21 protein-coding genes (2 of these 21 cut by a window edge) are annotated in these 57,671 nt (G+C 69.8%); 18 read left to right on the top strand and 3 right to left on the bottom strand.

Translation table 11 applies throughout. From position 1 onward, the window contains the following. The 7 genes in view from VMT40_RS14490 to VMT40_RS14460 are tightly spaced (at most 59 nt apart) and all read left to right on the top strand, a layout consistent with a single transcriptional unit that may run on beyond the window. On the top strand, window positions 1-5,884 hold the 3' portion of the coding sequence (locus VMT40_RS14490; RefSeq protein ID WP_326358499.1) for a type I polyketide synthase. 476 nt of this gene lie to the left of the window's left edge; the window shows 5,884 of its 6,360 coding nt (coding positions 477-6,360); its start codon lies off the left edge, out of view; the stop codon is at window positions 5,882-5,884. Then, window positions 5,881-7,278, top strand: coding sequence for an aminotransferase class I/II-fold pyridoxal phosphate-dependent enzyme (locus VMT40_RS14485; RefSeq protein WP_326358498.1), 1,398 nt, complete (start codon window positions 5,881-5,883; stop codon window positions 7,276-7,278). The genes VMT40_RS14490 and VMT40_RS14485 overlap by 4 nt, the downstream gene beginning before the upstream one ends. A gap of 59 nt (window positions 7,279-7,337) precedes the next feature. Further along, window positions 7,338-20,645: an SDR family NAD(P)-dependent oxidoreductase gene (locus VMT40_RS14480; protein WP_326358497.1), complete on the top strand. Its 13,308-nt coding sequence runs from the start codon at window positions 7,338-7,340 to the stop codon at window positions 20,643-20,645. 16 nt (window positions 20,646-20,661) lie between these two features. Continuing rightward, window positions 20,662-31,335, top strand: a complete 10,674-nt coding sequence (locus VMT40_RS14475; protein WP_326358496.1) for a type I polyketide synthase — start codon at window positions 20,662-20,664, stop codon at window positions 31,333-31,335. Further along, complete coding sequence (locus VMT40_RS14470; RefSeq protein WP_326358495.1) at window positions 31,332-37,403, top strand: type I polyketide synthase; 6,072 nt, start codon at window positions 31,332-31,334, stop codon at window positions 37,401-37,403. Before VMT40_RS14475 ends, VMT40_RS14470 begins: the two co-directional genes overlap by 4 nt. Before the next feature lie 9 nt (window positions 37,404-37,412). Next, window positions 37,413-37,622, top strand: a complete 210-nt coding sequence (locus VMT40_RS14465; RefSeq protein WP_326358494.1) for a hypothetical protein — start codon at window positions 37,413-37,415, stop codon at window positions 37,620-37,622. Continuing rightward, complete coding sequence (locus VMT40_RS14460; RefSeq protein ID WP_326358493.1) at window positions 37,535-38,509, top strand: TerD family protein; 975 nt, start codon at window positions 37,535-37,537, stop codon at window positions 38,507-38,509. The genes VMT40_RS14465 and VMT40_RS14460 overlap by 88 nt, the downstream gene beginning before the upstream one ends. A gap of 68 nt (window positions 38,510-38,577) precedes the next feature. Here VMT40_RS14460 and VMT40_RS14455 read toward each other — a convergent pair whose 3' ends face one another. Together VMT40_RS14455 and VMT40_RS14450 are read right to left on the bottom strand one after the other, a co-directional pair. Next, a complete protein-coding gene (locus VMT40_RS14455; RefSeq protein ID WP_326358492.1) occupies window positions 38,578-39,861 on the bottom strand; it encodes a TerD family protein in 1,284 nt (427 codons plus the stop codon). Window positions 39,862-39,917: 56 nt separating this feature from the next. Then, window positions 39,918-40,664, bottom strand: coding sequence for a haloacid dehalogenase type II (locus VMT40_RS14450; RefSeq protein WP_326358491.1), 747 nt, complete (start codon window positions 40,662-40,664; stop codon window positions 39,918-39,920). A gap of 36 nt (window positions 40,665-40,700) precedes the next feature. Here VMT40_RS14450 and VMT40_RS14445 point away from each other — a divergent pair, with 36 nt between their 5' ends. From VMT40_RS14445 to VMT40_RS14420, 6 genes are all read left to right on the top strand, one after another. Next, window positions 40,701-41,576, top strand: coding sequence for a class I SAM-dependent methyltransferase (locus VMT40_RS14445; RefSeq protein WP_326358490.1), 876 nt, complete (start codon window positions 40,701-40,703; stop codon window positions 41,574-41,576). Window positions 41,577-41,632: 56 nt separating this feature from the next. Continuing rightward, window positions 41,633-42,937 (top strand): DUF1800 domain-containing protein, encoded by a 1,305-nt coding sequence (locus VMT40_RS14440; RefSeq protein ID WP_326358489.1) that lies wholly within the window; start codon window positions 41,633-41,635, stop codon window positions 42,935-42,937. Window positions 42,938-42,949: 12 nt separating this feature from the next. Continuing rightward, a complete protein-coding gene (locus tag VMT40_RS14435; RefSeq protein WP_326358488.1) occupies window positions 42,950-44,143 on the top strand; it encodes a DUF1501 domain-containing protein in 1,194 nt (397 codons plus the stop codon). Window positions 44,144-44,297: 154 nt separating this feature from the next. Further along, the gene (locus VMT40_RS14430; RefSeq protein WP_326358487.1) at window positions 44,298-50,327 is read left to right on the top strand and encodes a non-ribosomal peptide synthetase; all 6,030 of its coding nucleotides are present in this window, start codon (window positions 44,298-44,300) and stop codon (window positions 50,325-50,327) included. 55 nt (window positions 50,328-50,382) lie between these two features. Next, complete coding sequence (locus tag VMT40_RS14425; RefSeq protein WP_326358486.1) at window positions 50,383-51,396, top strand: LLM class flavin-dependent oxidoreductase; 1,014 nt, start codon at window positions 50,383-50,385, stop codon at window positions 51,394-51,396. A 269-nt stretch (window positions 51,397-51,665) separates the two neighbouring features. Beyond that, window positions 51,666-51,830 carry a hypothetical protein gene (locus VMT40_RS14420; protein ID WP_326311377.1) on the top strand — a complete coding sequence of 55 codons (165 nt, stop codon included), beginning with the start codon at window positions 51,666-51,668 and terminating at the stop codon, window positions 51,828-51,830. 75 nt (window positions 51,831-51,905) lie between these two features. Here VMT40_RS14420 and VMT40_RS14415 read toward each other — a convergent pair whose 3' ends face one another. Further along, complete coding sequence (locus tag VMT40_RS14415; RefSeq protein WP_326358485.1) at window positions 51,906-52,946, bottom strand: oxygenase MpaB family protein; 1,041 nt, start codon at window positions 52,944-52,946, stop codon at window positions 51,906-51,908. 93 nt (window positions 52,947-53,039) lie between these two features. On the opposite strand from VMT40_RS14415, the gene bioB reads away from it, so the two are divergent. The 5 genes from bioB to VMT40_RS14390 form a co-directional block, all read left to right on the top strand. Beyond that, window positions 53,040-54,104, top strand: a complete 1,065-nt coding sequence (gene bioB / locus VMT40_RS14410; protein ID WP_326358484.1) for a biotin synthase BioB — start codon at window positions 53,040-53,042, stop codon at window positions 54,102-54,104. Window positions 54,105-54,180: 76 nt separating this feature from the next. Then, on the top strand, window positions 54,181-55,179 hold the full coding sequence (locus tag VMT40_RS14405) for an alpha/beta hydrolase (protein WP_326358483.1): 999 nt from the start codon (window positions 54,181-54,183) through the stop codon (window positions 55,177-55,179). A 1-nt stretch (window position 55,180) separates the two neighbouring features. After that, window positions 55,181-56,080, top strand: a complete 900-nt coding sequence (locus VMT40_RS14400) for an SDR family NAD(P)-dependent oxidoreductase (protein ID WP_326358482.1) — start codon at window positions 55,181-55,183, stop codon at window positions 56,078-56,080. Window position 56,081: 1 nt separating this feature from the next. Further along, entirely contained in the window at window positions 56,082-57,017 is a 936-nt protein-coding gene (locus VMT40_RS14395) for a ferritin-like domain-containing protein (protein WP_326311381.1), read from the top strand. Next, window positions 57,014-57,671: the 5' end (the start) of a flavin-containing monooxygenase gene (locus VMT40_RS14390; RefSeq protein WP_326358481.1), read on the top strand. Its footprint extends 809 nt past the window's final position; the window shows 658 of its 1,467 coding nt (coding positions 1-658); its start codon is at window positions 57,014-57,016; its stop codon lies beyond the right edge, outside the window. The genes VMT40_RS14395 and VMT40_RS14390 overlap by 4 nt, the downstream gene beginning before the upstream one ends.

The following is a 57,671-nucleotide window of genomic DNA, read 5'->3' as shown; positions in this document are numbered from 1 at the left end:
GTACGTGCTCAACCTGATCGGGCCCGCGATCACCGTCGACACCGCGTGCTCGTCCTCGCTGGTCGCCCTGCACCTGGCGTGTCAGGCGATCGAGAACGGCGACTGCGAGGTCGCCATGGCGGGCGGCGTCACCATGCTGCTGCAGCCGGAACCGTTCGTCTCCATGTGCAAGGGCGGCTTCCTGGCCGCCGACGGCCGCAGCAAGCCCTTCGACATCTCGGCCGACGGCTACGGCCGCGGTGAGGGCGCGGGCATGGTGGTGCTGAAGAAGCTGGCCGACGCCGAGCGCGACGGCGACCGGGTCTACGCGGTGATCAAGGCGACCGGGTCGAACCAGGACGGGCGCACCACCGCGATCACCGTGCCCAATGCCGATATGCAGGAGGAACTGGCGAAGGCGGTGACCCGCCGGGCGGGCATCGAGCCGCACGAGGTCACCTACGTCGAGGCGCACGGCACCGGAACCCCGGTCGGGGATCCCCTGGAGTTGCGGGCGATCGGCCGGGCCTACGGCGCGGTCCCGGGCCGCACCGCGCCGCTCGGCGTCGGCTCGGTGAAGGCGCAGCTGGGTCACACCGAGGCGGCGTCCGGAATCGCGAGCGTCATCAAATCCGCGCTCGCCATCTCGAAGCGCACCATCGCCCCGCAGGGCTGGCTGGAGACGCCCAATCCCGACATCCCGTTCGACGAGCTCGGCATCAAGCTGCAGCTGGAGCTGCAGCCGGTCGGCCCCGAGGTCGAGCGAATGACGGTGGCGGTCAATGGATTCGGCTACGGCGGCACCAACGCGCACGCGATCCTGCAGGAGTACGCGGCCCCGGTGTCCGAGCACGAGCCGAAACACTTCGGCGTGCTGCCGATCTCGGCGCGCTCCGAGCAGGCCACCCGCGATCTGGCCCGGCGCTTCGCCGAACTGATCGCCGACGGAGCCGATCCGGGCCATCTGGCCGAGGCCGCGTGGACCCGCCGCCAGCATCATCCGATCCGCACCGCGGTGACCTTCGGTGACGACACCGAATTGGTCAGTGCCCTGGTGGAATTCGCCACCGGGTCCGGGCGCGGCGCGACCAAGGTCGTGGGTGGCAAGGTCGCCGAGCCGGTGTTCGTGTTCACCGGTATGGGCCCGCAGTGGTGGGCCATGGGCCGCGAATTGCTCCAGGCCGGTGGCACTTTCGCCGAGGAGGCCGCCCGCATCGACGCCGTGTTCCAGGAGATCTCCGGCTGGTCCATCGTGGCAGAGCTGCTGCGGCCCGAGGAGCAGTCGCGAGTCACCGATACCGCGGTCGCACAGCCCGCCAACTTCCTGGTGCAGGTCGCCCTGTTCGCCCTGCTCCGCGAGCTCGGCGTGCGGCCCGCCGCCGTGGTCGGCCACAGCGTGGGCGAGGTGTCCGCGGCCTACGTCACCGGAATGCTCTCCCTGCGTGACGCCCTGCTGGTCAGCTACCACCGGGCGCGCCTGCAGGCCACCACCGCCGGTTCCGGCGGCATGCTCGCGGTCGGACTGTCCGAGACGGCCGCCCGGGAGCTGATCGACGGCGACGACAGCATCGATGTCGCCGCGATCAACAGCCCCACCGCGGTGACGCTGGCCGGTGCCGAGGAGCGACTCGACCGGATCGCCGAAAGCCTCACCGAGCAAGGGATTTTCGCCAAGCGACTACGCGTCGAGGTGCCCTATCACAGCTATCTGATGGACCCGATCCTCGACGAATTGCGCACGGTGCTGGCCGATCTCGCGGTCTCGAAGCCCAGCCTCCCGCTGTATTCGACGGTCACCGGCGCACGGGTCACGACGGCGGAATGGGACGCCGAGTACTGGTGCGCGAACGTCCGCAGGCCGGTCCGCTTCGCCGACGCGATCACCGCCCTGGTCGGCACGGGCAGCCGGGTTTTCCTCGAGGTCGGCCCGCATCCCGTGCTGGGCGCGAACATTCGCGAGATCCTGCTCGACGCGGGCGAGACCGGCACCACCGTCGCCACCCTCAACCGGAAGCAGGCGGACGCGGACAGCATTCGGCAGACCATCGCCGGGCTCTACATCGCGGGTGTGCTGGACATCGACGCCCTGTTCGCGGGGACTCCGGTCACCCCGCACATCGGCCTGCCGCGCTACCCGTGGCAGCGCACCCACCTGCGCAATGAGATTCGTGAGTTCCAGCAGCGCCGCCAGGGCACCCCGGGCTCCTACCCCATGCTCGGGGACCCCGATCTGGACAATCCCTCGACGGTCTGGACGAAGCAGCTGAGCGTCGCGTCGCTGCCGTGGCTGGACGATCACGTGGTCGGCGGGGCTCGAATCCTGCCCGGCGCGGCGTATTTGGATGCCGCGCTGAGCGCGGTGGCCCTGCGCACGGATTCCGCCCGCGCGGCCGTGGCGGACGTGGCGTTCGTCGCGCCGCTCGTCATCGACGAGGGCGAGGCCCCGATCGTCGAGCTGCGCGTGGAGGAGTCCACGGACCGGTTCACCATTCGCTCGCGGGGCGTGGCGGGCACGGTCTGGACCGTCCACGCCACCGGGCGACTGATCACCGGCGTGTTCGAGCCGACCAAGGTCGAGGTGCCCGATGTCGAGGAGATGCTCGAGGTCGATCCGGCCGAGTTCTACACCGGTCTGGCGGCCCGCGGCCTCCAGTACGGACCCGCGTTCCAGCGCGCGACCTCGGTGCGGGTCTCCGGCACCACGGTCGTGTCGACCTTGGACGGCGGGATCGCCCGCGACTCCGGTCATTTCGCGCATCCCGCTGTCGTGGACGCCGCACTGCAGAGCATTGCCGCGCTACTGGCGGGCACCGGTAGCTCGGGTGACGGTGCCATGGTGCCGGTCGGCGTCGCCGGGGTGCGGGCGTTCGCGGCCGTGCCGGACGAGGTGACGGTGGTGGCGCGCCTCGAGACCTCTGATGCCGCGCAGCCCACCGCCGATATCGCCCTGCTCGACGCTGAGCACAATGTCGTCCTGCAGATCCTCGGCATGCGTTTCGGCTCGATCTCGCCCGGACTCGGTGCGCTGCAACGCATGTCGGACTTCTTCTACGAAGACCGCTGGGAGCTGCGGGATCCGGTCGACGTCGCGGAACTGCCCGCCGCCGAGACCGCGTTCACGCTGGTCGTCGAGCTGGGTTCCGCGCCCGGGGAGCGCGCCGCGCAGGTGGCCCGCACGGCCGCCCACGCGGAGGTCCTCGCGGTCGGTGACCCGGCGCGCGGCGACCTGGAAGAAACACTGCGCGAACGGCTTTGGGCCGCCGCCCGGCTGGACGGGATCGAGCGCCTGCACGTGGTGTTCGTGGCCGGTTCGGAGTTCTCCGACCTGGACAACCTGTGGACACTGCGCCGCCTGGCCGTCGCCGCCGAGGAGTTCCTCAACGCGTGGCTGGACGAGCGCGGCGCGGAGACCCCGATGACCGGCGACGGGTCGATCCACGTCACCCTGCTCACCGAACAGGCCTTCGCGCATCCCGACGGCGACGCCGCGCCGAACCCGAGCCACGCCGCGCTGGCGGGCGCGCGCCGGGTGCTGCTCAATGAGCAGCTGCGGCTGCGCTGGCGGCTCGTCGATGTCGAATCCGAGGTCACCGACGCCGATCTCGCGGCCGAGCTCGCCATCCCGGGCGCGTTCACCTACGACAATTCCGACGAGGTGTTCCTGCGCAATGGCCTGCGCTGGGTGACGGTGGTCGAATCCTCGCTGCCCGGCCGGATCGACGCGCTGGATCAGGCGACCCCGCTGACCGATCCCGAGGCCAACTTCACCCTGGAGGTCCCCAAGTCGCGGGTGCTCTCCCGGCTCGGCTGGCGTCGCTGCGATCGCCGCGCCCCGGAGGCGGGCGAGGTCGAGGTGCGGATGCGGGCCATCGGCCTCAACTACAAGGACCCGCTCAAGGTGCTCGGCGTGCTCGACGAACGAGACCTGGCCGGAACGTTCTTCGACACGGTGCCGGGCATGGAGGGCATGGGCACGGTCGTCCGGGTGGGCGAGGGCGTCACCGATATCGCCGTCGGCGACCCGGTGCTGCTGGTGTCGAAGGGCCTGATGAGCCGCTTCCACACCACCTCCCGCGATCTGCTGTTCCCCGTCGCCGCCGACACCGAGCCCGGCCATTGCAGCAGCAATACCGCCTTCTCCACCTCCGAGCACTCGCTGCTGGAGCTGGCCCGGCTGGAGGCGGGCGAGACCGTGCTGGTGCACGGCGCGGCGGGCGGTGTCGGCGCGGCCGCGGTGCAGATCGCGAAGCGCCACGGCGCCACGGTGATCGGCACGGCCAGCACCGACGAGCGCCGCGCCTACGTGCTCGCCCAGGGCGCGGATCACGTGCTCGACTCGCGGTCGCTGAACTTCGCCGACGACGTGCTCGCGCTCACCGACGGACGCGGCGCGGACGTGGTGATCAGCACCGCGCCCGGCGAGATCCTGCGGCACAACTTCAAGGCCGTGGCCGAATTCGGGCGCATCGTGGAGATCGGCAAGGCCGACATCTACACCGGCGGCATGCTCGACATGCGGCACTTCGACAAGAACGTCTCCTACCACTCCTTCGACCTGGATCGAATGCTGGCCAAGCGGCGCAAGGCGACCGTGGAGCTGGGGCAGCGGGTCAATGCCAAGCTGGACGCGGGCACCTACCGGCGACTGCCCTACGAGCTGTACGAAACCAATGACGTGGCACGGGCATTCGAGGACGTCGCCCGCTCGAGCCAGCTCGGGCGCATCGTGCTGAGCCTGGAAAGCGAAGCGCCGCTGGTGCGTCCGCGGATTCCGGAGGTCACCGTCGATCCCGCCGCGCGGTACCTGATCACCGGTGGCTTCGGCGGCTTCGGCCTGGCCATTGGCCGCTGGCTGGTCGGCAAGGGTGCGACGCATCTGACCCTGCTGGGCCGCGGCGGCGCACGCACCGAGTCGGCCCGGCGACAGTTGGCGGCCTGGGCGGAGATGGGCGTCGAGGTCGTCACCGAACGGGTCGACGTCACCGACGCGGCCGCCATGGCCGAGGTCGTCGGTCGCGCGCACAGCCCGGAGCACCCCTTGAAGGGCGTGTTCCACACCGCGGGCATCGTGGACGACAAGCGCATTGCCGTGATGGACCGCGACAGCCTGGCCTCGGTGTACGGCCCGAAGATCGACGGCGTGCGCGCGCTGGTGCACGGAATCGACACCGCCGGAGCCGAACTCGACATGTTCGTGCTGTTCTCCTCGGGCAGCGCGATCTTCGGCGGCATCGGCCAGTACTCCTACACCGCGGCGAATATCGCCCTCAACGCCGTGGCCGACCGGATCGTCCGCCGCGGCGGGAACGCGCTGTCCGTCGGCTGGGGCCACATGTCCGGCGGCGGTATGGCCGAGGCCGACGAGAACCTGGCGCACTACCTGATCGCCACCGGATTCGACACCGTCGACATGGACGAGGGCACCGAATTCCTGGAGGCCGCACTGACACTCGGCCTGCACCACCACGCCGCGATCATCCCCATCGACTGGGGCAAGGTCGTCGCCGGTGGCCCGCACTTCGCGCGGACCGGCCGGATGATGGAGCAGATCGCGGCCTCGGCCGAGGACGATTCGGCCGCCTCGCAGCTGGTTTCGGCGCTGCGCGAGCTCGATGAGGCCAAGCGCAAGGACGTGGTCGCGCACATGCTCGCCGAGCAGATGGCGGTGGTGATGGGTGTCGCCGCGGACTCGATCGATCTGACCGTGCCGGTGCCGGAGCTTGGCCTCGACTCCCTGATGGCGGTCGAGTTCAGCGCCCTGGTGACCCGGGCGCTCGGGGTGGACCTGACGGCGCTGAAACTGGGGCGCACGTTCACCCTCGAGCAGGCGGGTGCGCAGGTCGCCGAGTTCTTCGTCGCGGGTACTTCGGCGGCCGGAGCCCAGCAGGCCGGGGTGATCGCATGAGCGAGTCGGCACGGGACCTGGCACGGAAACTCTTGGCGGGCAATGCCGCAGCACCCTCGGCGGCGAAGGTGTCGACCCCGTCGGCGGGTGCGGCGCAGCGTGCCGCCGCCCCGGCGGCCGCCACGTCGGCTCCCAAGGTGCGTCGCGGCCCGGGGCGGCAGTTCGCCGATCATCCGGAAGTGGCCGCCGCCGTGCGGAAGTGGACGGCCATCGACGCGCTCACCGAGCAGTCCGGCATGGCGAACCCGCTGTTCCTGCCGCGAAACAGCCCCAATGACACGGTGATCCGGGCGGCGGACGCCGAGCTGGTGAACTTCAGCGCCTACAACTACCTGGGGCTGGCCAACCACCCCCGGGTGGTCGAGGGGGCCAAACGCGGACTCGACCAATACGGTGCGTCGGCCGCGGCCAGTCGCATTGTGGCGGGCGAGATTCCGCTCTACGGCGAACTGGAGCGGCGACTGGCCGACATCTACCAGGTCGGCGATGCGATGGTGACCACGAGCGGCTACCTGACCAATGCGGGCGTCATCGGATTCCTGCTGGGCGAGCGCGACGTCGCCATCTGCGACGCGCTCATCCACGGCAGCGTCGTCTCCGGTACGCAGTGGGCCGGATGCCGCCGAATCAACTTCCGGCACAACGATCCCGAGTCGCTGCGTTCGGTGCTGCGCATGTCGCGCTCCGGCTTCGATCGGGCGCTGGTGGTGATCGAGGGTCACTACAGCATGGACGGCACGGTGGGCCGGGTCGACGAATTGGCGGCCATCGCACGGGAATACGACTGCGCGGTCATGGTCGACGAGGCGCATTCGTTCGGTGTGTTCGGCGCGCACGGCTTCGGTATGCGTGAGCACCTCGGCATGGCGGGCTCGGACGTCGATATCTGGATGGGCACGCTGTCGAAGGCGCTGGGCAGCTGCGGCGGTTTCATCGCGGCCGACGCCGACCTCATTCGGGCGATGAAGGCGAGCGCCCCGGGTGTCGCCATGCTCACCGGCGGCCCTGCCCCGTCCACGATTTCGGCCGCGCTGGCCGGGCTCGAGGTGCTCATCGACGAGCCGGAGCGGGTCGCCCGGTTGTGGGACAACACCAAGCTGTTCAACACCGCACTGCGGGATCGCGGCATCGATCTCGGCGTCTCCGAGGGCACCCCGATCTGCCCGGTGATCGTGCCCGGAGAGATGCGGGCCGGATTCGTCTCGGCGACGCTGCTGCAGCGCGGGGTGTACGCGGGCGCGATCTCCGCCCCGGCGGTGCCGGTCGGCAAGGAGCGGCTCCGGTTCTTCGTCACCTCGGAACACACCGAGGCACAGCTCATCTCAACCGCCGACCTGCTGGCGGAGACCATTGCCGCGGCGGAACAGATACCGGAGCACGCGGCCGCGGTCTGAGCGCGGCAGCGTGTCCACAAGGGGGGTACCGAAGTTCGACCAGTTGACCGAGGAGTTCAGTGACCGACATCGCGACCGGTGGCATGCCCTTCGAAATGCCGGGTGGTGTTCCGTGGGTGGTGTCGGCGCGCAGCGCGAGTGACATTGGCGTGCGGGCCGCCCGGCTGTGCGAGTGGCTGCTGCGCCATCCGGAGCTGGATGTGGTCGACGTGGCGCGGTCGCTGATCGCCGCGTCGGACCGAATGCCGTGGCGCGCACGCATTGTCGGGCGGAACCGGGCGGAGCTGCTGGCCGGTCTGGCGGCGCTGGCCGACCCGGCCGATCCGGCCGCTCCCGCCGTGGCGATCGAGCCCGCCCTGGAGCGAGCCGAGCGGCGGCGGGTGGCGTTCGTTTTCCCGGGGAACGGTGCCCAGTGGCGGGGAATGGCGCGCGAACTGCTCGAGGCGGACGAGGCCTTCGCGGAGTCGATCGCGGAATGCGAAGCCGCGCTGGCACCGTACGTGGACTGGTCGCTCACGGCGGTGCTGCGTGGTGACGTCGACGCACCGGCGCTGGACCGGGTGGATGTGGTGCAGCCCGCGCTGTTCGCGGTGATGGTCGCGCTGGCCGGAAAGTGGCGGGCGGCCGGTGTGGAGCCGGACGTGGTGATCGGTCATTCACACGGTGAAATCGCCGCCGCCTGCGTGGCCGGTGGGCTGTCGCTGTCCGACGCGGCACGGGTGGTGGCGCTGCGGTCGCGGGCGCTGGCCGAGGAACTGGCCGGGCACGGCGGCATGGTCTCGGTCGGCCTCGACGTGGATTCCGTGCGGGAACGTCTTGCGGCGTACACGGATCGGCTGTCGCTGGCGGCGGTGAACGGCCCGGCGCACTGCGTCGTGTCGGGCGAGGTGTCGGCGCTCGAGGAGTTCCTCGCCGACCGGGCCCGCGAGGGCGTGTGGGCGCGCCGGGTCGCGATCGACTACGCGTCGCACTCGCCCGCGGTGGAGAGCATCCGGGAGCGGCTGCGCTCGGATCTGGCGTCGATTCGCCCGCGCTCCGCGGCGGTGCCGTTCCTGTCCACGATCGTGGCCGAGCGGCTCGATACGGCCGGACTGGACGCCGACTACTGGTATCGCGCGGAGCGGGAGTCGATTCGGTTCGCCGAGGCCGTGACGGCATTGATCGCCGACGGCATCACCGGATTCATCGAGGTCGGTGCCCATCCGGTGCTCGCGATGGACATTGCCGCGATCGCCGAGGCGGCCGGGGCGGGCGAGGATGTCTCGGTCGTCGGATCGCTGCGGCGCGATGAGGGCGGCCCACAACGGTTGCTGGCGGCATTGGCACAGGGCTACTGCGCCGGTTTCGATGTGCGTCCGGCCGCGCTGGTCCACGGCGGGTCCCTGGTCGACCTGCCGGAGGAAGCCTTCGGGCAGACCGACGCCGGGGAGGCGGGACCGCTCGCGCGCAGGCTCGCGACGACTCCCGAATTCCAGTGGGACACGGTTGTTCTCGACATCGTGCGCGAGCACACCGCCGCCGTACTGGGCCACGAATCCGCCCGATCGATCGAGCCCGACCAGCCGTTCACCGAGTTCGGCATCGATTCGGTCAGCGGCGTGGAGCTGCGGAATCGACTGATCCGGGCCACCGGTGTGCAGTTGCCCGCAGCCCTGGTCTTCGATCATCCGACGCCGAATGCTGTTGCGGCACTGCTCGAGGCGCGTGTCACCGGGGCGGACGAGCGCAAGCATCGGGCGCTGCGGCGGACGAGCGTGGACGAGCCCATCGCCATTGTCGGCATCGGTGCCCGGTTCCCCGGCGGAGTGGGCTCCGCCGAGGAGCTGTGGGACCTGGTGGCCGCGGGGCGGGACGTCATCAGTGAATTCCCCACTGATCGCGGGTGGGATCTGGACCGGCTGTTCGACCCAGACCCGGACAAGCCTGGAACGGTCTACACCCGCCACGGCGGATTCCTCGGCAACGCAGGCGATTTCGATCCGGGCTTCTTCGGCATCAGCCCGCGTGAAGCCTCCGCCATGGATCCACAGCAGCGGCTGTTCCTCGAAACCGCCTGGGAGGCGCTCGAAGACGCGGGCATCGACCCGACGACCCTGCGGGGCAGCGATACCGGCGTCTTCGCCGGTGCCTGCTCGTCGGGTTATTCGCGCCGCGTGACCGGTGAGCTGGAGGGTTTCCGGCTGACCGGCACCTCGCACAGCGTCATCTCGGGCCGTGTCGCCTACGTTTTCGGCCTGGAGGGCCCCGCCGTCACGGTGGACACGGCCTGCTCCTCCTCGCTGGTGGCCCTGCACCTGGCGTGCCAGGCGCTGCGGCAGGGTGACAGCTCGCTGGTGCTCGCCGGTGGCGTGACCGTCGCGGCCAGCCCGTACCTGTTCGTGGACTTCGCCCGCCAGCGCGGCCTGTCCCCGGACGGCCGCTGCAAGCCCTTCTCGGCCGACGCCGACGGTGTGGCCTGGTCCGAGGGCTCGGGTGTGCTTGTCCTGGAGCGGCTTTCGGAGGCCCGCAGACGAGGCCACAATATCCTGGCCGTCATTCGCGGTAGCGCCGTGAACCAGGACGGTGCGAGCAACGGCCTGACCGCGCCGAACGGTCCGTCGCAGGAGCGGGTGATCGCGCAGGCCCTCGCCAATGCGGGCCTCGCCGCGCGCGATGTGGATGTCGTGGAGGCCCACGGAACCGGTACGGCCCTGGGCGATCCGATCGAAGCGCAGGCCCTCATCGCCGCCTACGGACAGGAGCGCGGCGACCGGGAGCCGCTGCGGATCGGGTCGGTGAAGTCGAATATCGGGCACGCCGTGGCCGCCGCCGGGGTGGCCGGGGTGATCAAGATGGTGCAGGCGCTGCGGCACGAGCGATTGCCGCGCACGCTGCACGCCGAAACGCCGTCCCCGCACGTGGATTGGGCCGCGGGCGCGGTACGGCTGTTGACCGAGGCGGAACCGTGGAGCGCCGGGGAGCGCGTGCGGCGGGCGGGCGTGTCGTCGTTCGGGATCAGCGGCACCAATGCCCATGTGATTCTCGAGGAGGCTCCCGCCGCGCCGGTACCGGCCGCCGCGGAGTTCGACGACAGCACCGGCCCGGCCGTCCCACTGCTGGTGTCGGGCAAGGGCGAAGCGGGCCTGCGGGCGCAGGCGGCTCGACTACACGCGTGGTTGTCGGAGCGGCCCGAGATCGATATAGCGGCGGCCGCCCACGCGCTGGCGACGGCGCGGGCGCACTTGGATTCGCGGAGTGTGATTCTCGGCCGCGATCGAGGCGAGTTGTTGCGGCACCTGGCCGATCTCGCGGCATCGGGAACCGACGCCGGGGTCGTGACGGGCACGGCCGGGAAGGGGCGAACGGCCTTCCTGTTCACCGGCCAGGGTGCCCAGCGGATCGGTATGGGCGTGGGCCTGTACGAGGCGTTCCCGGTGTTCGCGGACGCCTTGGATACGGTGTGCGCTCGGTTCGATGCGACATTGGGATGTTCGCTGCGAGAACTCATGTTCGGCGGCGCTTCCGATGCCGCGCTGCTGGATCGGACCGAGTTCACCCAGCCCGCGCTGTTCGCCTTCGAGGTGGCGCTGTATCGCCTGCTGGAGTCCTTCGGCCTCACCCCGGATGCGGTGATCGGTCATTCGATCGGTGAGATCGCCGCCGCGTATGTCGCGGGCCTGTGGTCGCTCGAGGACGCGTGCCGATTGGTGGCGGCCCGTGGCCGCCTCATGGGTGCGCTGCCCGAGGGCGGTGCGATGCTGGCCATCTCCGCCACCGAGGCCGAGGTCACCGATGCCGTCGACGGGTATGCGGGGCGGGTGTCGATCGCGGCGGTGAACGCGCCCGCGGCACTGGTGGTCTCGGGTGACGAGGACGCGATCGGCGAGCTGGAGGCCCGATTCGCCGAGCGCGGTGCGAAGACGACGCGATTGCGGGTCAGCCACTCCTTCCACTCCCATCGAATGGAACCGATGCTGGCCGAATTCGAGTCCGTGGCAGGGGATTTGACCTACCGTCGGCCGCGCCTGCCGATCGTTTCGAATGTGTCCGGTCGGCTCGCCGGAGACGAGATATTGGCGCCCGAATACTGGGTTCGGCAGGTGCGGGCCGCTGTGCGATTCGCGCCCGGAATCGAGACCTTGGCCGCCTCGGGCGTGCGTAGATTCCTGGAAGTCGGACCCGACGCGGTCCTGGCGGCCATGACCCGGCAGACCCTTCCGGAGGATGCCGGGTCGGTGGTGGCCGCCGCCGCCCGCCGGGATCATGATGAGCCACAACAGTTCCTGACCCTGCTGGCACGCGCCCACGTCTCGGGCGCGCGCGTGGATTGGACGCCCCTGCTCCCTCGCGCGGTGCGCCGAGTTCCCCTGCCCACGTATGCCTTCCAACATCAGCGCTTCTGGCTGCCGCCGCATCCCGAAGTCTCCGCCGTCACCGGGGCGCACCCGCTGCTCACCGGCGTGGTGCCCGTGGCCGGGAAGGACGAGTTCGTCTGCACCGGCCGGTTCTCCCTGGCGACCGACCCGTGGATCGCCGATCACCTCGCCTACGGCACCGCGGTGCTGCCGAGCGCGGCCCTTGCCGAATTCCTGCTCGTCGCGGGCGACCGGATCGGGTGCGGTGTCCTCGAGGAGCTGACCCTGGAGGCTCCGGTGCCGCCGTCGGAGGACGGTGAGGTCGAACTTCAGGTATCGGTGCGGGAGCCGGACCCGGCCGGGCGACGACCGTTCACCTTCTACTTCCGCCAGGCGGGCGACTGGGTGCGCAATGCCAGCGGTGTGCTGGCTCCCGCGCAGCACGACGAGAACGCGCTCCTCGATCGGCTGCGGGACGAGGACTGGCCGCCGCTCGATGCCGAAACCCTGGATCCCGCAGAGATTCCCGAGCGAATCGCGACCGTGTCCGGGCTCGAGTACGGCCCGGCGTTCACCGGTGTCGCCGCCGCCTGGCGACGCGGTGACACAGTGTTTTCCGAGATCGCCCTGAACACGGCCGCCGCGCCCGGACCGGAACGATTCGATATCCATCCGGCCCTGCTCGACCAGGTATTGCACACCGGGCTGGCCGAGCTGCTCTGGCGTGATCAGGACGGCGACCCGAATACCGGCCTCCTGCTGTTCCGCTGGGGCGGAGTGCGACTGCACCGGCCGCTCACCACGCCGACAACCCTGCGCGTCATCGCCACCGTGAGCGGTGTGGAGACGATTTCCGCCGCCGCGGTGGACGATTCGGGCCAGCCGGTGGTCTCGGTCGACGCGGTGGTCATGCGGCCCTATGACGTGAAGCAGCTCCGCGACACGGTGGGAGCGCAGGCCGCGGACCTGTACGAGATGCACTGGACGCCCACGGCGGCGACGACACCGAGCGTGCCGACGGACCGGACGGCCGTCCTGGGTCCGGAGCCGGTGGCCGGAATCGAGACGTGTGTGCCGAGCCTTTCGGAACTCGCTGATACACAACAGATTCCGGAGTTCGTGGTGTGGCGTCCGGAACACGGTGTCGACGGCGAGGACCCGGCGGCCGTGCGCGGCCACCTGGAAACGATGCTGGCGACGGTGCGGGCGTGGGTGGCCGAAGATCGCCTGGCCGACACCCGTTTGGTCGTGGTGACCACAGGTGGTGCCGAACTACCCGGCGAGACAACGGACCTCGCCGCCGCGGCCGTGTGGGGCCTGATGCGCACCGCACAGTCGGAATATCCTGGCCGATTCATTCTCATCGACGCCGATCCATCGGCCCTTGCGTCCCCGAATGATTCGCTACCGATCGGAGCCGTGCTCGCGACGGGCGAACCGCAGGCCGCCGTGCGTGCCGGGGCACTGCTCATTCCGCGCCTGGTCCGCGCGCGGGCCGAACTAGACCCAGAGCCGACGCCGTCCTTCGGCGGCGGCACTGTCCTGATCACGGGCGGCACCAGTGGCCTCGGTGCACTGCTGGCCCGGCATCTGGTCACCGTGCACGGCGTCCGCCACCTGCTGTTGGTATCCCGACGCGGCGAAACCGCCGAGGGGACAACAGAACTGGTATCCGAACTGACTGCGGCCGGAGCCGCCGTTCGCGTCGCGGCCTGCGATGTGGCCGATCGCGCAGCGCTGGGTTCCCTGCTGGATTCGATACCGGAGCAGCACCCGCTGACCGCCGTCATCCACGCGGCGGGTGTGCTCGACGACGGCACCCTCGCGGGCCTGACCGCCGAGCAGCTGCGGCGCGTGTTCGTTCCGAAGGCGGAGGCCGCCTGGCATCTGCACGAACTCACCCGTGACCGCGATCTGTCGGCCTTCGTGCTGTTCTCCTCCGTCGCCGCCACGATCGGATCTGCGGGGCAAGGCAATTACGCGGCGGCCAATGCCTTCCTCGACGCGCTCGCGCACCGTCGCCGCGCGGCCGGGCTGCCCGCCCTGTCGGTGGCCTGGGGTCCCTGGAACTCGGCCAGCGGCATGACCGGCGGCCTGGATCGCAGTGCCCGCGCGCGCTGGGAGCGGCTCGGACTGCAACCCCTGGCGAATGACGAGGGCCTGCGGCTGTTCGACGCGGCCGTCGGCAGCGCCGCCGCGCACCTGACCGCGATCCGGTTCGACCCGGCCCACCTGCGACGCGAAGCCCGCGACGGCACCGCGCCCACGGTGCTGCGCGGATTCCTGCCGCGCGTCGGCGAGCGGCCCGCGGCCGCCTCGAGTTCGCTGGCGGCCCGCCTGAGCCTGGTCCCCGAGGGGCAGCGCGCCGAGGTCGTGCTGACCCTGGTCCGGGAGCACGCGGCGGCCGTCCTCGGCCATGAGTCCGCCGACGATATCGACCCCGGCGCGCGTTTCGACGCACTGGGATTCGACTCGCTCGGCGGTGTGGAGTTCCGCAACCGGCTGTCCAAGGCCACCGGCGTGCGCCTGCCGTCCACGCTGGTCTTCGACCATCCGACGGCCGCGGCGGTCGCCGCGCTGCTGCGGTCCACTCTCGAGGGCGCGCAGGCCGATCCCGCGACGGCCCGGGTATCACGTCGCGTCCGTGCCGACGAGCCCATCGCGATCGTGGGCATGGCCTGCCGATTCCCCGGCGGCGTCGAATCACCGGACGCGCTCTGGGATCTCGTCGCCTCCGGAACCGACGGCACCGGCGACTTCCCCGCCGACCGCGGCTGGGACCTGGAGCGGTTGTTCGACCCGGACCCGGACAAGCCCGGGACCGTCTACACCCGTCGCGGCGGATTCCTGTACAACGCGGGCGATTTCGATCCGGCGTTCTTCGGGATCGGCCCGCGCGAGGCGACGGCGATGGACCCGCAGCAGCGGCTGCTGCTGGAAGTGTCCTGGGAGGCCCTCGAAGACGCGGGCATCGACCCGACCTCGTTGCGCGGCAGCGACACCGGCGTCTACACGGGCGTCATGTACCAGGACTACGAAGCGGTCGCGGGCCAGGCCGGTCCCGGGGTCGAGGGGTATCGCCTCACCGGTGGCCTGGGCAGCGTGGCGTCCGGACGGGTCGCCTATGCCCTGGGGCTGGAAGGTCCCGCGATGACCGTGGACACCGCCTGCTCGTCCTCCCTGGTGGCGCTGCACCTGGCCTGCCAGGCGCTGCGCCAGGGCGAGAGCTCACTGGCCCTGGTCGGCGGTGCGACCGTCATGGCGACACCCATGGTGTTCCAAGAGTTCTCGCGCCAGCGCGGGCTGGCACGCGACGGCCGGTGCAAGTCCTTCTCGGCCGCGGCCGACGGTGTCGCCTGGTCCGAGGGCGCGGCGGTACTGGTGGTCGAGCGCCTGTCCGACGCGCGCCGCCTGGGCCACGAGGTGCTGGCGGTGGTGCGCGGCAGCGCGGTCAATCAGGACGGCGCGAGCAATGGCCTGACCGCGCCGAACGGCCCCGCACAGCAGCGGGTCATCGTTTCGGCGCTGGCGAACGCCGGACTGCGCCCGCGCGACGTGGATGCCGTCGAAGCACACGGCACGGGAACGACTCTCGGCGATCCGATCGAGGCACAGGCGCTGCTCGCCACCTACGGGCAGGACCGGGCGGGCGAGCCGCTCTTGCTCGGCTCCCTCAAATCGAATATCGGTCATTCGCAAGCGGCCGCGGGTGTCGGCGGCGTGATCAAGATGGTGCAGGCCCTGCGGCACGAACTGCTGCCCAAGACCTTGCACGCGGACGATCTGTCGCCGCACGTGGATTGGTCGGCCGGATCGGTCCGGGTACTGACCGAATCCCAGGCGTGGTCGGCGGGCGAGCGGGTCCGGCGGGCCGGAGTGTCCTCGTTCGGCATCAGCGGCACCAACGCGCACGTGATCCTCGAGGAGGCACCGGCACTCTCGACGCGCGAGAGTGCCACGGGCCCCGCGGATTCCGACGCTAGCGTGGTGCCGTGGCTGGTTTCGGCCAAGTCGGACGAGAGCCTGCGGGCGCAGGCGTCGCGGCTGCGGGACTGGCTGGCCGACCGTCCTGAGGCCGACATCTGGTCGGTGGCAAGGACATTGGTGGAGGGACGGGCCGCACTGGACCACCGCGCCGTCGTTGTCGGGCGAGATCGAGACGAGTTGCTGGACGGTCTCGCCGATCTAGTCGCCCGTGCGCCGGGCAGCATCGAAGGGATCGCGGGAACCGGGAAGATCGCGTTCCTGTTCACCGGCCAGGGCGCACAGCGGGTTGGTATGGGTGCCGGTCTGTATGAGGCGTTCCCGGTGTTCGCGGCCGCTCTGGACGAGGTCTGCGCCGAGTTCGACCTGCTGTTGGGTCGGCCGTTGAAAGACCTGATGTTCGCCGACCCCGAGGGCGTGCTGGACCGGACCGAATTCACGCAACCGGCATTGTTCGCGTTCGAGATCGCATTGTTCCGGATGCTCGAATCCTTCGGTGTCACACCGGATCTGCTGATCGGGCATTCGATCGGTGAACTGGCGGCGGCGTATCTGGCGGGTGTGTGGTCACTCTCGGATGCGTGTGCGCTCGTCGCGGCACGCGGCCGATTGATGGGCGCACTGCCGGAGGGCGGTGCGATGCTCGCGGTCGCGGTACCGGAAGCCCGGGTGACAGAGCTGCTCGCCGCATACAGCGGCCAGGTGTCACTGGCCGCGATCAACGGCCCGTCGTCGGCGGTGCTGTCGGGAACAGCGTCGGCGATCGACGATATCGGTGCCCGGCTTGCCGGAGAAGGGGTGAAAACCTCACGGCTTCGAGTCAGCCACGCCTTCCACTCGGTCCTGATGGAACCCATGCTCGACGAGTTCCGCTCTCTCGCAATGGGGTTGACGTACCGGGAACCGCTGCTGCCGATCGTGTCGAACCTCTCGGCGGACGTGGTCGCGGCCGAGATGACCGATCCCGAGTACTGGGTTCGGCAGGTACGGGATTGCGTCCGCTTCGCCCCCGGAATCGAGGCCCTGGTAAAGGCGGGTGCGCGGCGATTCGTGGAGATCGGCCCGGATGCGGTGCTGGCTGCCATGACTCGGCAATGCCTGGCCGAAACCCCTGCCGTCGAGGCCAAATCGACGGTGATCGCGACGGCCCGGCGTACCGGTGAGGAGGCGGCGCAATTCGTGTCCGCCCTCGCGCAGGCCGCCGTGGTCGGCGTGGATGTGGACTGGACGCCGCTCTATTCGGATCGGCTCACCCATCGGATCACCTTGCCCACCTATGCATTCGAGCATCGGCGCTACTGGGCTCGGCCGGTAGACGCGCCGACCGCGTGGCAATCGGGTCTGGACGAAGCCGGACACCCGCTGCTGAGCGCGATGGTGCGGGTGCCGGAATCCGACGACGTGGTGTTCACCGGAAGGCTGTCGCGCGCTGCCCATTCCTGGCTGGCCGACCATGCCGTTGCCGGGGTAGTACTGCTGCCCGGCGCGGCCCTCGTGGAGTTGGCCCTGTCCGTGGGCGCGATGGTCGATTGCTCGCGACTGGCGGAATTGGTGATCGAAGCGCCGCTGCCGCTGCCGGACGCCGAGGCGGTCGACCTGCGCGTGGTGGCGAGCGGCCCCGACGAGACCGGAGCTCGGACCGTATCGATGTACTCGCGATCCAGTGCCGATGCGGCACAGTGGATTCGCCACGCGGTCGCGACGATCACCGCTGGGGCGACCACACCCGTGGCCGCCTCCGACCTCACGAGTTGGCCGCCACCCGGTGCCACGCCGATCGCGATCGACAACGCCTACACGGAGTTGTCCGAGCACGGCTATGAATACGGGCCCGCCTTCCGCGGACTGACCGCCCTCTGGATGCGCGACGGCGAGGTGTTCGCCGAGATCGCGCTGCCTGAGTCCGCAGGCTCGGACGGCACGAGATTCGCTGTCCACCCGGCACTCCTGGACGCCGCGCTGCACGCGATCCTGCTCGGCGGCCTGGCCCCTGACACCGAGCCCGGTCAAATCGCAGTCCCGTTCTCGTGGGAGAACCTGGCACTGTACGCAACGGGCGCGACAGCCTTGCGAGTCCGGGTCGCCAGGACAGGCGACGGAGCGGACAGCGCGCCGATCGCCGTCACCCTTGCCGATCCGACCGGGATGGCGGTGGCAGAGGTGCAGGCCCTGACGCTGCGCAGCATGTCGGCGGGGACACTCGGCACTTCGCCGCGTCGCGCCGAAGGCCTTGGCTACGAGATGGACTGGGTAGCACTGACAGCGGTCGACCGTGACCTCCACGCGGTGTGGACCTCCGGCGAGGACGGTGAACAGGCGACGATCGCGGGGCAAGAACTGACCGTCGTTCGGCTCGCCGCGCCTGGGTCGGAAACATTGCGGCACCGCGATTCAGTGGTCATCGACCGTGATCCTCCCTCGGCGGTGCGCGATTCGGTTACCGCACTGTCCGCGCGGGTGCAGCGGCTGCTATCGCAGGACCGGCGCATTGTCGTGGTAACCAACCGGGCGGTCGCGGTGCATCCGGACGAGGCGGTGGATCTGTCCGCCGCAGCGGCTTGGGGTTTGCTGCGGACCGCGCAGAGTGAGAACCCCGGTCGGATTCTGCTGGTCGATGTCGACGAGTGGGAGGACTATCGCGCCGCGGTGGGATTGGCCTTGGCCACGAATGACGAACCACAACAGGCCGTTCGACTTTCGACCGCGTATGCGCCGCGCCTGCACCACGGTGATTCGAGCAGTCTCGACGTTATATCGCGCAATGCCTCGGCATGGGAACTCGTCCTGCGCGGCAAGGGCACTCTGAGCGCGGACAATTTCGCCATCGGCGAGCGTCCGGGTGCGGTGGAACCGCTTGCACCGGGGCAGGTTCGGGTGAGTGTGCGGGCGGTTGGGCTCAACTTCCGGGATGTGCTGATGGCGCTGGGCACCTACCCCGACAAGCACGCTCGGCCCGGCGGTGAGGGAGCCGGTGTCGTCGTGGAGGTCGCACCGGACGTCACCGAATTCGCGCCCGGTGACCGGGTTTTCGGGCTGATCCCGGGTACCGGATCGATGGCGGTGGTCGATCGCCGACTGCTCGCGCGGATGCCCGACGGCTGGTCGTTCACCCGGGCCGCGGCCGTTCCGATCGTCTATGCGACCGCGTACTACGGCCTGGTCGATCTGGCCGCCGCACAACCTGGCGAGACGCTGTTGCTGCACGCCGCGACCGGTGGCGTCGGGCTCGCGGCCGTGCAGCTCGCGCGGCATCTGGGTTTGCGGATGCTGGTCACCGCGAGTGAGCAGAAGTGGAATGTGCTGCGTGAGATGGGGTTCGAGGATGCCGTGATCGGCAATTCGCGCACCTTGGAGTTCGAGCAGAAGTTCCTGGACGAGACCGACGGTCGTGGCGTGGACATCGTGTTGGATTCGCTGGCGGGCGAATTCGTCGACGCCTCGTTGCGGCTGCTGCCGCGCGGCGGCCGGTTCGTCGAGATGGGCATGATCGACCGGCGTGATCCGGCCGAGGTGGCCGCCCGGTTTCCGGGTGTGGACTACCGCAGCTTCATGCTGATGGAGGCGGGGCCGGATCGGCTGCACGAGATTCTTTCCGCACTGGTCGAGCTTTTCGAGGCCGGAGCCTTGACGCCCGACCCGATCCTCGCCTGGGACATGCGGCGGGCTCCGGAGGCCTACCGGTACCTGAGCCAGGCCCGGCACATCGGCAAGAACGTGCTCACCGTGCCGATGCCGGTGCGGCCCGAGGGCACCGTGCTGATTACCGGCGGCACGGGCGGATTGGGCGCGGTCACCGCCCGGCATCTCGTCACCGAGTACGGCGTGCGCAGCCTGGTGCTGGCGGGCAGGCGGGGGCCGGACGCGCCGGGCGCGGCCGAACTCGCCGCCGAGCTCACCGCGCTCGGCGCGCGGGTGGATGTGGTCGCCTGCGATGCCGCCGACCGAGCCGCCCTGGACGCGATGCTGGCGGCGATTCCGGCGGAGCATCCGTTGACCGCCGTCGTGCACGCCGCGGGTGTGCTCGCCGACGGCCTGTTCACCTCCATGACCCCGGAACAGTTCGCGAAGGTGCTGCGCCCCAAGGTGGATGCGGCCTGGAACCTGCACGAGGCGACCAAGGACCTGGACCTGTCGGCCTTCGTGCTGTACTCCTCGATCGCGGGTGTCCTCGGCACTCCGGGCCAGGCGAACTACGCGGCCGCCAATGTCTTCCTCGACGCGCTGGCCCGCCACCGGCACCGCAACGGCCTGCCCGCCACCTCGGTGGTCTGGGGACCGTGGGACCAAAGCGGCGGAATGACCAGCGCACTCACCGCGACCGACCTCGCGAGGCTACGGCGCGAAGGTCTGCTGCCGGTGGACGAGGCGCACGGCATGGAACTGTTCGACGCCGCACTCGCGGGTGGGCGCTCGGAATTCGTGGCGATCCGGCTCGACCGGAGCGAACTCGGCGAAGTGCGCGCGGTCATGCGCGATGTGGCCAGACCCGTTGGCCGCCCGACGGTTTCCGCGCCGACCGCTGTGCACGAGCCCGGCAAGGGCTCGAATTCCTTGGTGGAGCGATTGGTCGACCTTCCGGTCAGCGAACAGGAGCGCGTGATTCTGGACGTCATCCGCACCCAGGCCGCGGTGGTGCTGGGCCACAGCGGTGCCGACTCGACCCCGCCGGACAAGCCGTTCAGCGATATCGGATTCGACTCACTCGGTGTGATGGAATTCCGCAATCGCTTGAAATCGGCTGTCGGAGTGCACTTGTCGGCCACCGCCATGTTCGACTACCCGACCCCCGAAGCCCTGGCCGGGTACCTCCGCCACGAGCTCGTGCCGGTCGAAGACCCCGCGCAACGCCTTGCCGCCGAGGTCGATTCGCTGGCCCGCGGCCTCGCCGCGGCCGAGCTGTCGGCCGCCGACCGGTCCGAGATAGCAAGCCGATTGACCGCGTTGCTGCGCGAACTCGAGGGCGACGGAACCGGCGGCCACACCGCTGGCTCCGACCTCGACAGCGCGGACGATCGCGAGCTTTTCGACTTCATCGACCACCTCAGCTGAATCTGGAGTTCTACCGATGGCCGACAATGACGAGCTACGCCGGTATCTGAAGAAGGCCGCGACCGAGCTCTACGAGACCAAACAGCAGCTGCGCGCGCTCACCGACCGGTCGCGCGAACCGATCGCGATCGTCGGTATGGCCTGCCGGTACCCCGGCGGTGTGCGCTCCGCCGAGGATCTGTGGCGGGTGACGGCCGACGGTGTGGACGCCATCGGCGGGTACCCGGCCGATCGCGGGTGGGACCTGGATCGGCTGTTCAACCCGGATCCCGATGCGCCGGGCGGCATTTACACCCGCGACGGCGGATTCCTGGACGCCGTGGGCGATTTCGACGCGGCCTTCTTCGGCATCGGGCCGCGCGAGGCCGCGGCCATGGATCCCCAGCAGCGCCTGATGCTGGAGGCGTCCTGGGAAGCCCTGGAGGACGCGGGAATCGACCCGATGTCGCTGCGCGGCGGCGATACCGGCGTGTTCGCCGGGGTGATCCACCAGAACTACGGACCCCGCATCGGCGGGCCGAATATCACCGCCGAGACCGAAGGCCATGCCTACCTCGGTGTCTCGAATGCGGTGCTGTCCGGCCGGATCGCCTACACCTTCGGGTTCCAGGGCCCGGCCATCTCGGTCGACACCGCGTGCTCCTCGTCGCTGGTCGCCCTGCACCTGGCGTGCCAGGCGCTGCGGCAGGGCGATACGTCACTCGCGCTGGCCGGTGGCGTGACCGTCATGTCGGACCCGTCCCTGCTGATCGCGTTCGCCCGGCAGCGGGCGCTCTCACCCGATGCGCGCTGCAAGGCCTTCGCGGCGGCCGCCGACGGGACCGGCTTCTCCGAGGGCCTCGGTGTCCTCGTGCTGGAGCGACTCTCGGACGCCCAGCGGCTCGGGCACACGGTGCTGGCCGTGATTCGCGGCAGCGCGGTCAATCAGGACGGCGCGAGCAATGGCCTGACCGCCCCCAACGGTCCCTCGCAGGAACGGGTCATCGCGGCCGCCTTGGCGAATGCCGGTCTGACACCCTCGGATATCGACGCCGTGGAGGCGCACGGCACGGGCACGATGCTCGGGGACCCGATCGAGGCCTCGGCCTTGATCGGCGCGTACGGCAAGCGCGAGGGCGAACCGCTGCGGGTGGGGTCGCTGAAGTCGAATATCGGTCACACCTCGGCCGCGGCGGGTGTCGGCGGCGTGATCAAGATGGTGCAGGCCATGCGGCACGGCGTGCTGCCGAAGACGCTGCACGTGGACGAACCCACCCCGCACGTGGACTGGTCGTCCGGAAAGGTACGGCTGCTGCAGGACAGCGAGCCGTGGCCGGTGGGGGAGCGGGTTCGGCGCGCCGGGGTCTCGTCGTTCGGGGCCAGCGGCACGAATGCCCACCTCATTCTCGAGGAAGCGCCCGCCCCGGCCGAGAGCGAGCCGGAACCGGCGGGCGAACCCGTTGCGGCCGAGATCGTTCCCTTGCTCCTGTCCGCCAAGTCCGAGGACGCCCTGCGTGCCCAGGCAGATCGACTGCGGCAGCGGCTGATCGACGATCCCGACGCTGACATCCGGGATGTGGCGTACTCCTCGGTGACGTCGCGGGCGCAGCTGGAGCGGCGCGGCGTGGTCCTGGGACATGACCGGGGCGAACTCCTCGCCGCGTTGGCCGATCTGGCCGAGGGTTCACACGAAACCCTCGAGGGCACCGCACGTTCCGGCCGGACGGCATTCCTGTTCACGGGCCAAGGGGCACAGCGGGTCGGCATGGGTGCGGGCCTGTACCAGGCGTTCCCGGTGTTCGCGACCGCCCTCGACGAGGTCTGCGCGCGGTTCGATCCGTTGCTGGGTCGCTCGTTGAAAGACCTGATGTTCGCCGACCCCGACGGTGTGCTGGACCGGACCGAGTTCACCCAACCGGCATTGTTCGCCTTCGAGGTCGCGCTGTTCCGGTTGCTCGAATCCTTCGGCGTCACACCGGATCTGCTGATCGGGCATTCGATCGGAGAGTTGGTCGCGGCCTACGTGGCGGACGTGTGGTCGCTGGCCGATGCCTGCGAATTGGTCGCGGCGCGAGGCCGGTTGATGGGCGCGTTGCCCGTCGGTGGCGCGATGCTCGCGGTGGCGGCAGGCGAAAGCCGAGTCGCCGACCTGGTCGCCGGTTTCGCCGACCGTGTCTCGGTCGCGGCGGTCAATGGTCCGGCCGCGACGGTTCTGTCCGGCGATGTCGAGGCCATCGAGGAGATCGGGCGGCTCGCCGCCGCCGAGGGCATCAAGACGAACAGGCTGCGGGTCAGCCACGCCTTCCATTCGGCGCGCATGGATCCGATGCTGGCCGAATTCCGCGCGGTGGCCGCGCGCGTCGAATACCGTTCGCCGCGTCTGCCGATCGTGTCGAACGCGTCGGGCGAGCTCGCCGGGAGCGCCGTGACCGACCCGGAGTACTGGGTGCGACAACTGCGCGGCTGCGTGCGGTTCGCGCCGGGCGTGGACGCACTCGTCGAGGCGGGCGCGCGGCGGTTCGTCGAGGTGGGCCCCGACGCGGTGTTGGCCGCCATGACCCGCGACTGCCTCGCCGAGCACCCCGAGAACGACTCGGTGTCGACGGTGACGGCAACGGTCCGGCGGTCGGTCGACGAGGTGGAGCAGTTCGCGACGGCCCTGGCGCAGGCGCATGTCGCGGGCGCGCGGGTGGACTGGCGGCCATGGTTCGCGGGCCGTGCGATGCGTCGAATTCCCTTGCCCACCTACGCCTTCCAGCGGAAGCGTTTCTGGCTGTCGGGTGGTGGCGAAGCGCCGCAGTCGCCGACGGATCATCCGATCCTCACGGGCGTGGTCGGTTTGGCGGGCTCCGACGAATGGCTGCTGACCGGCCGATTCTCCGTGCGCACGCATCCGTGGATCGCCGATCACATGACCTACGGCGTCGTGGTGGTGCCGAGCGCGACCTTCATCGAATTCCTGCTCGTCGCGGGCCGCCGAATCGGTTGCGGGACGGTCGAAGAGCTCACCCTGCAGGCGCCGATCCTGCCGACCGCCGACGACGAGGTCGAACTGCAGGTGCTGGTGCAGGCGGCCGACGAGTCCGGGCGTCGACCGTTCGAGTTCTACTTCCGCACCTCCGCCGGGGCGGACTGGATTCACAATGCCACCGGTGTCTTCGGAGCCGAGTGGGCGGGCGAATCGGAGCTGTCGGAGCGGCTGCGGGCGGAGACCTGGCCGCCGGTCGATGCCGAGATCCTCGACAGCGCAGGGCTTCCCGAGCGGATCGCCAGGCGCGCCGGACTCGAGTACGGCCCGGCCTTCCTCGGCGTCCGCGCCGCGTGGCGACGCGACGACACCGTGTTCTCCGAGATCGCGTTGAGTGCCGAGCCGGGACGGCACGATCTGCATCCGGCCCTGCTGGACATGGTCATGCACACCGGCTTCGCCGAATTGCTCTGGCGTGACGGTGATTCCGGCTCCGACTCCGGCAAACTGCTGTTCCGGTGGGGCGGTGCTCGGTTCCATCGGCCGAGCGATCGGTGGCCGAGCGAGGTGACCGCGCTGCGGGTCATGGCGACCGCGACCGGCCCGGATACCATTTCCGTCGCGGCCATCGACCCGCAGGGCACGCCCATTGTGTCGGTCGACGCGGTGGTCATGCGGTCCTACGACGTGAAGGAGTTCCGCGGCAGCCTCGTCGGTGACGAGGCGGGTCTGTACCGGGTTCACTGGGAGCCGCTCGCGAAAGTTACTGCGGGCGTGGACCAATCACCGGCCTCTGTCGGGGATGCGACGGTATGGCGGCCACCCATCGATTCGGTGCGTGCGCAGGTGCACGGTGCGCTGGCGGCGGTACGAGCTCTGCTCGCCGACTCACGTCATAGCGATCGACGGCTGGTCGTAGTGACGACCGGTGCTCTCGGAATATCCGATGAGGCCCCCGATCCAGCCGCCGCGGCGGTGTGGGGATTGCTGCGCAGTGCGCAATCGGAGCATCCGGACCGATTCATCCTCCTCGACGAGGATCCGGCACGGCCCATCGATTCGGAAGATATTGCGGCAGCGGTAGTTTCGGGCGAGCCCCAGATCGCGATCCGCGACGGGAAGCTGTTGGTCCCCCGATTGGTGCGCGCGTCCTCCCCACAGGGCCAGGATGTGCGACCGTCGTTCGGCGACGGCACCGTTCTGATCACCGGCGGCACCGGTGGATTGGGCGCGTTGTTCGCTCGCCATCTCGTCGCCGAACATGGTGTGCGCCATTTGGTTCTGACCTCGCGCCGTGGACACCACGCCCACGGTGCCGACGAACTGGTCACCGAATTGCATCGGGCCGGGGCCACGGTTCAGGTCATCGCCTGCGACATCGCTGACCGTGACGCGGTGGCGAAGCTGCTGGCGGACATCGCTGCCGACCACCCGCTGACCGCCGTCGTGCACGCCGCCGGAACTCTGGACGACGGCACCGTCGAATCGCTCAGCGCCGACCAGGTGGACCGGGTGCTCGCGCCGAAGGTCGACGGCGCATGGCATCTGCACGAGTTGACCCGAGAGCTGAATCTCGGTGCGTTCGTGATGTTCTCCTCGATCGCGACGGTGCTGGGTGCGGCGGGGCAGGGCAATTACGCCGCGGCCAATGGCTTCCTGGACGCCCTGGCGCAGCGGCGTCGGGCCGACGGGCTGGCCGCCACCTCGCTGGCGTGGGGGCCGTGGAACCAGAGCGGCGGCATGACCGCCGGAATGGATCGCGCCGCGCTCGCGCGATGGGAGCGCTGGGGTCTGAGTGCGCTGGAAAACGCGCAAGGCATCAGGCTTTTCGATGAGGCGCTCACGCATGCGGACGCCTGTCTGGCCCCCATTCGCTTCGACGCGAGCGCCCTGCGCCGCGAGTCCGATATAGATGCCGTCCCGGCCGTTCTGCGCGGATTCGCGCGCCGTTCGCCTCGTCCCACGCCACCGGCGGCCGCGACGAGCTCGCTGGCCGCCCAACTGGCGGAGGTGCCACCCGCCCGGCGCGGCGAGCTGGTGCTCGAGCTCGTGCTCACCCAGGCGGCGGCGGTGCTGGGCCATGACTCGGCCGCCGATATCCGAGCCGACCAGCGCTTCGACGAGATCGGCTTCGATTCGCTCGGCGGTGTGGAATTCCGCAACCGGCTCGGCAAGGCCACCGGCCTGCGGCTGCCCTCGACGCTGGTCTTCGACCATCCCACCCCGGCGGCCGTGGCGAAGCTGGTGCGGTCCAGCATCGAGCCGACCGTGGGCCAACCCGTCAAGCAGGCGGCCCGCCGCATTCGGGCCGACGAGCCGATCGCCATCGTGGGCATGGGCTGCCGGTTCCCCGGCGGCGTCCGGACCCCCGAGCAGCTCTGGGATCTCGTGGCCTCCGGAACCGACGCCACCGGCGAATTTCCCACCGATCGCGGCTGGGACCTGGAGCGGCTGTTCGACGCGGATCCGGACAAGCCCGGAACCGTCTACACCCGACGCGGCGGATTCCTCTACGACGCGGGCGATTTCGACCCGGCGTTCTTCGGTATCAGCCCGCGCGAGGCCGCCGCCATGGATCCGCAGCAGCGGCTGCTGCTCGAGGTGTCCTGGGAGGCCCTCGAGGACGCGGGCATCGACCCGGATTCGCTGCGCGGCAGCGACACCGGTGTCTATGTCGGAGCGGGCTATTCGGGCTATGTCGATCGGGTGGTCGGCGAGCTGGAGGGCTACCGGCTCACCGGCACCACGAGCTCGGTGATGTCCGGGCGCGTGGCCTACGTGCTCGGTCTGGAGGGCCCGGCGGTCACCGTGGACACCGCCTGCTCGTCGTCGCTGGTCTCGTTGCACCTGGCCTGCCAGGCGCTGCGCCAGGGCGAGAGTTCCCTGGCGCTGGCCAGTGGCGTGACCGTCGCGGCGAGCCCCTACCTGTATGTGGATTTCGCACGGCAGCGGGGACTTTCGCCCGATGGTCGCTGCAAGGCGTTCTCCGCCGCGGCCGACGGTGTGGCCTTCGCCGAGGGCGTCGGCGTGCTGGTGCTCGAACGCCTCTCCGACGCGAAACGCCTGGGCCACACCGTGCTCGCCCTCGTGCGCGGAACGGCGGTGAACCAGGACGGCGCGAGCAATGGTCTGACCGCGCCCAACGGCCCGTCGCAGGAGCGGGTGATCGCGGCGGCCCTGGCGAATGCCGGTCTGGCCCCGGCCGATATCGACGCGGTCGAGGCACATGGCACCGGCACGACACTCGGTGATCCGATCGAAGCGCAGGCGCTCATCGCGGCGTACGGGCAGGACCGGGAGCGACCGCTGCGGATCGGATCGATCAAATCGAATATCGGCCACACGGTGGCCGCGGCGGGTGTGGGCGGCGTCATCAAGATGGTGCAGGCGCTGCGCCACGAAACCCTGCCCCGCACACTGCATGCCGACGAGCCGAGCCCGCACGTGGACTGGTCCGCGGGCGCGGTGCGATTGCTGACCGAGGCCCAGCCGTGGCCGAGTGGTGACCGGGTGCGGCGAGCGGGCGTGTCGTCGTTCGGTGTGAGCGGCACCAACGCCCATGCGATCCTCGAGGAAGCGCCTGCCCGACCGGTGGTGGTCGAGCCCGCCAGCGGTGACGGCCCCGCCCCGATGCTGCCGTGGCTGCTGTCGGCCAAGACCCCGACGGCGCTCCACGCGCAGGCCGCGAAACTGCGGACCTGGCTGAGCGATCACCCCGAGGCCGACCCGGCCGCCGTGGCGCACGCGCTCGCCAAGACCCGGTCGCGGCATCGCTCGCGGGCGGTGATCCTGGGTCGCGACCGTGCCGAACTGCTCGCGCGACTCGACCGGCTGGCCGACGAATCCGCTACGACCGGAGTGATTTCCGGCACCGTCGGCGGCGGCAAGACCGCCTTCCTGTTCACCGGTCAGGGCGCGCAGCGGGTCGGTATGGGCGCGGGTCTCGCCGCGGCCTTCCCCGTCTTCGCCGCGGCGCTGGACGAGGTGTGCGCGCGCTTCGATCCGCTGCTCGAATGTTCTTTGAAGGAGGCGATGTTCACCGGACACCTGGTCGACGATCGGGGCGTCGGTGACGAGGTCGGGATTCTGGATCGAACGAGACTGACCCAGCCCGCGCTGTTCGCGTTCGAAGTGGCGCTCTACCGCCTAGTGGAGTCGTTCGGCATTGTCCCGGATGTGGTGCTGGGCCACTCCATTGGTGAGCTGGCGGCGGCGTATGTGGCCGGTGTGTGGTCGCTCGAGGACGCGTGCGCACTGGTCGCGGCGCGCGGGCGGCTGATGGACGCGTTGCCGGAGGGCGGGGCGATGCTCGCGATCGCCGCTTCCGAGACCGAAGTCGCCACGGTAATAGCCGAATTCGGTGCAGAGGTCTCGATCGCCGCGGTGAACGCGCCTGCCGCCGTGGTGGTCTCGGGTGACGAGACGACCGTGGCGGAGATCGATCGACGATGCACCGACCTGGGCCGCAAGACGAACCGGCTGCGTGTCTCCCACGCGTTTCACTCCCATCGGATGGAGCCGATGCTGGCGGAGTTCGAAGCCGTCGCGGCCGAGGTGACCTACGCGGCACCGCGAATCCCCCTGGTATCCAATGTCTCCGGAGAGACGGCCGGTGCGGAGATCCTCGCGCCCGGGTACTGGGCGTCGCAGGTGCGCGCCGCGGTGCGTTTCGCACCGGGTGTCGAGACGCTGGTCGCGTCGGGTGTGCGCCGGTTCCTCGAGATCGGACCCGACGCGGTGCTCTCGGCGATGGCGCGGCAGACCCTGCCCGAGGACATCGAGGCGCGGTCGATGGTCGCGGCGGCCGCCCGCCGCGACCACGACGAGGTCGAACAGTTCCTGACCATGCTCGGCCAGGCGCACGCCGCAGGCCTGGCTGTCGACTGGAAGCCGCTGTTGGCCCAGCGGCCGGTAGCGCGAATCACCTTGCCCACCTACGCCTTCGAACATCGGCGGTACTGGCTGGACCCGAGTGTCCAGGAATCCCGTAGGACCGAGGACCACGAGCTGCTCACCGGAGTGGTGCGGGTGGCGGACCGTGACGAATGGCTGTTCACCGGGCGGCTCTCGCTCCGCACCCACCCCTGGATCGCGGACCACACCACCTACGGAGTGGTGCTCGTCCCGAGCGCCGCGCTCATGGAGATGCTGTTGGTCGCGGGCGCGCGCATCGGCTGCGACGCCGTCCAGGAGTTCACCCTCGAAGCCCCGATCCTGCCGCCCGCGGACGGCGAGGTCGAACTGCAAGTGCTGGTGCGGGAACCGGATTCGACGGGACGGCGATCGTTCACCTTCCACTATCGCACCGGCACCGCCGACGACTGGACGCGCAATGCCAGCGGTGTCCTGAGCGGCGCGGGGCCGCTCGACGACGGACTCATGGACCGGCTGCGCGAGGAGCCGTGGCCGCCAATCGACGCGGAATCGGTGGATCCCGAATGGATTCCGGCGCAGGTCGCCCGCGTCGCCGGACTGGAATACGGTGCCTCGTTCCTCGGTCTGCACGGCGCGTGGCGACGGGGCGACACCATCTTCTCCGAGGTCACGCTGAACCCGGAGGTCCGAGCCGACGGATTCCAGCTGCATCCGGCACTGTTCGACATGGCGCTGCACGCCGGACTCGTGTGCCTGATCTGGACGGGCGAGGGCAACGCCGCCGAGGGCAAACTCCTGTTCCGATGGGGCGCAACGCGATTCCACACCACCGGCAAGGTCACCTCGCTGCGGGTGATGGCCGTGCAGCGCGGTGCCGAGACCATCAGCGTGGTGGCCGTCGATCAGGACGGCAATCCGGTGGTCTCCGTCGACGAAGTGGTCATGCGCTCCTACGACGTCGAGCGATTCGACGCCGCGCGGGCGGGCGAACGCGCGGCCCGGTACGGAGTGCGCTGGACAGCGATCGAGCCGTCCGATGGCCACTTTCCCGCCGGGAGTATCGCCGTTCTCGGAACCGCGCAGGTGCCCGGAGTCCAGGAAAGGTATTCGAACCTCGCCGCGCTCACCGCGGCTCCGACCGTTCCCGATATCGTCGTGTGGTCGGAATCCGCCGAAGCGCACCAGGTTTCGACGGAGTCGGTGAGCGATCGGGTGAAGGCCGCCCTGCGCACGGTGAACGGCTGGCTGGCCGAGGAACGCTGGGCGCGATCGCGGCTCGTCGTGGTCACCGATCGTGCGGCCGCCCTGCCGGAGGAGACCCCGGACACCGCGTCGGCCGCGGTCTGGGGTCTGATCCGGAGCGCTCAGACCGAGTACCCCGATCGCATCGTGCTGCTCGACACCGCTGGTGGACAGGATCTTTCGGCCACGGCGATCCGGGCCGCACTCGCCACCGGGGAGCCGCAGCTGGCGATGCGGAGTGGCCGCGTCCTGGCACCGCGCCTGGAGTCGCTGACATCCACTGTCGCCGAGCCGGTTTCGTTCGGCGACGGAACGGTCCTGATCACCGGAGGTACCGGCGGACTCGGTGCACTGCTCGCCAGGCACCTGGTCACCGCGCACGGGGTGCGGCAGCTCCTGCTGGTATCCCGACAGGGTGAACGTGCCAATGGCGCAAGGGAACTCGCGGCAGAGCTCACCGGCCTCGGCGCGGAGGTCCACATTGCGGCCTGCGACGTCAGCGATCGCGAAGCCCTGCGGAACCTGCTGGCGGACATCCCCGCTCAGCATCCACTCACCGGCGTCCTGCACGCCGCGGGCGTACTCGACGACGGCACCTTCCACACCCTCACCGATCGGCAGATCGACCGGGTCCTCGCGCCCAAGGCCGAGGCCGCCCGGCATCTGCACGAGCTCACCCGCGAGCTGAATCCGTCCGCCTTCGTGCTGTTCTCCTCGATCGCCGGATTGATCGGATCCCCGGGGCAGGCGAACTACGCCGCCGCGAACGCCTTCCTGGATGCCCTCGCCACCCAGCGCCGCGCCGCAGGGCTGCCCGCTCTCGCGCTCGCCTGGGGCCCGTGGCAGCCCGATCTCGGCATGACCGGCGCACTGGACCGGCACGCCCTGGGCCGATTGGACCGCATGGGTCTGATCCCCTTGGACCGCGCCGAGGGCCTGCGATTGTTCGACGAATCGCTGACCACGGCGGAACCGGTGGCCGCGCCGGTGCACCTGGACACCGGCAAACTGCGCGTGGCCGCGCACAGCGGTCCGGTCCCGGCGGTGCTGCGCGGATTCGTTCGCACCCCCGTCCGACCGGCCGCCGCCGCGACCGTCGAACCCTCGCTCGGCGACCTGCTGCACGGTGTGGCGGAGCCGAAACGGCATCGGGTCGTGCTGGATCTGGTGCGCGAACACGTGGCCGCGGTGCTGGGTTACGCGTCGGCCGACGATATCCGGCCCGACCAAGGTTTCGACGAACTCGGCTTCGATTCCCTTGGCGGAGTGGAGTTCCGGAACCGGCTGGCCCGGGTGACGGGGCTGTCGCTGCCCTCGACCCTGGTCTTCGACTACCCCACGGCGGGAGACATCGCGGGCTACCTGCTGGAGCGGGCCGTTGTGGCGGAAGCCGCGCCACCCGCCGCACCGGTGTCGGGCGAGATCGCGCGCCTCGAGGCCATGGTCGAGCGGATCATCGCCGCCGACGACAACGCCGAGGAGACCGTCGCGGCCCTGCGCGGCATTGCCGAGCGGCTGCGCGCGCATCTGGGAGACACGCGGTCGGGCAGCGGCTACGACGACCTCGAATCCCATTCCGACGAAGAGCTTCTGAACCTGATCGACGAGGAGTTTGGCCCCGCATGAGCAATCCGAGCACCAGCAACGAGGAACGCCTCAGCCGGTACCTGCGGAAGGTCACCGGAGATCTCCGCACCGCCAACAAGCGCATCCAGCAGCTGGAGGACCGTGCCGGGGAGCCACTCGCGATCATCGGCATGAGCTGCCGCTACCCCGGCGGTGCCGACACCCCCGCGCGGCTGTGGGAGCTGGTCTCCTCCGGCACCGACGCCGTCGGCCCCTTCCCGGCCGACCGCGGCTGGGACCTCGAGCGCCTGTTCGACGCGGACCCCGAGGTCCCGGGAACCATCTACACCCGCGAGGGCGGATTCCTGTACGACGCGAGTGAATTCGACGCGGGCTTCTTCGGCATCCCGCCCAGCGTGGCCGAAGCCATGGACCCGCAGCAGCGGCTGTACCTGGAAGCCACCTGGGAGGCCCTGGAGGACGCGGGCATCGATCCGGCCACGCTGCGCGGCGGCGACACCGGGGTGTACGCGGGCGTCATCCATCAGGACTACGGACCGCGCATCGGGTCGCCGGGGCTGACCCCCGAGGCGGAAGGCCAGGCGTACCCGGGTGTTTCGGCCAGCATTCTCGCCGGGCGCGTAGCCTTCACCTTCGGATTCAAGGGTCCGGCGCTGTCGGTGGACACCGCGTGCTCGTCGTCCCTGGTCGCCCTGCACCTCGCCGGTCAGGCCCTGCGCCAGGGCGAGACCTCCCTCGCGCTGGTCGGCGGCGTCACCGTCATGTCCGATCCCGCCCTGCTGATCGCCTTCGCCCGCCAGCGCGCGCTCTCGCCCGACGCCCGCTGCAAGGCCTTCGCCGCGGCGGCGAACGGGACCGGATTCTCCGAGGGCCTGGGCATGCTCGTGATCGAGCGACTCTCGGATGCCCGCCGCCACGGCCGCCGCATCCTCGCGGTCATTCGTGGCAGCGCGATCAACCAGGACGGCGCGAGCAATCGGCTGACCGCCCCGAACGGCCCGTCGCAGGAGAAGGTGATCGCGGCGGCCCTCGCCAATGCCGGTCTGGCCCCGGCCGATATCGACGCGGTCGAGGCGCACGGCACCGGCACCTCGCTCGGCGACCCGATCGAGGCGCAGGCCCTGATCGCCGCCTACGGCCGCGATCGCACCGGGAATCCGCTGCGCATCGGTTCGCTCAAATCCAATGTGGGACACACCTCCGCCGCGGCCGGGGTCGGTGGCGTCATCAAGATGGTGCAGGCGCTGCGGCACGAAACACTGCCCGCGACACTGCATGTCGATGCCCCGACGCCGGAGGTGGACTGGTCGGCGGGCACGGTGCGCCTGCTCACGACGGCGGAACCGTGGCCCGTCGGCGAGCGGGTGCGGCGCGCCGGTGTGTCCTCCTTCGGGGCCAGCGGCACGAATGCCCATGTGATTCTGGAGGAAGCACCCGCCGAGGCTGTCTCGCCCGAATCGGACGATTCCGCGCCTACCGCGCAGGTGGCATCCGGCCTCACGCCGTGGCTGATCTCCGCGAAAACCGAAGCGGGCCTGCGGGCTCAGGCAGACCGGCTGCGGCACTGGGTGATCGAGAACCCGGATCAGACCATCGACGACATCGGCTACTCACTGCTGACGACCCGCGCCCACTTGGAGTGGCGGGGCGCGGTGGTGGGCGAGGACCGGGACACGCTGCTGGCCGGACTCGCGGCGCTGGCCGAATCCACCGACTCCGCCGATGTGGCTGCGGGGCGGGCGGTTTCGCGCAAGGTGGCGTTCCTGTGCACCGGCGGCGGTGCGCAGCGGGTCGGCATGGGGCGTGAACTGTACGACGCGTTCGGGGTGTTCGCCGCCGCGCTGGACGAGGTCTGCGAGCACTTCGATCCGCTGATGGGCGGCTCGCTGAAGCGTTTGATGTTCACCGGGCAATGGGGCGAGGAAAGCTCGACCGATGCCGATGCCAGTGTGCTGCACCGGATCGAGTTCAGCACGCCCGCGCTGTTCGCCTACGAGGTCGCCCTCTCTCGCCTGCTGGAATCGTTCGGCGTGACACCCGATGTCCTGGTGGGACATTCGACAGGTGAGCTGGCAGCCGCGTACCTGGCGGGGGTGTGGTCGCTGCCGGACGCGTGCCGACTGGTGGAGGCGCGCGGTCGCCTCATGGGGCAGCTGCCCGACGGCGGCGCGATGCTGGCCGTCGCGGCCGACGAGCGCGAGGTGGCCGAGGCGCTCGCCGGGCACGCGGGCCGGGTTTCCGTCGGCGCGGTGAACGCACCCGGCTCCCTGGTGGTCTCCGGCGACGAGGACGCGGTGGCGGCGGTCGAGCAATGGTTCGCCGACCGCGGGCGCGAGACCTCCCGGCTGCGGATCTCGATCGCCTCCCATTCGCACCGCATGGACCCGATGCTCGACGAATTCGCCGCTGTCGCACGGGAAGTCACCTCCCACCGGCCGCACACCGCGCTGGTGTCGAATCTCTCCGGCCGGATCGCGGGCGATGAGGTGCTGGCGGCCGACTACTGGGTCGCGCACATCCGGGGAACCGTTCAATTCGCCCGCGGCGTAGACGCTTTGGTGGACTTCGGCGCGCGGAGATTCCTCGAGATCGGGCCGGACGCCGTGCTGACCGCCATGACCCAGCAGTGCCTGTCGGCCGATATCGCGTCGCAGTCGCTGCTGGCCGCCGGGGCGCGGCGCGGGCGCGGCGAGACCGAGCAGTTCCTGAACTTCCTGGCGCGCGCGTACACCGGCGGGGTGGAGGTCGACTGGACCGTGCTGTTCGCGGCCCGCCCGGTCTCTCCGGTGTCGTTGCCCACCTACGCTTTCCAGCGTCGCCGCTACTGGCTTCCGCTGGTGAGCGGCCTCGCCGGTGTCGAGGCCGCTGGCATGAGCGTGGTCGACCACCCCATGCTGGACGCGGCCCTGCCGATGGCGGACGGTGGTGTCGTCCTGACCGGGCAGCTGTCGGTGCTGGCGCAGCCTTGGTTGGCCGACCACGCCATCCGGGAGGCCACGGTACTGCCGGGCACCGGGTTCGTGGAACTGGCGCTGTGCGCCGGTGCGGAAACCGGCTCCCCGGTCATCGAGGAACTGACATTGCAAGCGCCACTGGTCTTTCCGTCCACCGGCGGCGTGCGCATCCAAATCGTGGTCGGGCCCGCGTCCCCGCACCGGCCCCTCTCGATCTACTCCCGTGGTGAACACGACCACGACGGCCAGTGGGTCCTGCACGCGCACGGGCTGCTGACCGACCGAACCGACACGGCCACACCCGAATCGGAGGTATGGCCGCCCACCGCGGCGACCGAGATCGACCTAGCGCGCACGGTCCTGGCACCCGACTACGCCATGGGACCGGCCTTCCAGAACGTGCGGGCGCTGTGGCGACGCGGCGACGAGGTATTCGCCGATATCGCCCTCGACCCCGAAACCGGGGTGCGCGGCGAAGGATTCGGGATTCACCCGGCCCTGCTGGACGCGGTCATCCAGGCCGGACTGCTGGCCGACGCGGTCGAGATCCCGGCGGGTCACGTGGTGCTGCCGTTCTCGTGGGAATCGGTGTCGCTGTACACGTCCGAGGCGTCAGCACTGCGCGCCCATCTGACCGTCGACGGGGCATCGGCCGCGCTGCGGGTGACCGACGAGAAGGGTCAGCCGGTGCTGTCCGGCACGGTGACGAGCCGACCCATGCCGGTCGGGCAACTGGCCGCGGCGAGCGGCCCGGCCGACGCGGTGCTCGAACTGGTGTGGTCACCGGCCGACGTGAGCGACTCCCGCACAGCGGATTCGAGCGTGGGTTGGTGGGACCGACTGGCTCCGGACGCGCCGGTACCCCCGGTGGTGGTAGTCGAGGCCGGGGGCGGGTGGAGCGACCGCACGGGCACCGACGTGGTGGCCGAGACCCACGCCGAGGTCGCCCGAATGCTCGCGGTGGTGCAGGCGTGGCTGGGCGACGACCGGTTCGCCGCGAGCACCCTGGTGGTCGCCACCCACGGCGCGGTCGCACTGCCCGGCGAGGACTGCACCGACCTGGCCGGCGCCGCGGTCTGGGGGCTGACCCGGTCCGCACAGGCGGAAGATCCCGGCCGGATCATCCTGGTGGACACCGATATTCGACTCGACGAGCAGCTGGCCGCCGGTATCGCGGCCGGGAATGAACCGCAGTGGGTCGTGCGCGACGGCATCGCGCACACCGCCCGGCTCGTCCGGCCCGCCGCGCCGACCGACCGTGCCGATACCGTCACCGCCTTCGGCGATGGCACGGTGCTGATCACCGGCGGCACAGGCGGTTTGGGCGCGGCCGTGGCCCGGCACCTGGTCGTCGAGCACGGCGTGACCTCGCTGGCGCTGGTCAGCCGCAGCGGCCCGAGCGCGGAGGGCGCGGCGCAGCTGGTCGCCGAACTCGAGCAACTCGGCGCGCAGGCACGGGTGATCGCCTGCGATGTCACCGATTCCGGCGCGGTGGCCCAGCTCCTGGCCGAGCTACCGGCGCAGCGACCGTTGACGGGTGTCATCCACGCCGCGGGTGTGCTCGACGACGGCACCATCGGTTCGCTCACCGCGCAGCGGGTGAACGCCGTCCTGGCACCCAAGGTCGATGCGGCCTGGCATCTGCACGAGGCGACCGCGGACCTGAATCTCTCCGCGTTCGTGGTCTTTTCGTCCGTCTCGGGCACGATCGGCGCACCCGGACAGGCCAACTACGCGGCCGCGAACACCTTCCTCGACGCCCTGGTGGCGCACCGCAGGGCACGCGGCCTGTCCGGTCAGTCGCTGGCGTGGGGGCTGTGGGCCCGCACCAGCGGCATGACCGGTGGCCTCGACGCGTCCGACGTGGCTCGGCTGAGTCGCGGTGGCTTCGTCGCCATGCCCGACGAGCAAGCCTTCGCGGGTTGGCACGCGGCGCTCGAACGAGACACGGCCCACGCCGTGATCGCCGCGGTGGACCCCGCCGAGCTTCGCGCCCAGGCCGACAGCGGACTCCTGCCCTCGGTGCTGCGCGAGCTGGTCTCGCCCGCCGACCGCCGCCCACGCGGGACCCGGCCCCCGGCGGCGGCCCTGGCTGCCCCGGATCTGCGGGATCGACACACGGTGCTGGACATCGTCATTCGGCACGTCGCGGCCGTCCTCGGACACGACGGCGCCGACGCGATCGATCCCGAGCGCCCGTTCACCGACCAGGGTTTCGACTCCCTGGGCGCGGTCGAACTGCGCAACCGTCTGCAAACGGCCACCGGCCTGTCCCTCCCGCCCGCGGTCGCCTTCCAACACCCCACCGCGACCGCGCTCGCCGACCACCTCCACGAGCAACTCGCCGACCGCCGGGAAAAGCTCGCAGACCGCCAGGAAAGAGAAATCCCGGCCCGCTCGATCGACACGGTGTTCGACGAATTGGAAGCCGTTCTCGCGAACGGAGATTGGGACGATCCCGAGAAAGCCCGGATCGCAACCCGATTGCGCGCCATGGCCGCCCGGTCCGCCACCCCGGTCATCCGCCGCGCCACCAAGGCCGATATCGAGGACATCGTCCAGGTCGTCGCCCGGGCCTTCGACGAGGACGACCCGGTCGAGGAGTACGTCTTCCCGAATCCGGCGGTGCGGCACCGCCGCGCCCCCGACATGGTGCGGCTCATGATCAAGTACCGCTTCCTGCCCGTCAATGGCGCGGCGGTGGCCACCGTCGACGGCAAGATCGTGGCCGCGCTGCTGTGGTACCCGCCGTACTACCGCAATTCCCTGTGGCGAGAGATGATTTCGGGTCCGCTGCTGTTGAAGGCCATGGGCGCCGCGACGCCGCGCGGCATGCACGTCGATGCGGCCATCGCGCGGGTGTCGCCCCCACAACCCCACACCACGCTGGTCTACCTGGCCTGCGCCCCCGAATGGCAGGCCGCCGGGGTGGGCATGGCCCTGGCCGAATGGGCCGTCGCGGAGGCGGACCAGGTCGGCGCGACGGTCGGCGGCATCTGCAAGGACGCCAATCTTCCCTTCTATGAGGCATTCGGAGGCAAATTCGTCACCAAGACCCGGCTCGGACGCAAGGGCCCGGAAATGAACTACGTCCTGCGCCCGGCCACAAGCGATATGGCTTCGTTTCATCCCGGTGATCGGGCATTCCCATAGAGTGGGAGCGTGGCCGCACTTCTCACCCAAGGGCAGACCGGGGAACTCGGCGTCGCGGACGTCACCGTGACGGTGCATTTCAGCGCGGGCATCGACCTGGCCGCGCTGCTGCTCACCGATCGCGGCACACCGTGCGCGGCGACACCGATCTGGTCTTCTACAACCAACCCGCCGGGCCCGGTGTGCAATTGGTGCCCGGGCAGAACGCCATTGCCGTGAGCCTGCACTCGGTGCCGCAGGGGGTGGCTCACATTCGCATCGTGGCCACCCTCGACGATCCCGACAAGCGGTTCGGCAATTTCCCGCCGCCGCACATCGCCATTGCCGACGACCGGGGAAACCCGCTGTACGAGTACGTGATCGAAGGTCTGGGCAATGAGACCACGGTCGCCGCGGTGGACCTGGATCGCGGCACCGACGGCTGGTACGCCCGCGCGGTCGGCTTCGCACACCCGCGCGGGTTCGCGGCCCTGATCGCCGATCACGGGGTGGCCGTCGCCAATTCGCAGCAACCGGCGCGCCCGACCGCACCGGTCATCGCACCGGTGCTAAAGTCCGGCGACACCGTCGCGCTGCGACGGCAGGGCACCGACCTGACCTTCGTGAAGATGGGGCTGGGCTGGGATCCGGTGCACGTGCAGCACAAGTGGGGGACACGCCCGGTAGAGATCGATCTGGACGCCTCGGCGCTGGTGTACGCCGGGAACGATCTCGTCGATGCCGCCTACTACGGGCAGTTGGTCACCAAGGACGGCGCCATCCGGCATTCGGGCGACAACCTGACCGGTGAGGGCAAGGGCGACGACGAGGTGATCACCGTCGATCTGACCCGTGTCGGCCCGCACGTCACCGCCATCGTCTTCGTCATCACCTCCTACGCGGGCCACACCTTCGAGCGGGTGCGAAACGCGTTCTGGCGCTTGATCGACGGCACCACCAGCACCGAGCTCACCCGGTCCAATCTGAGCGCGGGCGGTCCGCACACCGGCATGGTGGTGGCCAAGGTGCATCGCGAGGACGGGGTGTGGAAGGTGCAGGCCCTCGGCCATGGGATCCAGGCCGGACATCCCGTCGAGGCGGCCGCGCAGGTCGTCCAGTTCCTCTGAGGTCCGGGCTCGCCCCTCCGAGGTCCGGGTTCACCGCTGGTCCGGGTTCACCGCTGCGCGATGCGGATTCAGACCGGCGTGATGAACCGGCCCAGCTGCGGCACCGCCTCGCCCGGATGCTTGGCCTGGAAGCCCTCGCCGATGGCCTCCAGCCGCCACTCGCCGCCGGAACGGAACACCTTCGCCATGGCGATGGCCGTGAACGGCATGCCGCCCGCGAGCGCGTAGCGCGCCAGCTCCGCCTGCGTGGTGTCGTCCACCAGGCGGCAGTAGGCATTGCTGACCTGCTCGAAGGTCTGGCCCTGATACGAGGTGACAATGAACAGCAGCGTGGTGACCTGCTGTGGAACGCGACTCAGATCCACCGCGATCTGTTCGTCGTCGCCCACCCCGCCCTCGCCGGTGAGATTGTCGCCGGAATGCCGGATGGAACCGTCCTTGGAGGTCAGCTGACCGTAGTAGGCGACATCCACCAGATGCCGGTCGGCGAACATGGCAACCCAGGCGTCCAGATCGATATTGACGACGCGCTGCCCGAACAGCCCGCCGCGCTTGGCGGGATCCCAGCCCAGGCCCATGCGAATCCGGGTCAGCGCTACCCCGCCTTCCTTGCGCAGGGTGACGCGCTGCCCCTTGGACAGATTGACCGGGCGACCGCGCGACAGTTCGCCCTCGGTGGGGCGTGGTGGGGCCGGTGGCGGCGGCGCAAATGTCGAATTCGGCGGTGGCGCAGGGGGATACGGTGCGGGTGGGGTCGGTGCCACCTGAGTCGGTTCGAGCGGCGGCGGGTAGGCCGAGGGCACGGGCGGCGGTGGGGGAGGAGTGCGCTGCGGGGCGGGGCGCGGCGCGTCCTCGACGGTGACGCCGTGATCGGTGACCAGGGCCGCGAATCCGCCCGCGTAGCCCTGCCCGACCGCGCGGACCTTCCAGCCGCCGAACCGGCGATACAGCTCGACCGCGATCACGATCGATTCGCTCTGCAGATCCTCTATCCGGTACTCGTACAGGGGATTACCGCCCGGATCGGCGACGACCGCGACCGGCGGCGCGATCCGTCCGAAGGTCGCGCCCGCCTGGTCCAGGGTGATCACCGCCCGAATCTGCGCGATCTCCGCGGGCACCTGGGCCAGCGACACCACCAGATCGGCGGGCTGCCCGGACACCCCGTTGCGCAGCCGTACCCCCGGTCCCGCGGGCTGGTTGTAGAACACGAAATCCGCGTCCGTGCGCACCTTTCCGTGCTCGGTCACCAGCAGCGCCGAGAGTTCGGCGGCCGCCGCGACCTTGACCGAGACCACCACCTCCGCGGCGTTCAATGCCCCGTTCTGACCCTTGACTAGCGTTGTGGACAAGGCCGACCCTCCCGTATCGAAACGTCCCCCTGCCACTGTAGGAGCCTCGAGGTCCCTCAGGCTCCCAGCTGATCGGCCAGATCCAGGAAATCCACGGCATTGATATCGAATTCGTCGGAAAACTCCGCATCGCCGAGCGCCGGGTCCCCGTATTCGAGTGGGCGGGCCACGAACGCGGTGTGGAATCCCAGCTGCCCGGCGGCCCGAATGTCGTATTTGTGACTGGCGACCATCATGATCTCGGCGGGCTCGAGGCCCAGGTAGCGGGCCGCGAGGTGGTAGGTCCGCGGATCGGGTTTGAACACGCCGACCATCTCGGCGGCGAAGATCGCGTGCCACGGCAGGTCCGCGCGGCGTGAAATCTCCACCACCGCACTGACATCCGCATTGGACAGGGTGGCGAGGGTGTAGTGCTCGCGCAGCCGCGTCAACCCCGCGACGGTGTCGGACCAGGGTTCGAGCCGGGCCCAGGCCCGGGCAAGATCATCGCGCTCGGCCGCGCCCAACCCGATTCCCCTGCCGTCCAAGAGGGGATCGAGGGTCTCGCGGTACACCGCGGCCACACTCATCCAGGGCCCCTGCTCCGGCCGCCGCGACGTCGCCTCGAAATAGGCCGCGCGCCACTCGTTCACGAACGCGGACCAGTCGTGTCCCGGCGCGTGTGGCCCGGCAATGGATTCGGCCGCGCCCCGAATGGTCGAGTGGAAATCGGTCGCCGTCCCCTGGACGTCGAACAACAACGCCTTGATCACGACCCGACCGTACCCGCCCGGGTCGCGCGAACGGATTGAGTGGTTTCTCATACTCCGCGCGCGCCGCCCGGATCTAGGCTGACGGGTATGGAGACCGGGCGAGCCAGCCGGACGGCGTTGGCCACAGCGTATGCGCGTGCGCATCACCAGCTTTCGGGTGAGCCCCGGGTCTTCACCGACCCGCTGGCCGCGCGGATCATCGGATTGACGGCCGATCGGATGCAGGAGTTCGAGACCGAGCGCCTCGACAGGCCGGGTGGGAACGATCCGCGTCGGCGGGCTCGCCGATACTTTCTGGCCGCCCGGGCCCGCCTCGCGGAGGAGGTCGTCGCCAAGGCCGTCGCGGCCGGGACCCGCCAGGTGGTGATCCTGGGCGCGGGTCTGGACACCTTCGGTTACCGGAATCCGTACCCGCAGGTCCGGGTGTTCGAGGTCGATCATCCGGATACGCAACGGTGGAAGCACGAGATGCTCGCGGACTCGGGCATCGAGATTCCCGAGTCGGTCACCTACGCGCCCGTGGATTTCGAGACCGGCACCCTGGCGGCGGGTCTCGCCGCCGTCGGATTCCGGCGCGACGAACCGGCCGTGTTCGTGTGGCTGGGCGTGGTCATGTACCTGACCCGCGAGGCGATCGTGGAGACGCTCCGATTCATCGCGGACCAGGCGCCACCGGTATGGGTGGTCGCCGATTACCTCGGCCCCGGCACCACCGACGAGGAACGTGCGGCCGTGCGCGAGCGCGCCGAACGGATCGCGGCCCTGAACGAACCCTTTCTGAGCTACCTCGAACCGGCCGAGTTCGACGAGCTGTTGCGCTCACTCGGCTTCGACACGGTCGAGCAGTGGCGGCTGTCCGAACTGCTCGCGGAATATCTCGAGGCACCGATTCCCGACCTTTCGCTCGGGGGAGGCCCGGTGCGAATCATGTGTGCCAGCCGCGGCCCGGCGACTGAAGATTGACTGAAACTCCCTGAGCCGAGCCCCGCCGGGGCCGCTCTGCGCTCGATACTCGGGGCATGGGCATGTCGCCGGAATGGATGCGGACCGCGCGGGTTCTGCGGCGGTCCGGGTTCGGGACGACCGGAGCCGAGGTCGACGCGGTCACGGATGTGGCGGGTTACCTCCGCGCCGCCCTGACCGCCGACCCGGAGGACGATCCCGGGGCGCGCGCCAATCCACTGCCGCGGTTCACTCCGCCCGCTCCGCTCGGGAAGGGCGCGACGGTCGAGGCCCGCAAGCAGTATCGGGCCCAACTCACCGGACAGCTCGACACGCTGACCTGGTGGTGGCTGCGACGCATGGCAGCCGTCCAGGTACCGGTCCGCGAGAAGCTCACGCTGGTGTGGCACAACCACTTCGCGACCTCCGCCACCAAGGTGCGCGATGCCGCGGAGATGGCGGCGCAGAATCAGACGCTGCGCACGCACGGGGTCGGGGATTTCACCACCCTCGCCTACGCCATGCTCACCGACCCGGCCATGCTGCGCTGGCTCGACGGCGTGGGCAATACCGCGAAAGCGCCCAATGAGAACCTGTCTCGCGAATTCATGGAGCTGTTCGCGCTCGGGCACGGCAACGGGTACACCGAAACCGATGTGCGCGAGGGCGCGCGGGCGTTGACGGGGTGGACTATCACGGGCGGAGTGGCCACCCTCGAGGCGAAACGTCACGATGGCGGCGTCAAAACCGTACTGGGAGTGACGGGTCCACTCGACGCCAAGGGCTTCTGTGACGCCGTGCTGGCTCGCCCCGAATCCGCGCGCTTCGTGGCCGCGAGCCTGTGGCAGTCGCTCGCCTCCGACGATCCACCCTCCGACGCCGCGCTGAACCGGCTCACCGCCGCCTACGGTCCCGGCCGGGACCTCTCCGCCCTGATCACCGCGATCCTCACCGACGCCGAATTCACCTCCGCCCGAGACACCGTCGTGCACGGCCCGGTCGAATGGCTGATCGGCGCCGTGCGGGCCCTGCGGGTTCCGCTCACCGACGACGTCTCCGCGCGCGCACTCGCGGGAACCCTGCGCAAGCTCGGCCAGTTGCCGTTCTATCCGCCCAATGTCGGTGGCTGGCCGCGCGGTCAGGGCTGGATGTCGAGCGCGGCCGCGCAGATACGGCTCACGGCGGCAACGGATCTGGTGAAGAAGGCGGATCTGTCGGCGATCACCCAGGCGAGCCGATCGAGCCGACTGGACGCCACCGCCTACCTGCTCGGCCTCGGATCCTGGTCGGACCGCAGCGCGAAGGTGCTGAACACCGTCCTCGACCAGCCGCCCCGGCTCGTCGCCCTGGCCATCAATACTCCCGAATACCTCACCAGCTGAAGGTCGTTCACCATGCCGCAAGTCAGTCGCAGACAGTTCCTGGTCGGCACCGGCGTGCTGGGCGCGCTCGGCGTGGTCGGCGCGTCCGCCATCACCTGGGACGAACTGCACCAGCGGGCCACGACCACGCCATTGGCCGCCGGGTCGGGAATCCTGGTGGTGCTCACCCTGTATGGCGGCAATGACGGGATCAGCACCGTGATTCCCTACGCGGACAACGCGTATCACGATGCCCGACCGGAATTGTCCTACCGGCCCGAGGAAGTCTTGCACCTCGATGATCAGCTCGGCCTCAATCCGGCCCTGAAGGGCCTGTCCGGCCTGTGGCAGAACCATCAACTGGCCATAGTGCGCGGTGTCGGCTATCCGCGGCCGGACCACAGCCACTTCCGCTCCATGGATATCTGGCAGACCGCCTCACCCGACGAGCCGGTGCCGACCGGTTGGATCGGGCGCTGGCTCGACGCCACCGGAGACGATCCGGTCCGCGCGGTGAATATCGGCCCGGTCCTGCCGCAGCTGGCCATGGGCGCGAAACACACCGCGGCGGCGTTGGATCCGTCCTCGGCTCCGCTGTCGGCCGATCTGGCCGCGACACTGTCCGGCCTGGCCGCCACCGATCCGGACGACAGTCCGGCACGCGGCCGGGTCTGCACCGGCTATCAGGCCGAACAGACTGTCCGCCAAACCTTCTCGTCGTTGAAGCAGTCGAAGGGGCAGGCCGCCGACGCCCTCGTCGCTCAGCTGGATCTGGTCTCCCAGTGCATCAAGGCCGGTGTCCCTACCCGCGTCTACTCGGTGAGCCTGGGCGGCTTCGACACCCACGCCGACGAACGCCACACCCAAGAGCAACTGCTGGGCCGCCTCGACGCGGCCGTGACCGGCTTCCTGAAGGACCTGTCCACTCACCCGCGTGGCCGCGATGTGGTGCTGCTGGCCTACAGCGAGTTCGGCCGCCGGGTGGCCGCCAATGCCTCGCAGGGCACCGATCACGGCACCGCCGGACCGGTCCTGCTCGCGGGCGCGGGTGTCGCGGGCGGCTTCCACGGCGACGAGCCCAGCCTCACCGACCTCGACAATGGGGACCTGAAGGCGACGGTCGATTTCCGCGACATCTATCACGAACTGCTGCACCGGGTATTGGACGCCGACCCGGGCGCGGTGGTCGGTTCCGGCCGCCGTGACCTCGGTCTCCTGACGGCCTGACCGTTTCGGTCCGCCGCACCGGTGCCGAATTTGCTCGACATTAGCGCTGGTAGCCTCGGTTTCAATCAATCTGTTCACGTCTTGCCTACCCCGCTCGGACGCGGTATTCATGCGCTTGTGGGGGAAGGCGAATCGAGGCTGAAAGTAGGAACCGGTGAGTGCCGACGTTCTTGCGGCACGCCGGGCACCGACGCCGCGTGGCCGCCCGCGGGTATGCACGCTGCCCCGCCTGCTGGCCACCGCCGCGGAGACTGATCCGACCGGTATCGCGGTGTGCACGGGCGGACGCTCGCTCACCTACGCCGACCTGGACGAACGCTCCACCCGCCTGGCCCGGGTACTCATCGCGCGCGGCCTCGGGCCCGGTGACCGCGTGGTGCTGGCGCTGCGGCGCTCGATCGAGTCCGTGGTCGCGGTGTGGGCGGTCGCCAAGTCGGGCGCGGCCTTCGTGCCGGTCGACCCCAACTATCCGGCCGACCGTGTCGCCCATATGCTCGCCGACTCGGGCGCGGCCCACGGTCTGACGCTCTCGGCTACCCGCGAGCGACTCGGCGACGGCCTCGACTGGCTCGAACTCGACTCCCCGGCCTGCGCCGCGGCGCAGGCCGACGCCTCGGCCGAACCGCTGCACTTCACCGAACGCACCCGCCGACTGCACGGCACCGACATCGCCTATGTGATCTACACCTCCGGCTCGACCGGTCTGCCCAAGGGCGTGGCCGTCACCCACACCGGGCTGGCCGGACTCTGCCGGGAGCAGACCCGCCGATTCGGCATCACCTCCGGCTCGCGCACCCTGCACTTCGCCTCGCCGAGCTTCGACGCGGCCGTGCTGGAACTGCTGCTGGCCGTCGGGTCGGCGGCGACCATGGTCATCGCACCGGCCGACTGCTTCGGCGGCGACGAACTCACCGAACTGCTGCGCGCCGAGCGGGTCACCCACGCCTTCATCACCCCGGCCGCCCTGGCGGGCCTCGACGCCACCGACTTGCCCGATCTCGCGGTGGTGGTCGCGGGCGGTGAGGAATGCCCGCCCGATCTGGTGGCCCGCTGGTCGCCCGGACGCTCCTTCTTCAATCTGTACGGACCCACCGAGACCACGGTCGCCGCGACCATCAGCGAGGCGCTGACCCCGGCGGACACCGTCGCCATCGGCGGGCCGATTCCCGGGGTGTCGGCCCTGGTGCTCGACGCCCGGCTGCGGCCGGTGCCGACCGCGGTCGCCGGTGAATTGTATTTGGCCGGACCGGGTTTGGCGCGCGGCTACCATCGGCGGCCGGGATTGACCGCGGCCCGCTTCGTCGCGCACCCGGACGGCACGGGGGAGCGGCTGTATCGCACCGGCGATGTGGTGCGGTGGATCGTGGGCGGGGACGGTCGGCCGACGCTCGAATATCTGGGCCGCAGCGACGCGCAGGTGCAGATCCGGGGCTTCCGGGTGGAACTCGGCGAGATCGATGCGGTGCTGTCCGCGCACGAATCGGTCTGTCACGCCAAGACTCTGCTGCGCCGCCTGCCCAGCGGCGCGACCGCGCCGGTGTCGTACGTGGTGCCCGCGACGCACACCGAACCCGATCCCGACTCCTTGAGAGAGTATGCGCGCCAGCAGCTTCCGCGCCACGCCGTCCCGGCGGCCGTGGTCGTCATCGAGCGCATTCCGCTGACGCCCGTGGGCAAGCTCGATTACGACGCGTTGCCCGAGCCCGTCCTGGCCACCCACGCCACCCGGCGGGCCCTGACCGACACCGAGCGCACGGTCGCGGCGGCCTTCTCCGAACTGCTGGGCGTCGGTCCGGTCGGGGCCGTCGACGACTTCTTCGAGCTCGGCGGAAACTCGCTGCTGGCAACGCGATTGGCGGGACGACTCGGTGTCGGCGGGAGCGCGCGCGTTCCGGTCCGGCTGATCTTCGAGCATTCGACTGTGGCCGCGCTGGCGGCGGCCATCGAGGCGCTCGGCACCGAGGATCGGTTGCCGCTGCGGCCTCGGCCGCACTCCGCGACGCGGCCACCGCTCTCGCTGGCGCAGCAGCGCATGTGGTTCCTGGCGCGCCTGGATCCCCGCTCGCCCGCCTACAATATTCCCTTCGCCCTGCGGCTTTCGGGCGATCTCGACGTCGGCGCGTTCGGGCTGGCCGTGCGTGATCTGCTCGAGCGGCACGAGGTCCTGCGCACGGTCTTCCCCGAGAGCGCGGGACACGGCTATCAGGACATTCGGCCCGTCGACGAGGTCCCGGTGGACCTGACGCCCGTGGAGCTTCCGGAATCCGAACTGAGCTCGGAGCTGATCGCCTTGGCGGGCAAGGGATTCGACGTGACCGCCGAGGTGCCGCTGCGGCTGCGCCTGTACCGCCTCGCCGAGCACGACTTCGTGCTGGCCGTCGTGATCCACCACCTGGCCGCCGACGGCTTCTCGATGCTCCCGTTGACCCGCGACCTCATGACCGCCTATGCGGCCCGCACCCGAGGCGACGCGCCGGAGTGGTCGCCGCTGCCCGTGCAATACGCCGACTACGCGGTCTGGCAGCGCGAATTACTCGGTCCGGCAAGCAAACCCGATTCCCTGCTCGCGACCCAGCTGCGGCACTGGCGGACGGCATTGACCGGACTGCCGCCTCTGTTGGAACTCCCCACCGACCGCCCGCGCCCGCCCGTGGCGTCGCAGCGCGGTGCGGCCCGGCATTTCCCGGTGGACGCCGCCGTGCATCGCGGGCTCGAGGAACTGGCTCGCGCACAGGGCGTGTCACTGTTCATGGTGGTGCACGCGGGCCTGGCGGTCCTGTTGGCGCGGCTGTCGGCGACCGCGGACATTGCCGTCGGCGCGCCGGTGGCCGGGCGCGGCGAGCCCGAACTCGACGATCTCATCGGCATGTTCGTCAATACGCTGGTGCTGCGCACCCGCGTCGAGGCCGCCGAGAGCTTCACCGATCTGCTCGCACGGGTCCGCGATACCGATCTGGCGGCCTTCGCCCATGCCGAGGTGCCCTTCGAGCGGCTGGTGGCGGATCTGGACCCACCGCGCACCCAGGCGCATCACCCGCTGTTCCAGGTCGCCCTGTCCTTCCAGGAATTCGGCGAACGACAGCTGCGGCTGCCCGGCCTCACCGTCGACGCCATCGACCTCGGGGAATCGGTCTCGCCCATGGATCTCCAGCTCACCGTGGTCCCGCGCCGGGACGCGGAAGGCGCTGCGGGCCTGAACTGTTCCTGGCGGTATGCCACCGATCTCTTCGACGAGTCCACCATCGACGCGTTCGGGCGGCGATTGAGCGCCCTGCTGGCCGCCGTCGCCGCCGACCCGGAGCGTGCCGTCGGTGATCTGCCGCTGACCGACGTCGCGGAGGTGACGAACTTCCCGAGTGTGGGCTCGAATCACGCTGTGCCGCACCGCTTCTTCTTCTCGGCCTTCCGAGAGCAGGTGCGCCGCACGCCGGATGCCGTGGCGGTGACCGATGAAAGTGCGGCGCTGACCTATCGCGAACTCTCGGAGCGTTCGAATCGACTCGCGCGCAAGCTGATCGACGTCGGAGTCGGTCCCGGAACGACCGTCGGCACGGCGCTGCCGCCCGGCGTGGACCTGGTGGTCGCGCTCTACGCCATCGTGCAGGCGGGCGGCGCCTACGTCCCGATCGATCCGACCCAGCCCGCCGAGCGGGTGGCGGACATGGTGGCCACCGTCGCACCCGTGTGCGTCATCACCGCGGACATGCTGAATTCCGAAGAGCTGTCGAGCTTCTCGCCAACACCCGTCACCGACGCCGACCGGCCGCGCCCGCTGCGCGAACAGGATCTCGCCTACGTGATCTTCACGTCCGGATCCACCGGCCGCCCCAAGGCCGTCGGCATCTCGCATGCGGCCATGGCCAATCACATCGCCTTCCTCACCGCCGAATACCACCTGACCGAGGCCGACACCTATCTCCAGTTGGTGCCCACCACCTTCGACGCCTCCCTGATCGGCTACACCGCGCCGCTGGCCGCGGGCGCACACCTGGTCATCCCCACGACCACCGGCCGCACCGATCCCGAGTACCTGGCCGACATCATCGACCGCCACCGCGTGACGTGCTTCCTCACCGTCCCCTCACTGCTGCGCGCGCTCTTGGAACACGCACCCGCCCAAGCCCTGTCCGGGTTGCGGGTGGTCTGGGTGGGTGGCGAGGCGCTGCCCGCCGAGCTGATCGCGCGCTTCACCGCCGCGAGCCCGGCCCGGCTGCACAACCTGTACGGCCCGACCGAGGCGACCATCTCCATTACCGGCACCGAGGTGACCGATCTCGGCGACCGGCCCGTGTCCATCGGTGCGCCGCATTGGAATTCGCGCGCGTACGTGCTCGACGCCCGCCTGCATCCGGTACCGGCGGGCACGCCCGGCGAACTGTACGTCGCGGGCGCGCAGCTGGCCCGCGGCTACCTCGGCCAGGCGGACCGGACGGCGGATCGCTTCCTCGCCGACCCCTTCGGCCCGGCCGGTGCGCGCATGTACCGCACCGGCGACCTGGTCCGGCGCACCCGCGACGGCGGCCTGGAATACCTGGGCCGCACCGACTTCCAGCTCAAGCTGCGCGGCCAGCGCATCGAACCCGGTGAGGTGGAGGCCGCACTGCGCGCGCATCCGGGCGTCGCCGAGGCGGTCGTGGCCATTCGGAGCGAGCGGCTGGTGGGCTATCTGCGCGGCGTCGGCGGCGTCGCACCGGATCTCGCCGAGGTACTGGACGCGGCCCGAAAGCGGTTGCCGGGCTACATGGTTCCCAGCTACCTCACCGTGCTCGAGGCCTTCCCGCTGGGGTCCACCGGCAAACTGAATCGGGCCGCGCTGCCCGATCCGGAACTGCCGGTGCGGGAATACCGGGCTCCGGAGACTGCGGACGAGCGGATCGTCGCCGAGGTCTTCGGCGCGGAGCTCGGCATCGACCGGGTCGGCCGCGATGACGACTTCTTCGCCCTGGGCGGAAACTCCCTGTCCGCCATTCGCGTTCGTGCCGCGCTGGCCGATCGGCTGGCCATCGCGGTGCCGCTGCGTCCGCTGTTCGACCATCCGCGGGTGCACGACCTGGCCGCCGCGCTCCGGGCGGACCCGGCGACCTCGGACGGCGGACCCGATCCGCTGGCCGACGCCGTGCTGGACGCGGACATCACCGCCGCCGATCGAGAGCAGCGTGACTCCGGCGCACCCGATGCCGTCCTGCTCACCGGCGCGACGGGTTTCCTCGGTGTCTTCCTCCTGCGGGAACTCCTCGAACGCACCTCGTCCACCGTCTACTGCCTCACCCGCGCGACCGACGAATCCCATGCCCGGCAGCGCATTTCCGACGCCGCCGCGAGCTTCCGCGTGGACCTCTCCGGCTACCCGGACCGCATCGTCCCGGTCCCCGGCGATCTCGCGCGGCCGCGGCTGGGCCTGACCGCCGAGCGGTTCACCGAGCTCGCCGAGCGCGTCGACGCGATCTACCACAATGGCGCGCACGTCAATCACCTCGAGCCGTACGCCCGCATGCGCCCGGCCAATGTCGAGGGCACCCGCGAGGTGCTGCGACTGGCCGCCACCGGCCCGCTCGCCCCGGTCCACTACATCTCGACCGCCTCGGTTCCCGACGGCCCGCCGGACGGGCTACCCGGCTACGTCCTCACGAAATGGGTTGCCGAACAATTGGTTCGGACCGCCGCCGACCGCGGCCTGCCAGTCCGCGTCTATCGACCCGGCCTGATCACGGGTGATTCCCGCACGGGGGCGGCCGGAACCGACGACGCCTGGTGGACCATGCTGCGCGCCATGCTGGTGCTCGGCGTGGCCCCGGACCTGCCCGACGGCGAGGTCGCCATGCTGCCCGTCGACCAGGTGGCCGCCACGGTCGTCGCCGCGCCCGCGCGCGAGCGCGTGGTCGCCCTGCTGCCCGGACGGACGGTCTCCCTGAAATCCATTCGAGACGAGATCCTGCGTCGCGGTTACCGCCTGGACCTCGCCGACCCGATGGAGTTCGCCACCACCCTGCTGACCTCGGCCGAGCGGTCGGGAGCCGACGAACTGCTGGTTCGCGCGGCCGCCCTGAGCATCAACTATTCCGCCGAGGTGACCGGTGTGGCACCGAGCGATCCGAGCTCCCCGTGCCCGGGCGTCGACTGCGCGACGCTGGCCCGCTACTTCGACTACTACGTCGAGGTCGGCTTCCTGCCGCCTGTGAGCTGAGCCGCACGCCCGGAATCAAACCCGGCCGTTCGGGTTTGCACTGGGCATGGTGGCAATGGACACGATTCCGGCGTGGCGGTCGATTCGCTTCTCGATCCTGGACCGCTCCCGGGTCCGCCGGGACCAGTCGCATCCGGAGGCCCTGCGCGAGACCGTCGAGTTCGCCCGCCTGGCCGAGGAGTGGGGCTACCACCGCTTCTGGGTCTCCGAACACCACAGCGTCCCGGGCGTGGCCGGTTCCGCGCCGACCGTGCTCGCGGCCGCCATCGCGGCGGCCACCTCCCGCATCCGGGTCGGCACCGGCGGCGTCATGCTGCCCAACCATCAGCCGCTGGTGGTGGCCGAACAGTTCGGCGTCCTGGAATCGCTGTACCCGGGCCGCATCGATATGGGTCTGGGCCGTTCGGTCGGCTTCACCGACGGCGTGCGCCGCGCGCTCGGCCACGACAAGCGCGACGCCGAGGACTTCGATGCCCAATTGACCGAACTGCTGGCGTATTTCACGGGCGGACGCCGGGGCGTGCACGCCTGGCCCGCCGAAGGGCTGCGCGTGCCCGCCTTCCTCCTCGCCACCGGCTCGGGCGCCGAGCGCGCCGCGCGCTTCGGCCTGCCGCTGGTCATCGCGGCGGTCTCCGGTGAGGACGCCATGGTCGAGGCCATCGACCGGTACCGCGCCGAGTTCCGGCCCGGCCCCGGCGGCGACGAACCCTACGTCGTTCTCTCCGGTTCGGTCGTCATCGCCGACACCACCGCGCAGGCCCATCGCCTGCTGCTGCCCGAGGCCTGGTCGGCGGCCTGGTCGCGGACGCGCGGCGAATTCCCCGCCCTGCTCCCGCCCGAGGTCATCGAACGCGAACCCATGACCGACCGACAGCGCGCCCTGTTCGACGACGCGCTGCGCGGCCACATCCACGGCCCCGAAGCGCAGGTGCTGGCCGAGCTGGACCGACTGATCCGCCGCACCGAGGCCGATGAATTCCTCGTCCACACCAGTACCTACGACCGCACCGCCCGCCTCGAATCCCACCGCCGCCTCGCCGACGCGGTGGGTCTGCGGGTGTCGGCGTGAAGTACGGGGTATGCCGATGAAGATGAACGGAAGATGAACGGAACTTGACTGGACGGTCGAGTATCGGCAATAATGGCCGTTCTGTGCCTCGCGACCCGGCGAGGCCCGTAATCGGTGTCATGGCTAGTAAGAGGAGGTGAGGGACGAATGAATCACGGCGACAGTCCGTGTCCGAGACCGATTCACCACCCTCGTACTTCCCGGCCTACCGGTGCGGAGCTGTAGTTCTCTCACGCGGTGGTCGGCCTGACTCCTGAAGGAGGGCTGTCATGGCTTTCATCAACTTCTCCCGTAACCCGTTGACCGTACTGTCGGTACTCGGCGAGCGTCGTTCCCGGTCCGCGCTGACCGTGTCGGAACGCGCCAACCTGCGCGCGTCGCGCACCCCGGTCGCCGTCTTCAGCGCCTCCCTCGGCGCGCACGGCAACCGCTGAGTCCCGGAGAACGGCCGAAACAACGCCGACTGCCCCCGAATCCTTCGGGGGCAGTCGGCTTTTCCGGTCCGGGCGCTACTCCGCGCGCCGATGCAGTTGGGCGTACAGCTCGGCCGGGGTCTGGACGTTCCAATGCGCGAAGGCCTCGGCCGGGGTCATCGTGCGCGCCTCCCGGGCCGGGACCTTGCGCAGGAACGGCGCGGCCACCGGGGCCGTCATCGGCGAAAGCCAAGCCAGCAGGCTCAATTGGAGCCGCCCGCTCTTGGACAGCACCCAGAAGACCGGCTTGGCCAGCAGTCGCACCGCCAGATCGGCCAGCGGTGACTGGCGGATCGCGGCCAGGTCGCGCTGCCAGTGCGGCAGCGTCGCGATGGTGGCGGTGCGCAGGAATTTGTTCGCGATCCAGGCGAAGGGTCCGAGCTTGCCCAGCAGCGGCGGATACATGACCCGGGCATTGAGCAGGTGGTCCATCATCTGCTGGGTGACCTCGCTGGCGGCCAGCCGCGGCCGAATGTCCTCGAAGTAGGCGCGAATCCCCTCCCGGGTGCGCGGCACCTTGTTCGGATCGCAGGTCTGCAACTGCGCCGCGATCGCGCACTCGTTCCAGAATTGATGCTCCTCGGCATCCGACAGTGGCCCCGGTCCGAACTGCTCGTAGACGTAGAGAATCGAGTGCCACGCCGTCAGGTGGATCCACAGCTGCGAGTCCGGATCGTTTGCGTCATAGGGCAATCCGGAGACCGGCTCGATGCCCACGCCCGTCTTGGCGTGGATCTTCATCAGCACCGCGGAGGCCTTGGTCGCGGTCTCGGTATCGCCGAACATGACCGTCGCGAAGTAGGCGAGGGTGTGGTCGTAGCGAGTCCTGGCCTGGCTGTACACCTTTCCCGTGTGCTGCACCGAGGCCACCAGGAACGGATCCAGCTCCTCGATCACCACCGCCCGGTGAAACCCCACCGACAGCGAGGTCGGATACCCCCACACCTTCCACGTCACCGACCCGGGCCCGAAGAACCCGTTGTCCCCGGCGGGCTCCACCGGCGCCCGCAACCACGCCAGCGGTTTCGTCCGCGCACTCCCCGCCTCGACACCCGTCGACTCCATATCGATGGTCATAGCTGAAAGGTATCAGTTGTGTTGCCGTATGGCGTAATCGCACCTCGCAAGGATACTTGAACACTGTTCAAGCTCGAGGTAGATTGCGATCGCATGACAAGCGATCTGCTGAAAACGTTGGTGGACAAGGCATTACAAAGACGAGCTCCGGAGCGTGCGGAAGCCCTTGCGCTCTTGGGTGATTCGGAGCCATTGATCGATGTGGTGGCGGCCGGTGCGCGGGTGCGTCGCGAATTCTTCGGCACCCGAGTCAAACTCAACACCATCGTGAACATGAAGAGCGGTCTGTGTCCCGAGGACTGCGGATACTGTTCGCAGCGCCTGGGTTCCGAGGCCGAGGTGCTCAAGTACTCCTGGATCGCGCCGGGCAAGGCCGCCGAGGTCGCGGGTCAGGCGGTGCGGGCCGGGGCCAAGCGGGTGTGCCTGGTGGCCAGCGGGCGCGGGCCGGGGGAGCGGGATCTGGGGCGCATCGAAAACACCATCGCCGCCATTCGATCCGAGCATCCGAAGGTCGAGATCTGCGTCTGCCTGGGACTGCTGGCCGACGGGCAGGCCGAGCGGCTGGCCGCGGCGGGCGCGGACGCCTACAGCCACAACCTCAATACCGCCGAGGCCCGCTACGCCGACATCTGTTCGACGCACACCTTCGCCGATCGGGTGGACACCCTGGGCCGCGCGACGGTCGCGGGCCTGTCCCCGTGTTCGGGCGCGATCTTCGGCATGGGTGAATCCGATGACGACATCGTGGATGTCGCGCTCGCGCTGCGCGAGCTGAATCCGGACTCGGTGCCGGTCAACTTCCTCATCCCCTTCGAGGGCACCCCGCTCGGTGACCGCTGGGATCTGACCCCCGAGCGCTGCCTGCGCATCCTGGCCCTGTTCCGCTTCTACTTCCCGGACGTCGAGGTCCGGCTGGCGGGCGGGCGGGAGATCCACCTGCGTGGAATGCAGCCCCTGGCACTGCACTTGGCGAATTCGATCTTCCTGGGCGACTACCTCACCAGCGAGGGCCAGCCGGGCGCGGACGACCGCGGGATGATCACCGACGCCGGATTCACCATCGAGGGCATCGATGAACCGACCCTCCCCGCCGCCCGCCACGACCTGGTCGCGATTCGCCGCCGCGGCGCGGGAACCGGTCTGCCCGCCAATGCGTGAGCGATTGTTATCAGTGTGAGCGGTTGTTACGAATGTGCCATTGACAACTGTAACATTCGGGGGTGATGCTTGGGGCATGAGTACAAGGTCAACGGCGACCTTCCCCTCGGCGGCGGTTCCCACCCGACCCGCGACGCGGACGCGCATGGCGGCCGCGGCGTCGGTGGTGGGGTTGCGGCAGGTCAATGGGTTGTTGCCGAACAATCGAATCGGGATCGAGGCCGGGCGCGGGCTCATCGCCGCGATCATGGCGGCCTTCGGGCCGACACTGCCGGGGACCGCGGTCATGCCGGTGCGGTCGGGCGGGGTGCGCGGCGAGTGGGTCCGCGCGGCGGGGGTTCGGCACGCGGAGCGGGCCATCTACTACATCCACGGCAGCGGATACGTGGTGTGCTCGGCGCGCACGCATCGGGGGCTGGCCTCGCGACTGTCGAAGCTGACCGGGCTGCCGGTCTTCGTCGTGGATTACCGGCTCGCGCCGGAGCATCCGTTTCCTGCCGCGGCGCAGGATGCCGCGGCCGGGTATCGATGGTTGCTCGAACACGGGTACCGGGCGCGGGATCTGGTGATCGGCGGTGACTCGGCGGGGTGTCATCTGACGCTGGATCTCTTGCTGCAGAACGAGATTGCCGGGGCGGCGCAACCCGCCGGTGCCTTCATGTTCTCGCCGCTGGTCGACCCGACGCTGACCCTGGCCGAGCGGCGGGATCGGGTGCTGCCCGACCCCATGGCCCCGGCGTGGGTGGGGCGGCGCATGATCGCGCTGTACACCGGTGCGGAACCGGAGGATTCGCCGCGGCTGCGGCTGCGGATTCCGGCGGGCGCGGCGCTGCCGCCGCTGTTCGTGCAGGCCAGTGCGGGGGAGATGCTCGCCGACGACGCGCGGCAGCTGCGGGATATGGCCGCGGCGGCGGGGGTGCCGTGCGAACTCCAGCTGTGGCCGGGCCGAATTCATGTGTTCCAGGCGCTGCCGCTGCTGGTTCCCGAGGCGGCCGCCGCGCTGCGCCAGACCGCGGCATTCGTGACTTCCACACTGGCGCGGTCGGACTCGCCGGTTCGAGAACAGGTGAGCTGATATGTGGCCGATCGACGAGCTGGCGTTCGCGCTGGGCGGCAAGCGCCGCACACACCGCGCCAAGGCGATTGTGACCGGGGCGGGCAGCGGGATCGGGCGGGCCTTCGCGCTCGAACTCGCCGCGCGCGGTGGGGAAGTCGTGTGCGCGGACATCGACAAGGAGCGCGCCGACGAGACCGTGCGGCTGATCGAGCAGACGTACGGGCGGACCGCGCATTCGATCTTCTGCGATGTGTCGCGCCGCGAGGATATCGAGAGCCTCGCCCTGCATGCGGAGCTGATCTTCCGGGGCGCACCGACGCTGGTGATCAACAACGCCGGTGTCGGCATCGGCGGGAAACCGGTGGGAGACATTGGTTTCGGCGACTGGGAATGGGCGCTGGGGATCAATCTGTGGGGGGTGGTGTACGGCTGCGAGATCTTCGCGCCCCGGCTGCGCGCGGCCGGGCGCGGCGGGATCATCAATGTGGCCTCGGCGGCCGGATTCGCCGCCGCGCCCGGGATGGCCGCCTACAACGTGTCCAAGGCCGCGGTCGTCTCGCTGTCGGAGACCATGGCGGCCGAGCTGGCGGGCAGCGGGGTGGCCGTCACCGCGCTGTGCCCCACCTTCGTGCGGACGAATGTGGTTGCGGACGGGCGGATTACGGCCGGATCCGCGCGGCTGGCGACCGGGCTCATGCGGCTGTCCGGATTCTCGCCCGAGCGGGTCGCCCGCACCACCCTCGATGCCCACGACCGCGGTGCGCTGTACGTGGTGCCGCAGCTGGACGCCCGGCTGGTCTGGCATCTCAAGCGGCACTTCCCGGCTCTCTACACCCAAGCCCTCGGCGTCTTGAATCGTGTCCTGCCACAGGAGGACTCGACAACGCCGCAGCAGACCATCCAGCAGACGGGAGTCTGATATGTCCGCCAAGAATCAAGCCTTCGATTTCGACAACATGCTGGCCAAGATCAAATCCAAGCAGTGGGCGCTGGCCGATATCGACTGGGACGCACCGGGAGCCGAGCTCATCGATCCCGCGCTGCACGCCAAGCTGAAGCCGTTCATGGCCGATCTCATGTGGATCGAGAATGTCGGCGCACGCGGATTCGCGGCCATGGCCAAGAAGGCCCCGACGGCCACGCTGGCGGAGATCTACCGCTACTTCCATGCCGAGGAGCAGCGGCACGCCAATGCCGAGCTGGCGCTCATGCGGCGCTGGGGCATGCTCGACGGGGACGAGATCCCCGAGCCAAATATCAATGTCAAGCTGGTCATCGACTTTCTGGACAAGCATTCCGACGGCATGTCGCTGTCGTTCCTGGGCACCGTCATCCCCATGCTCGAGGTGGCCCTGGACGGCGCGCTGATCAAGTTCGTGACCGACGAGATTTCCGATCCGGTGGCGCAGGAGGTGTTCAAGCGGATCAACAATGACGAATCCCGGCATTTGGCCACCGATTACGCGGTCATGGAGCTGCTCGGGCACGCCAGCGCGCGCAAGCTGGCCATCGATCTGGTGGGCGGGTGGGTCAAGCCCTCGCTCATGATCGGCGTGCTCAGCTATGTGCCGCTGCTGAACAAGATGCGCGACAACATTGTCGAGATGGGCGTGAACGAGGAGAAGCTCTACGCGGCCATGGCGCGGTTCAAGCAGGTCGGGGAGCGCAATCCGATCGCCAACCGGGTGCCCATGTATCGGATCGTGAAGATGCACGCGGGCTGGGTCATCAACCGTGACCACCCGTATCACCTGCTCGCGGACGGCCTGGTCAAGCTGACCGGGGCCATACCCGAGCGCCTGCTGCCCGCGCAGCCGACCTGGTCCAAGGAACTCACCTACGAGCCGGTCGCATGAGCGCCGTGCGTAAGCCACTGGACGTGGCGATCATCGGGGCGGGCTTCGCGGGCATCGGCGCGGCGATCAGGCTGCGACAGAAGGGGATCGGCGACTTCGCGCTTTTCGAGCGGGGAGAGCGGGTGGGTGGCACCTGGCGGGACAACACCTATCCCGGTGCGGCCTGCGACATCCCGTCGCGGCTGTACTCTTACAGCTTCGCGCCGAACCCGGACTGGTCGCACACCTATTCGGGCAGTGCGGAAATCCTCGGGTATATCGACTCCATGGTGGAGCGGTTCGGCATCGGGCCGCGTATTCGCTTCGGGCACAACGTCACCGCCCTGGCATTCGACGAAGCAGCCGGACTCTGGACCGTCTCGTTCGCCGAGGGCCGCCCGGATGTGCTGGCGCGGACGGTGATTCTGGCCTCGGGGCCGCTGGCCAATGCCGGATTCCCGGATATCAAGGGCATCGATACCTACGAGGGCCACAAGATCCACAGTGCCCGTTGGGATCACGACTACGACTTCACCGGCAAGAAGGTGGCGGTGGTCGGCACCGGAGCCAGCGCCGTGCAGATCATTCCGGAACTGGTGAAACAGGCCGCGGCGGTGAAGGTCTTCCAGCGCACGCCCGGTTGGGTGCTGCCCCGGGTGAATCGGCGCACGAACG

Origin of the sequence: Nocardia sp. CDC160 (assembly GCF_035818795.1) — a bacterium.
In the GTDB taxonomy this organism is placed as follows: Bacteria; Actinomycetota; Actinomycetes; order Mycobacteriales; family Mycobacteriaceae; genus Nocardia.
This window is presented reverse-complemented; position numbering and strand designations above follow the sequence as displayed.

Bases quoted from the DNA above. Each gene is read 5' to 3' on its own strand.
- VMT40_RS14485 (WP_326358498.1), top strand. From the start codon at position 5,881: ATGAGCGAGTCGGCACGGGACCTGGCACGGAAACTCTTGGCGGGCAAT.
- VMT40_RS14475 (WP_326358496.1), top strand. From the start codon at position 20,662: ATGGCCGACAATGACGAGCTACGCCGGTATCTGAAGAAGGCCGCGACC.
- VMT40_RS14470 (WP_326358495.1), top strand. From the start codon at position 31,332: ATGAGCAATCCGAGCACCAGCAACGAGGAACGCCTCAGCCGGTACCTG.
- VMT40_RS14450 (WP_326358491.1), bottom strand. From the start codon at position 40,664: ATGAGAAACCACTCAATCCGTTCGCGCGACCCGGGCGGGTACGGTCGG.
- VMT40_RS14445 (WP_326358490.1), top strand. From the start codon at position 40,701: ATGGAGACCGGGCGAGCCAGCCGGACGGCGTTGGCCACAGCGTATGCG.
- VMT40_RS14440 (WP_326358489.1), top strand. From the start codon at position 41,633: ATGGGCATGTCGCCGGAATGGATGCGGACCGCGCGGGTTCTGCGGCGG.
- VMT40_RS14435 (WP_326358488.1), top strand. From the start codon at position 42,950: ATGCCGCAAGTCAGTCGCAGACAGTTCCTGGTCGGCACCGGCGTGCTG.
- VMT40_RS14425 (WP_326358486.1), top strand. From the start codon at position 50,383: ATGGACACGATTCCGGCGTGGCGGTCGATTCGCTTCTCGATCCTGGAC.
- VMT40_RS14420 (WP_326311377.1), top strand. From the start codon at position 51,666: ATGGCTTTCATCAACTTCTCCCGTAACCCGTTGACCGTACTGTCGGTA.
- VMT40_RS14415 (WP_326358485.1), bottom strand. From the start codon at position 52,946: ATGACCATCGATATGGAGTCGACGGGTGTCGAGGCGGGGAGTGCGCGG.
- bioB (WP_326358484.1), top strand. From the start codon at position 53,040: ATGACAAGCGATCTGCTGAAAACGTTGGTGGACAAGGCATTACAAAGA.
- VMT40_RS14405 (WP_326358483.1), top strand. From the start codon at position 54,181: ATGAGTACAAGGTCAACGGCGACCTTCCCCTCGGCGGCGGTTCCCACC.
- VMT40_RS14400 (WP_326358482.1), top strand. From the start codon at position 55,181: ATGTGGCCGATCGACGAGCTGGCGTTCGCGCTGGGCGGCAAGCGCCGC.
- VMT40_RS14395 (WP_326311381.1), top strand. From the start codon at position 56,082: ATGTCCGCCAAGAATCAAGCCTTCGATTTCGACAACATGCTGGCCAAG.